Source organism: Planctomonas sp. JC2975 (genome assembly GCF_012985205.1).
In the GTDB taxonomy this organism is placed as follows: Bacteria; Actinomycetota; Actinomycetes; order Actinomycetales; family Microbacteriaceae; genus Humibacter.
Genome location: NZ_JABEKS010000002.1, coordinates 516,418 through 572,725 on the forward strand (window position 1 = coordinate 516,418; position 56,308 = coordinate 572,725).

The following is a 56,308-nucleotide window of genomic DNA, read 5'->3' on the forward strand; positions in this document are numbered from 1 at the left end:
ACCCTCGAGGCCGGAATCGGACTCGGCGTCATGCCTCTGTTCCGCTACGGCACGCAGGAGCAGAAGGCGCGTTGGATGCCCGACCTCGTCGCCGGACGCGCCCTCGCCGGGTTCGGCCTCACCGAGGCGGAGGCCGGATCGGATGCCGCCGCCACGAAGACAGTGGCGCGCGAAGACGGCGACGACTGGGTGATCGACGGCACGAAGCAGTTCATCACCAACTCCGGAACCCCGATCACCTCTCTCGTCGTCGTCACGGCCGTCACGGGCGAACGACGCAAGGACGACGGCACCGTGGCTCCAGAGTTGAGCACGATCATCGTCCCGACCGGTACCCCGGGGTTCACCGTGCTGCCGACGTACGACAAGGTCGGCTGGCACACCTCGGACACGCATCCGCTCGTCTTCCGCGGAGTGCGAGTGCCGAAGGAGAACATGCTCGGCGAGCGCGGACGCGGATACGCGAACTTCCTCTCGACGCTCGACGAGGGCCGCGTGGCCTTCGCTGCGCTGTGCACAGGTGCGGCCCAAGGATGCCTCGAGCAGGCCGTCGCGTACGCGAAGTCCCGAGTCGTCTTCGGACACCCGATCGGCCAGCACCAGCACATCGCCTTCCAGTTGGCACGTATGCAGGCGCGCACGCAGACCGCTCGTCTCGCCTACTACGACGCGGCCTTCAAGATGGCAGCCGGCGCTCCGTTCAAGACAGAGGCGTCGATCGCCAAGCTGGTCGGATCAGAGGCCGCGGTGGCGAACGCGCACGACGCCTCCCAGATCATGGGCGGATACGGCTACCTGAACGAGAACGCCGTCGCCCGCCACTACCGCGACTCGAAGATCCTCGAAGTCGGCGAGGGGACGAGCGAGGTACAGCTCATGCTCATCGCCCGCTCGCTCGGATTCGACGATTAGGTACGGCCGACGGCTTGTCGAGCTGCGTTGCGAATGAAGGAGACGCGATGACCGATGACGAAGTGCCCGCCCGCACGGTCGTGCAGCGCGGCCTGTACTACGACGAGCTCGAGGTCGGCACGCTCTACCTCCATCGGCCCGGCCGCACGGTCACCGAGGCCGACAACGTGCTGTTCACCACTCTGACCATGAACTCCCAGTCGCTGCACTTGGACGCGGCATGGGCCGCCACCCAGCCTTTCGGGCAGCGACTGGTGAACTCGATGTTCACGCTGGCGACGCTCGTCGGGGCATCCGTCGGTCAGCTCACGCAGGGCACGATCGTGGCGAACCTCGGCTTCGAGAACGTCGCGTTCCCGCACCCGCTGTTCCACGGCGACACCCTGTACAGCGAGACCTCGGTCGCCGCGAAACGGCCGTCGGCGTCGCGTCCGGGGCAGGGGATCGTCACGTTCGACCACACGGGACGCAACCAGGACGGCGTCGTCGTCGCCACGGCCAGGCGATCCGTGCTGATGTGGTTCTCCGATGCGCACGACGGCGAGGCCGGCGGCCGGCGCGACGAGGGCCGGCCGTGACCGGTCGCCTCGACTTCGGCCCGGCGCTGCTGTTCTGTCCCGGCGACCGCCCGGACCGTTTCGGCAAGGCCCTTGGGCGAGCGGATGCCGTCATCCTCGACCTCGAGGACGGCGTCGCCTCCGCAGACCGTCCGGCGGCGCGCGAAGCGGTCACGGCGTTCGCGCGGGAGCTGTCGGAGGCGGATCCGGATGCCGTGCGGCGCGTGATCGTGCGGGTGAACTCCGCTGACACCGACGACTTCGCCGAGGACCTCGGTTGCCTCCGGGGAACTCCGTTCGGCACGGTGATGCTCGCCAAGACGGCGTCCGTAGATCAGGTGGCACGTCTCGCGGAACAGCTGGACGGCATCCGCATCATCGCACTGTGCGAGACGGCCGCCGGCGTGCTGGCCGCCCCGGAGATCGCGAGGCACCCGTCCGTCGTCGGGCTGATGTGGGGCGCAGAGGACCTCGTAGTCTCGCTCGGCGGCAGCTCCAGTCGCCGAGACGACGGGTCGTATCGCGACGTCGCACGATTCGCGCGCTCGGCCGTGCTGCTCGCAGCGGCGGTCGCGAGAGCGGACGCCATCGACGCCGTGCACGTCGACCTCGACGACCTCGTCGGCCTCGGCGAGGAGGCGGCGGATGCGGTCGCCTCCGGATTCGCCGCCACCGCTTGCCTGCATCCCGCTCAGGTCGCGGTGGTGCGTGCAGCGTATCGGCCGACTGCGCAACGGATCGACTGGGCGCGACGGCTGCTCGCCGCCGCCGAGCTGGCACCGGGGGCCTTCCGTTTCGAGGGCGGGATGGTCGACGAGCCACTCCTCGCGCAGGCCGGCGCGGTACTGCGGCAGGCGGAGCGCGCAGGAGCCGTCGAGTGACGTCGGGCGATGGCCGGCCGAGGCCCTACGATCGCTCCATGCCTCATCCCGCAGCGCCTCGGGCGCGCAGTCCACAATGACGTGGACCGCACGGTGGCCGCGCAGCCGTGACCTCGTCGCGTTCGCGCCCTACGTGATCGTGTCTGTCATCGACATCATCGGATCCGCCGTCGGCGAGCCGGCCATCGCGGCCGCGGTGAAGCCGCTGCTCATGCCGCTGCTCGCCATCCCATTCCTCTTGTTGGTCGGTCGGAACTCGATGCGCATCTCCGTGGTCGGAACGATCGCCCTGCTGTTCGCGTGGCTCGGCGACATCGCGTCGGACTTCATCGTCATGCTGGCGTTCTTCCTCTGCATGCAGCTCGCCTACGTCGTGCTGTTCGCCTGGCCGGCCCGGATGCGACGTCCGCGCATCTGGAGCGCGGTCTACGCGGTCTGGTGGCTCGGACTCGTCGCGCTCATCGGTCCGCAGGCGGGCGCTCTGCTCGTCCCGGTCGCGGTCTACGGCCTGGCGCTCGGCGCGATGGCCGTCTTCGCAACGGGGACGAACGCGATCGCGGCGGTCGGATCCGCCGTGTTCCTCGTGTCCGACTCCGTCCTCGGCCTGGCGCATTTCCTGCCGGCATTCGCCTTCGCCGGCCACGATGCCGTCGTCATGCTCACCTACACCGTCGGGCAGCTGTTGATCGTCGCGGGTGTGATCCGGGTCGTGCGGATGCGCGCGGCCGCCGGCACGCAGCCGTCCAGCGAGCTCACCCCCGCGTGACGATAACGTGTGAGGCATGACCCGCGCGCTCCGCAAGCCGTTGTGGCGCTGGGAGCCGGCGCCGTACGTCCTGCTGATCCTCTTGCTGCTCGTGACGGGGTCCATCCGGCCGGACAGGCTGCCCGTTGTGTACTGGATCCTGTTCGCGATCACCGTCTTGGTCGCCGCGTGGCTGCTCGTGCAGGTGGTGATGCAGCTGGTGCACGGTCCGCGCAATCCGGATGCTGCTGGCATGCTCTCGAGTCTCGAGGGCATCGAGCTCGTACCGCTCGCGGCGAGCGACGCCCCTCGGACGCCTGTGGTGGACACGGCCCGTCATCAAGGAGCGCTGGACAGCGCGCAGGCCAGGGCCGGCAGAACGCCGGTCGCAGTCCTCGTGCCGGATGCCACGCGCTGGCTCGCTCTGCGCATCCGGATCGCGGTGCACGTCGTCGCGTCCGACCGGGTCTACCACGTCGGCTTCCTGCCAGACCAGGCGACAGCCCGATACAACGCCGAGCTCGGAGCTCTGGCATCGCGCAACCTCTTCGTCTCAGCTCCGGCCACCGTGATGGGAACGTCTCAGCCGTACAGGCTGCAGCTGGATCTGGGGTCCCTTGCCGGCACGCTCGACGCGAGTGTCGACGCACCCTCCTCCTGAAGAAGATGTCTCAGCCGGTGGACACGTCATCCATGGCGGCGCTCCAGGGTGTCGCCAGCGAGTGTCCAGCAACCGTCGGCATGCTGATGGCATGTTCCGTCGGCATCCGTTCCTGAGCGTCGTCACGCTCCTCTACCTGGCGGGCGTCGCGTGGATCACTCTTGGCCCTCAGCCCGACTTCGGGAACAAGAACAGCCTCGTGATGCAGGTGCTGCGCATCCTGTGGGAGCACCCCGCGACGGACTGGGTCACCTACGCCGGTGTGGAGTTCACGGCGAACATCGCGATGTTCCTGCCGATCGGACTGTTCTTCCTGCTTCTGTTCGGCCGTCGCCAGTGGTGGCTCGCCGTGCTCATCCCGTTCCTCATGACCCTCGGCATCGAGACGGCCCAGATCTGGATCCCTGGCCGGGTGTCCGACATCCGCGACGTCATCTCGAACACCATCGGCGCGATCGTCGGCGTTTTCCTGGGCTTGGCGCTCACCGCGCCGCGCGCCCGCCGCGACCGCGAGGCGGCCCGCGCCCAGGCGCGACAACGGGTCCGCGCCTGACCCAGGCCGCCGGACCAACCCCACCTCCCGAGGGTGCCCGTTCCTCCTCCCGAGGGTGCCCGTTCGTCCTCCCGAGAGTGCGCGTTCTCTCTCTCTCTCTCTCGAGAGCGTGCGTCTTCCTCCCGAGGGTGCGCTCGCGCGTCACGGACGGTGCGATTCCGCATGGCAGGGTGTTCCCCCGGCACTAGCGTTGCGGCTGATGGTCGAGACCGTGATCAAAACCAATCCGGACGCCCCACAGCGCTTCTTCGAGGCGGAGGCGGCGGGTCTGGCTTGGCTCGCATCGGCGGCTGGCGCTCGAACGGCTGCCGTCGTGGACGTGTCACCGGGCCGCATCGAGTTGGAACGCGTGCCATCCGCCCGTCCCGCTCCGGACGCCGCCCGCAGCTTCGGCGCAGCACTCGCGGTCACGCACGACGCGGGAGCGGCGGCGTTCGGCGCGGCCCCGGACGGATGGGACGGCCCTCTCTTCATCGGCCGTCGACCACTTCCTCGGGCGGATGAGCCGACCTGGGGCCGCTTCTACGCGCGGGATCGCGTTCTGCCGTACCTCGAACTCGCCATAGACGCCGGAGGGATCGGGCGAGGACAGGCGTCCATCGTCCGCCAGGCCTGCGAAGAGATCGCAGCAGGCGTGTTCGACGACGATGATCCGCCGGCGCGCCTGCACGGCGATCTCTGGAACGGGAACGTGCTCTGGTCACCGCACGGCGTCGTGCTCATCGATCCCGCAGCGCACGGCGGCCACCGAGAGACCGACCTCGCCATGCTCGCCCTCTTCGGATGCCCGTACCTCGACGACATCTTCGCCGGCTACGAGTGGGTGCACCCGCTGCGGCGCGGATGGCGCGATCGGGTGCCGCTGCACCAGCTGCATCCGCTCGCTGTGCACGCCGCGAGCTACGGACGCGGCTACGGCGACGCCCTTGCGGATGCCGCTGCGCGCGTGATCGCCCTCGCCGACGCCTGAACAACCCCCTCTGCTAGGATCGTCACGGTTCGATAACCACACGAAACTCGCTATGCGTGGCTGGCAGGCTGCTGGTCCTCGGTGGTGGAATCCCAACCGCACCCCTCACGTGACACGTCCGACGCATGTTCCGGGCAGGCGTGAGTGCGGGTGGTGTTTTTCTACTGATGGCCGGCGCGGAGCCCATGTCGCTCGGTTTTGCCTGTTCTCCCGCACGAAAGGGCGAGTGCGTCATGTCCACATGGGACGACGCACGAACAAAGGAGAAGAGACCTTAATGGAAGGTCCAGAAATCAAGTTCGCCGAGGCCGTTCTCGACAACGGCCGCTTCGGCACCCGCACGATCCGGTTCGAAACCGGTCGTCTGGCGCAGCAGGCGCAGGGCGCCGTCGCCGCCTACCTCGACGAGGAGACCATGCTGCTGAGCGCGACGAGCGCCAGCAAGCACCCGAAAGACAACTTCGACTTCTTCCCGCTGACGGTCGACGTCGAGGAGCGGTCGTACGCGGCCGGCAAGATCCCCGGCTCGTTCTTCCGTCGTGAGGGACGTCCGTCGACGGAGGCCATCCTGGTCTGCCGTCTCATCGACCGTCCGCTGCGTCCCTCGTTCGTCGAGGGCCTCCGCAACGAGGTGCAGATCGTCATCACGGTGCTGAGCATCGCGCCGGATGAGTTCTACGACGCACTCGCGATCAACGCGGCATCCGCATCCACCCAGATCTCGGGCCTGCCGTTCTCCGGCCCGATCGCCGGCGTGCGCCTGGCGTTCATCCCGGGCAACGGTGAGCACGATGACCAGTGGGTCGCGTTCCCGAAGGCCTCGCAGCTCGAGCACGCCGTGTTCGATCTCGTCGTCGCCGGCCGCGTGCTCACGAACGCCGACGGCTCAGAGGGCGATGTCGCGATCATGATGGTCGAGGCCGAGGCCACCGAGCACAGCTGGGACCTCATCCAGGCCGGCGCCACGAAGCCGAGCGAGGACGTCGTCGCGAGCGGCCTCGAGGCCGCCAAGCCGTTCATCCGCCAGCTGGTGGGTGCGCAGACGGTGCTCGCGCAGCAGTCCGCGAAGGCCATCGCCGACTACCCGGTGTTCCTGCCCTACTCGCAGGAGACCTACGACAACGTCGCCGGCCTCGCCTACGACGACCTGGTGAACGTGTACCAGATCGCCGACAAGATCGAGCGCCAGAACGCTGATGACGCACTCAAGGACCGCGTCAAGGTCGCCGTCGCCGAGAAGGTCGAGGCCGGCGCCCTGCCTGCCGAGACGCTCGAGCAGTTCTCCGCCGCCTACAAGTCGGTCTCGAAGGTCGTCATGCGCGGCCGCGTGCTCCGCGAGGGCATCCGCATCGACGGACGTGGTCTGCGCGACATCCGTCCGCTCGACGCCGAGGTGCAGGTCATCCCGCGCGTGCACGGATCGGCCATCTTCCAGCGCGGAGAGACCCAGATCCTGGGTGTCACCACGCTGAACATGCTCAAGATGGAGCAGCAGATCGACTCGCTGTCGCCTGTCACCAAGAAGCGGTACCTGCACCACTACAACTTCCCGCCCTACTCGACCGGTGAGACCGGTCGTGTCGGCAGCCCGAAGCGTCGCGAGATCGGCCACGGATTCCTGGCCGAGCGCGCGCTCGTGCCGGTGCTGCCGACGCGCGAGGAGTTCCCGTACGCCATCCGCCAGGTGTCGGAGGCGCTCGGATCCAACGGATCGACGTCGATGGGCTCGGTCTGCGCGTCCACCCTGTCCCTGCTGAACGCGGGTGTGCCGCTGCGCGCTCCGGTCGCCGGTATCGCGATGGGCCTCATCTCCGACACGGTCGACGGTGAGACCCGCTACGCGGCGCTCACCGACATCCTCGGTGCCGAGGACGCCCTGGGCGACATGGACTTCAAGGTCGCCGGCACGAGCGAGTTCGTCACCGCCATCCAGCTCGACACCAAGCTCGACGGCATCCCGTCGTCGGTCCTGGCAGGCGCGCTGCAGCAGGCGAAGGATGCCCGCACCACGATCCTGTCCGTGCTCAACGCCGCCATCGACACGCCGGACGAGATGGCGCCCACCGCGCCGCGCGTCATCAGCGTGCAGATCCCGGTCGACAAGATCGGCGAGCTGATCGGGCCGAAGGGCAAGACGATCAACGCGATCCAGGACGAGACGGGCGCCGAGATCTCCATCGAGGAGGACGGCACCGTCTACATCGGCGCGACCGACGGACCGTCGGCCGAGGCCGCTCGTGCGCAGGTGAACGCGATCGCCAACCCGACCAACCCCGAGGTGGGCGACCAGTTCCTCGGAACGGTCGTGAAGATCGCCACGTTCGGCGCCTTCATCTCCCTCCTGCCCGGCCGTGACGGCCTGCTGCACATCTCCGAGGTGCGCAAGCTCGCCGGCGGCAAGCGGGTCGAGAACGTCGAGGACGTGCTCTCCGTCGGCCAGAAGATCCTGGTGGAGATCACCAAGGTCGACGACCGCGGCAAGCTGTCGCTGCAGCCGGTCATCGCCGAGGAGACGGCGGAAGCCGACGCTCCCGCCGAGTCCGCTGAGGGCTCAACGGAGACCGTCGAGGCCTGATCGCAGACACTCGCATTGCACGACGCGCCCGCCGCGGCTTCGGCCCGGCGGGCGCGTCGTCGTTCGAGCACTGATCGCTTCCGTCCAGGTCGGCGACAGACCGCCAGTGACGCCTCCGGCCGGGGCAGCTGCCGATCGCGACGGCACCGATCGGATCGACGCGCACGCGGCAGCGCGATCCGTACCAGAGCAAGGTTGCGCGAAATGCGTGTCGCACCCGCGTCTGAGCGACATTTGCCAAAGATTTGATAACGGTTCAATCGTTTCGACGGGGTGACGGACGGGCTGTCCACTACGCTCGCTCACATCAGGTGTGATGTGGCATCCCGCGTCACATCGGCTCGGGGGGGCTGAGGAGCTGGAGGGGTCAATGGCGCAGCCGTTTTCCGTGCGCGCACGGGAACACATCAACGGGGGAGAGACCGGAATCGGACCGGTCTTCGACGCACCGGTAGTTCCCGTGGACTACGAGGGAGCGGCGACGGCGCCGCTCTCGATCGTGGCGCCGCGACGACTTGGCGAGACCGACCTCGCCGTGTACTCCCTTGCTCTGGGCACGGCCGCGCTGGCCGAGGCCGCGGATGTCGACGCGGCACAGGCGGTTCTCGACCGTTACGTGCACCTCGGCGGCAACTTCATCGTCACCTCAGACGCGCACGCGCGTGGTCTCGGCAACGCCATCGTCGGCGGCTGGATGCACCGGCGCGACGTGCGCGGCAGCATGATCATCGATCTGCGGATCGGCGCGGGGGAGGAGAGCCCAGGTCTCGGGCAGGTCAACGTGATCCGTGCCGTCGAAGCGGCTCTGCGTCGTCTCGGCACCGACCACGTCGACGTGCTGACCCTCGAGGGACCCGATCCGCACGTCGCGCTCTCAGACACCCTCGCCACCGTGGAGTGGCTGATCGACACCGGAAAAGTCCGCCACGTCGGCTTCTCCGGCTTCTCAGCGGAGAGCCTCATGGAAGCCCGTGTGCTCTCTTCGTCCGGCCTTCCAAAGGTCGCCGCGATCGAGGTGCCGTACAGCCTGATGAATCGCGGTGTGTTCGAGGGCGATCTCCGCATCGTCACGGCCGCCCAGTCGCTCGGCGTGCTGCCCACCAGGCCGCTCGCGCACGGCTATCTCGCCGGTGCCTACCGATCGCGCTCCGACCTGGATGCCGGTGCTCGCCTCGCAGGTGTCGGCGGCTATCTCGGACGCCGCGGCCACCGCGTGCGTCAGGTGCTCGATCGGGTCGCTGCCGAGCACTCGTGCAGCATGGCCACCATCGCCATCGCGTGGCTTCTCGCCAAGCGTGGAGTGGTCGCGCCCGTCGTGAATGTCGGGTCGGCCGGAGAGGTCGATGACCTCATGGCGGCGTGCAGCGTCAGCCTGAGCCGCACCGACATGCTCGAGCTCGACCGCGCTTCCGAATAGGTCCCCGCTCAGGGGAGCAGACGCTCCAGAGCGCGATGGAGAGCGGCATCCGTCGCTGCTGGGTCCGCGACCGATCCACCGCCGAAGGCACCATCGCGAGCGAGGAGCAGATCATCCGCCGCCTTTTCGGGGGAACCGGCTCGCGCCTGCGTGAAGAGGTCGACCAGCGTGGTGCGCAGCCAGGATCGCCATTCGGCGACGGCCGGGCCGACAGGGCCGTCCGCGTCAAGCTGGGCGGCGGCGGCGTTGATGAACGGACAGCCGTGGTATCCGGGGCGCCGCGACTCGGACGCGAAATCGTCGACGATCGCGCGCAGCACACCGAGGGCATCACCGAGGGTCTCGCGATCCGCCTCGACGCTCTCACGAGCGCGCTGCGCGCGGCCGGTGACGTAGGCGGCGATCAGGATGTCCTTCGAGCGGTAGTGCTTGTAGAAGGTGGCCTTCGTGACGTGCGACTGGGCGATGATCCGGTCGACGCCGACTGTGTGGACGCCTTCGTCGTAGAACAGGCGGTCAGCCGTCGCCAGAATCTTCAGCTTGGCCGGCGCCGGCGGGCGCGTGATGACGGCACTCTGCTCGGGCATCCGGTTCTCCTCAACTCGCTGCGCGCACGTACTCCACGACGAGTCCCGTCGGAGATTGGTTGCAATTATATAGGGGTAGACAGTGATGTTTGTCCTCAAGAATGTGGACAGGTCATCCGCAGCAATTCCCACGGATGATCGACGCATCCGCGTACGGCCGATCGGATGCGGATCGATGACATCGGTCGTGCTGATGATCCTCGATTCGACGGCGGTGTGGATAGGGTGGGAGTGATGAACGGCGCTGTTGACCTCCCACTCGACCGTGCCGATCTGACGTTCGCAGCGTCCGGCGATGCTCTGGTCTCCCGCACCATCCTGCCAAGCGGCGTGCGCGTGCTCAGCGAGCGCGTGCCCGGCGTGCGAAGCGCGACCATCGGGTTCTGGTTCGGCGTCGGCTCCCGCGACGAGACCGGCCTCCTTCCCGGGCCCAGCGGCCACGCCGCGAGCTTCGGTTCCACGCACTTCCTCGAGCACCTTCTGTTCAAGGGGACGGCGCAGCGCACGGCATTCGACATCGCGATCGCCTTCGACGCCGTCGGGGGCGAGCACAACGCACTCACCGCCAAGGAACAGACCTGCTACTACGCCAAGGTGCAGGACCGCGACCTCACCATGGCCACCGAGGTGCTGGCCGACATGGTGACGTCGTCCCTTCTGGACTCGACCGAATTCGAGAACGAGCGCGGCGTCATCCTCGAAGAACTCGCGATGGCCGAGGACGACCCCGCCGATGTGGTGAACGAGCGTTTCTTCGCAGCAGTACTCGGCGATCACCCCATCGCCCGGCCGATCGGCGGCAACCGCGACACCATCAACGCTGCGACCAGGGATGCCGTCTGGCAGCACTACCGCGCCAGCTACCGTCCGCAGGACCTCGTGGTCTCAGCTGCGGGTGCCGTCGACCATGCCCGGCTCGTGGCCGACGTCGAGCGATCGCTGGCCGCAGGCGGATGGCCGATGACGAATGCCGTCGCCCCCGTCGCCCGACGCGGCATCGACTCCGCCCAGCTGACCGGGGTATCGGGAATCGTCACGGCGCGTCGTCCCATCGAGCAAGCGCACGTGGTGATCGGCGCCCCGTCGCTGCGAGCGGGCGACGACGCGCGCATCACGATGGGCGTCCTCAACTCGGTGCTGGGCGGTGGGATGTCGAGCCGCCTGTTCCAGGAGGTACGGGAGAAGCGGGGGCTGGCGTACTCCGTCTACTCCTTCGCCGCCGGATACTCCGACACCGGGGTCTTCGGCATGTATGGCGCGTGCGCGCCGCAGAAGGCGCGCTCGGTGGCCGGCATCATGATCGATCAGCTGCGAACGCTCGCCTCCGACGGCATCACTCACGACGAGCTGGCCAGGGCGGTCGGCCAGCTCTCCGGCGGTTCCGCGCTGGCGCTGGAGGACTCCGACACCCGGATGACGCGGCTCGGCCGATCCGAGCTGAGCACCGGCGAGTTCGTCGACCTCGACGAGACGCTGCGCAGGCTCGCGCTGGTCACCGCCGACGACGTGAGAGACCTCGCCGCCGAGATCGCAGCGCAACCCCTGACCATTGCCGCAGTCGGAGCCGTCGATGATGACGTGTTCTCCGGCCTTCTCTGACCGTTCTCGACCTAAGGATCCACCTGTTTTGCCCCACTACCTCTACCTCGTCCGCCATGGTGAGCAGCAGGATGCCGAGCACGGCATGCCAGACGGTCCACTGTCCGCGCGCGGCAAGCGCCAGGCGACGCTCATCGCGGAGCGTCTGAGCGGCGTCCCGTTCACCTCCATGTACCACTCGCCGCTGCGTCGTGCCCAGGAGACGGCGAAGATCATGGCCGAGCGACTGCCGGCGCTGAGCCCAGAGCCGTCCAGTCTGCTCTTCGACTGCATACCTTCCGGCCCGAGCAGCGACATGCCCAAGGCCTTCGAATCGTTCTTCGGCGGCGTCACGGAGGCCGAGATCGAGGCGGGGAGCGCACAGATGTCGGATGCCGTCAGCGAGTTCCTGACACCGGCCCGCGCCGACCGCCACGATCTCCTCATCACGCACAACTTTGTCATCGGATGGTTCGTACGGCACGTCTTCGACGCTCCCGAGTGGCGATGGCTGGGTCTGAATCAGGCCAATTGCGGCCTGACCATCATTCGTGTGCGCTCGGCGAAGCCGCCCGTGCTGGTCGTGCACAACGACCTCGGGCATCTTCCAGTCGAGCTGCGAACCGGAATGCCGGAGCTGCAGCCGGTCTGATTCCGTCGATCGACGGAGCGGTCGAACGAGAGATCACGCAGGCTCGACGTCCTTTGCATACCAATGGGTCGCGTTCGGGTTGTCGTTGTACGGCTCGACGGTGACGTATCCCGAGGTTCGATAGAGGTTGCCTGCTGCGGCCAGGCTCTCGTTCGTGTCGAGCACCAGCCGCGACGCGCCCATCGCGCGTGCCCGACGCTCCAACTCGTTCAGGAGCGCCCGTCCAACGCCCTTGCCCCGTGCGGCGGGACTCAGGAAGAGGTGCTTGACCTCGAACTGGACGATCGGGCTGCCGTTTGGGCGCTGGAGGTCGTCGATGCGTCGCACGCCGCCGCAACCGACCGGCTCGCCATCGAGTTCCGCGAGGAGGAAGGCGCCTGACGGGGGCACGAAGCGGTCGGGATCCGGAGTGGACACCGAGTACGTCCCCTGCGCCGAGGGGAAGGTCTCCTCGCGTTCGCTGAAGTATCGGGTCAGAAGTGCGGCGGCGGTCGGGTCGTCGGTGCGGGCGGCGGTGAAGGTGAGCATCGCAGAACAGCCTAGGCTCGCGTTGCTATCGTGAATTCATGACCATTCGTGTGGCCGTCGTCGGCGCGACCGGAAGGCTCGGCAGCGTCGCGGTCGACCTCATCGAGTCAGCAGACGACCTCGAGCTCGTCGCCGCCCTGGGCTCCAGGAACGACCTCGCCGACATGCTCGGCTCCGACGACGCACCGTCCGACGTCGTGTTGGATGTGACGCTTCCCGCAGTGAGCCCCACGGTCGTCGACTTCGCGCTGGATGCCGGTCGCAACGTCGTCGTGGGAACATCCGGCTGGTCGGCGACTCGGCTGGCACCGCTCAAGTCCCGGCTCAGGGATCTGCCCGAAAGAGGCGTCATCGTCGTGCCCAACTTCTCGCTCGGATCCGCACTCGGCACGGCCTTCGCTGCGGCAGCCGCCCGCTACTTCGACTCGATCGAGATCGTCGAATCCCACGCATCGTCCAAGATCGACTCCCCGTCCGGCACCGCCGTCCGCACCGCCGAACTGATCGCTGAGGCGCGTGAGGAGCGGGGACCGGTGGCCGCGCCGCACACCGATCAGCGTGCGCGCGGTCAGCAGGTCGCGGGTGTTCCCGTGCACAGCCTCCGGCTGAACGGGGTCGTCGCCAAGCAGAGCGTCATCCTCGGCGGGGCGGGGGAGACGCTGACGATCACGCATGACACCACGGACTCGCGGGCCTATGCGGCCGGCATCCTGCATGCACTGCGCTCCGCGCCGGCGGCCCGTGGCCTGACGGTCGGTCTCGACCGGCTGCTCGACCTGTGAAGGGGCGCATCGCGGCCGTCGTGATGGCCGTGCTCCTCGCCGTCTACATCGTGCTCGTGGTGCGATACGGCGTGATCCTGCTGACGAGCGGATCGGGCGTCGGGATCGCCATAGCCATCGCCCTGTTCGTGCTCTCCGTGATCGCCGTCTGGGCGCTGTTGCGCGAACTCTGGTTCGGAGTGCAGACGCAGCGTCTGGTGCGCATTCTGGAATCAGAGGGCGGGCTGCCCGTTGACGACCTTCCGCATCGCGCCAGTGGACGCCCCCTGCGCGACGCGGCCGATGAGGAGTTCCCGTCGTACAAGGCCGAGGTGGAGGCCGCGCCCGAGAGCTGGCGTGCCTGGTTCCGGCTCGCCCTTGCCTACGACGCGTCCGGCGATCGTCGACGAGCGCGAAGCGCCACACGCGAGGCCGTGAAGCTCCACAAGTCGCACCCCTGACGCCTAGGCGCCAGGGTGTCCATCACGCAGAGAGTGCACACGTCTTCGGGACGCGAGAATGCGCTATCGGTCCTCGCCGCGGTTCCGAGCGCGCACCCATTCGTCGGCAGGCGTGCATGACTCGGCAGCGGGAACGCGCGATCTCGACGGAGCGCGGCTACTCGAGCTCGGCTTCGATGGTGATGGGAATGCCTGCGAGCGCCCGCGAGACCGGGCAGTTCGCCTTGGCTTCCTCGGCGAGCCGTTGGAATTCCTCCTCGCCTAGCCCGGGAACCGTCGCGCTGACCAGAAGGTGGCTGCCCGTGATGCCGGGGATGCTCGGGTCGAACGTGACGGCCGCCGTCACCTGAATGCTCTGCGGCGGTGTGCCGAAGCCGGCGAGCGTCGCCGAGAAGGCCATCGCGAAGCACGAGGAGTGCGCGGCGCCGATCAGCTCCTCAGGTGTGGTGGTCGCGGCGGCACCCTCGGACCTGGCGCGCCAGTTCACGTTGAAGTGCCCGACGGATGACGAGTCGAGGTTGACCTCGCCGGCTCCGCTGAAGAGGTCCCCTTGCCAGACCGTCGTCGCTTCGCTCGTGATGGACATGACCACTCCTTCGTTACGTGACGTTCGGCCCGAGGGCCGGCTGGGCGGCCGGAAGGCGCCCGACGTCGAACGGGGCGGCTCCGACGTGTCCAGCGTAGAAGTGGTGGAACTCAGAAAAAAGGTGCGGGAGTCAGACCGATGCCTGGCTGCGCCGCACGATCCGCGCACGAACGAGAAGAAGGTAGAACTGGCATCCGAGGCAGTAGCCGAATACCGAGTTGAGGAATGCCGCCACGAACGCAAGGGCGGCACCGACGGTCGCGGCGTACGGCACGCCGACGAGTTGGAGCACGACACCGATGGCGGTGATGACGAAGCCGACGCCCTGGGCGAAAGTGGGCGGCGTGCGGTCCTCGAGCTCGGTCGGCGGGGCGAGCCGCGGTCGGACGAACTTCTTGAAGATGAGGCCCCACGGATGCAGCGCGATTCCCGCCGACGCACCCCACAGGAACAACAGGGCGAGCACGGCCAGCAGCACGGTCGCGGCCACCGTCGCGCCAGTGAGTCCCAGGAAGATCACCACGAGAAGGAGCACAGCAGTGATCCCCGCACCGAATCGCGGGCCGCGCGGGTCGATGCCCTGACGCGCCGGTGCCTCAGCAGAAGCTCGATCAGCCGACGACGACATGGTTCTCCTTCGTTATCTCGTCGAGACGAGCGGTCACCTCATGCGCCTTCGGCACACCGACGATGCGGGACCGGATGCCTCCTGCCGCATCCACGAGCAGGATCGTCGGCGTCTGCAGCACACCGAATTCGGTCGCGAGCTGCGGTCGCGTCGTGAGGTCGACGTCCAGGTACGCGATGCCGTCGCGCTGGGCGGCGACTCCGGAGAGCACACGCTCGGCGATGCGGCACGGACCGCAGAACTCCGTGGAGAACTGCACGATCGTCGCGTCGGATCCGAACTGGGCGTCATCCTCGAGGCTGCTCTTGAGTCCGGTCTGCTGCAACGTCGCGACACCTGATGCATCGCGTACGCGGCCGTTGCGTGCACGCCACAGCAGCCCGACGAGCGTCGCGACGACGACGAGGCCGACGATGACGGCGAGAGCGAGCAGGGGATCCATGGCAGTGGCCACGCTACGTCGGCCCATGCCGTCTCCGCCGGTGTGTGACGCAGCGTGACGCATGCCGCTCGCTGGGGCGGACGTTTCCGTCCCGCCGCCGGCACCGCCGGGATTGAGGTGGAGAGCACCGAAGCCGCGATAGCCTGATGACGTGCCCTCCTCAGAGAATCCCTTCGGCCAGGTCCTCGTCGCGCTGGTGACTCCGTTCACCGCCGACGGAGAAGTGGATTGGCCGGGGGTCGAGAAGCACATCGACGACGTCATCACCGACGGTGCAGACGGCATCGTCGTCTCCGGGACGACGGGGGAGACCTCGACGCTGACGGATCCGGAGAAGCTGCGTCTCGTGGAGGTCGCTCTCGACGTGGCCGCTGGACGGGCGAAGATCATCCAGGGCGGCGGGTCCAACGAGACAGCGCACGCCATCCAGCTCTACAAGGCCAGCGAGAAGGCGGGCGCCGACGGCGTCATGATCGTCACGCCGTACTACAACAAGCCGACGCAGGCCGGGATCCTCACGCATTTCCGCCTGATCGCGGATGCCACGGATCTGCCCGTCATCCTCTACGACATCCCCGGCCGAACCGGCGTGCCGATCAAGTACGACACGATCCTGCGTGCCGCGAAGCATCCGAACATCGTCGCCGTGAAGGATGCCAAGTGCGACCTCGCCGAGGTGTCGAGGGTCCTCAACAACACGGACCTGATGTACTTCTCCGGCGCGGACGAATACATCCTGCCGGCGCTCGCGATCGGGGCGACCGGACTCATCGGTGTCACGGCGAACATCGCCGCACGTCCGTATCGGCAGATCATCGACGCCGTCAACGCGGGCGACCTCACGACGGCGACCGCCGTGCACAAGAAGCTCGAGCCGCTGGCGCGGGCAGTCATGACCCACGTCCCCGGTACCGTCGCGGCGAAGTACGTCCTGCACGGTCTCGGTCGCATCGACTCCCCGCGCGTGCGACTGCCGCTCGTCGGCCCTGAAGACTTCGAGGCCGCCCAGATCGAGGCGGACCTCGACCTGGTGCACGGCATCGAGGGTCTCGACCTCACGAACTTCCGTCCCGATCGCAATGCCGCCGCCGGCGGTGCTCTTCCCAAGGTCGCGGGCACCACTCGCTGAGCCGCACGCCGGTTCGGCCGCAACGAAACACTGGAGGCACGGCATATGCCCGCGTCGGTATACGATCCGCCCGCACTCGAACCAGGAACCCTGCGCATCATCCCGACCGGTGGTCTCGGCGAGGTCGGCCGCAACATGACGGTCTTCGAGATCGACGGCAAGATCCTCATCGTCGACTGCGGCGTGCTGTTCCCGGAACAGGATCAGCCGGGCGTCGACCTGATCCTGCCTGACTTCGGTCCCGTGCGGGACCGACTCGACGACGTCGTCGGCGTGGTGCTCACGCACGGTCACGAGGACCACATCGGCGCCGTGCCGTATCTGCTGCGGCTGAAGTCGGACATCCCGCTGATCGGTTCGAGCCTGACGCTCGCCCTCGTGGAGGCGAAGCTCAAGGAGCACCGGATCCAGCCTTACGCGCTGACGGTGAAGGAGGGACAGCACGAGCAGCTCGGGCCGTTCTCCCTTGAGTTCGTGGCTGTGAACCACTCCATTCCGGATGCGCTGGCCGTCGCCATCCGCACGTCGGCCGGTCTCGTGCTGCACACCGGCGACTTCAAGATGGACCAGCTGCCGCTGGATGACCGGCTCACGGATCTGCGCGCCTTCGCACGCCTCGGCGAAGAGGGCGTCGACCTGTTCATGGTCGACTCCACGAACGCCGACGTGCCCGGATTCACCGCCCTCGAGCGCTCCATCGGACCGGTGCTCGACACGGTCATCGCCCGCGCGCCGCGTCGCGTCATCGTCGCGAGCTTCTCCAGCCATGTGCACCGCGTGCAGCAAGTACTGCACGCCGCCGCAGCGAACGGACGCCGTGTCGCGCTCCTCGGCCGGTCGATGGTGCGCAACATGACGATCGCTGCAGACCTCGGCTATCTGCACGTCCCAGAGGGTGTGCTGATCGACTACAAGAAGGCCGCGGACCTTCCGGACGACAAGATCGTCTACATGTCCACCGGCTCGCAGGGCGAACCGATGGCCGTCCTCGCCCGCATGGCGAACCTCGACCACCAGATCGAGGTGGGCAAGGGCGACACGGTCATCCTGGCGTCGAGCCTCATCCCCGGCAACGAGAACGCCGTCTACCGGGTGATCGACGGCCTCACGAAGCTCGGAGCGACCGTCGTGCACAAGGGCAACGCCAAGGTGCACGTCTCGGGGCACGCCGCAGCGGGCGAACTGCTGTACTGCTACAACATCCTGAAGCCGCGAAACGTGATGCCGGTGCACGGCGAATACCGGCATCTGGTTGCGAACGCCAAGCTGGCGCAGGACACCGGCGTGCCGGAGGAGCGCACTCTTCTCGCAGAAGACGGCACAGTGATCGACCTGAAGAACGGTCGGGCGCGCGTCGTCGGCCAGCTGGACCTCGGCTTCGTCTACGTCGACGGGTCGTCGGTGGGTGAGATCACGGATGCCGACCTCAAGGACCGCCGCATCCTCGGTGAAGAGGGATTCATCTCGATCATCGTCGTGGTGGAGGCCGGTACAGGACGGGTCATCACCGGGCCGGAGATCCACGCGAAGGGATTCGCGGAGGACGACGCCGTCTTCGACGACGTCAAGCCGAAGATCGCCGCTGCCCTGGCGGATGCCGCCCACAACGGCGTCCGCGACGCGCACGCGCTCAGCCAGGTCGTGCGCCGCACGGTCGGGCGCTGGGTGAACACGAGCTACCGCCGTCGCCCCATGATCGTCCCCTTGGTCATCGAGGCGTAGGTCCCGCGCACGGGCTTTTGCGGTGTCGCCACTTGAGCTCTCGTCCCACCGCCTCGACACACGCCCGTAACATGCGGGGCGTACGGTCGCGCCATGGATGGCGTGCAGTTGCGTCGAGCGGTGCCCGACGACGCGCGCTTCTTGAGCGAGATGCTCGTGGAGGCCGCGAACTGGAGCGCCCTGCCGGGGCGGTCTCGGGTGGCGATCCTCGACGACCCTCGGGTGTCGCGATACATCTCGGGTTGGCCCAGACCCGGCGACCTCGGTCTGGTGGCCACTGACGAGAACGGCACGGCGATCGGGGCCGGCTGGCTGCGGCTCTTTCCCGCCGACCAGCCGGGTTCGGGTTTCGTGTCGGTGGGTGTCCCCGAGCTCACGCTCGGCATCAATACGCAGTGGCGCGCTCGCGGCATCGGCCGAAGCATCCTGCAGGCACTGCACGGCGAAGCCGTCGGCGCCGGACACAGCAGGGTGAGCCTCAGCGTGGATCGAGCGAACCACGCGCGGCGGCTCTACATCAGCGAGGGCTACACCGTCGTGAGCTCTGGCGAGCGTGCTGACGTGATGGTGCGCGTCCTGCCCTGAGCGGCCCTGTTCGGTGTCTGCCGGCCATCTTCTGCGGGCGCGCATCCCTGTCAATCAGCGGTGACCACCGTGTTCGCCATCTGCGAGACACCCGCGATCGTTGGCCCCCGATGACGGATGCCCCCAGTAGCGTTGACCCATGGCCACGAGCACGAAGTCGACGTCGCGCGCCCGCGCGAGGGGCACGTCGACCGCGCGCACCCCTTCACGTCAGACGGCGACCCAGAAGACCAAGGTCTTGCCTACAGGACAGACGGATCGCGGTGCACTTGCTAAGGCCTGGCTCGGCTTGGCGCATCTCGTGGGCGGAGCGGCGCGTGCTTTCGGGCCGGAGAAGCTGGCCAAGGAGGAGCGCCGCGACGGACTGCCGTTCTTCATCGTGCTGCTGGCCGTCGCCGGCGCGATCGTCGAATGGTTCATGATCGACAACACCGTCGCGCAACAGCTGGACCACTGGACGTTCGGCGGCCTGTTCGGACGCGTCGCCTTCGCGCTCCCCGTCGTGATGCTGCTGCTCGCGATATGGCTGTTCCGGCATCCATCGTCCGTGCACGACAACACGCGGATCGGCATCGGCCTGGCGCTGCTCCTCGTCACGGTGTCTGCATTGTGCGAGATCTTCTCCACTCGTCCGCAGCCGAGCGACGGGATCGACGCCCTGGCGAAGGCCGGCGGAGTCATCGGATGGATGGCGGGGGCGCCGCTCGTGGCGCTCGCCACGCAATGGGGCGCGGCGGTCATCGTCTTCGTGTTCCTGCTGCTCAGCATCCTGATCATCACCAAGACCCCGCCGAACCGCATCGGACGGCGGCTGGGCGAGTTGTACACGTACCTGTTCGGCGCCCAGACTGCCGCTGAAGAGGAGTCGAAACCGCAGGAGGAGAAGACTCCGAAGTCCCGGCGCGGCAAGGCTGCGACGGAGGACGAAGACAAGGCCTCGGAGTCGGACGAGAACATCCCGTGGTGGCGACGCAACAAGAGCGGGCGTGAGGTCGATCCCGACTTCGACTCGACGGGTCCGTCGTTCACTGAGGTGCTGGGTGGCGACGCCTCCTCGACAGGAAGCTTCGCTTCGGCACTGGAGCCCGCGCCGCATGACTACAAGACCGAGGTTCTCGCGGATCTCCAGGAGGCGGAGAAGGCGATCAGCCGTTTCACCGGTGACGTCTCGCGAGCAGGCAAGCATCCGACCGGGTTGCGCCCGGACACCGCGACCGAGGTGCTCCCGGGGTTCGGCGGACTCAGCGACGACGACTTCGACGCGGCTGCGGCCGAAGCGGCGAAGCCGTTGGATGCATTGCCGGACGCTCCGTACGTGCTGCCGGCCGCATCCACTCTGTCGGCGGGGACGCCCGCGAAGGCGCGCTCGTCAGCGAACGACGAGGTGGTGGCGGCCATCACCTCGGTGCTCGACCAATTCCAGGTGGATGCGCGTGTCACCGGCTTCTCGCGCGGCCCGACCGTTACCCAGTACGAGATCGAACTCGGGCCGGGCGTCAAGGTGGAGCGGGTCACGGCGCTGAGCAAGAACCTCGCTTACGCGGTGGCATCCAACGAGGTGCGAATCCTCTCGCCCATCCCTGGCAAGAGCGCGATCGGCGTCGAGATCCCGAATTCCGACCGCGAGATCGTCTCGCTGGGCGACGTGCTGCGCTCCGGCGCTGCCACCAGCAGTCACCACCCGATGACGATCGGCGTCGGCAAGGACGTCGGCGGCGGCTTCGTCGTCGCGAACCTCGCCAAGATGCCGCACCTCCTGGTGGCCGGCTCGACCGGATCCGGTAAGTCCATCTTCGTGAACACCCTGATCACGAGCCTGCTGATGCGCGCGAAACCCAGCGACGTGCGCATGGTGCTCGTCGACCCGAAGCGAGTCGAGCTCTCCGTCTACGCCGGCGTTCCGCACCTGATCACCCCCATCATCACGAGCCCGAAGAAAGCGGCCGAAGCGCTGCAATGGGTCGTCAAAGAGATGGACATGCGCTACGACGACCTGGCGAGCTTCGGCTTCCGTCACATCGATGACTTCAACAAGGCCGTGCGCAACGATGAGATCGTGCTGCCGGAGGGCAGCGAACGCAAGCTCAAGCCGTATCCGTACCTGCTGGTTGTCGTCGACGAGCTCGCAGACCTCATGATGGTCGCGCCGCGTGACGTCGAGGACTCGATCGTGCGCATCACGCAGCTCGCGCGAGCATCCGGCATACACCTCGTGCTCGCCACGCAGCGGCCGTCGGTCGATGTGGTCACCGGGCTCATCAAGGCGAACGTGCCATCGCGTCTCGCGTTCGCGGTGGCGAGTGTCACCGACTCGCGCGTCATCCTCGATCAGCCCGGTGCGGACAAGCTCATTGGACAGGGGGACGGGCTGTTCCTGCCGATGGGTGCGTCCAAGCCCATCCGTGTTCAGGGCGCGTACGTCGCCGAGAGCGAGATCCAGCGGGTCGTCGAGCATGTCACTGCGCAGGCACGCCCCGACTACCGGCAGGATGTCGCTGCCGGGCCGGACAAGAAGCAGATCGACTCCGACATCGGCGACGACTTGGAGCTCCTGCTCGCCGCTGCGGAGCTCGTGGTGTCGAGCCAGTTCGGATCCACCTCGATGCTGCAGCGCAAGCTCCGCGTCGGATTCGCCAAGGCAGGACGCCTGATGGATCTGTTGGAGTCGCGCGACATCGTGGGTCCGTCCGAGGGATCCAAGGCACGCGACGTGCTCGTGACGCCGGAGCAGCTGTCCCAGGTGATGGCACGGTTGCGCGGCGGTGACAGCACGCCGGCATCCGCTCCGCAGCCGTCGACGGCGCAGCCGTCCGCTCCGCAGACGCCGTCCCAGCCCATCGCTCCTGCCGCCCAGCAGGCGGACACGCGCGAGCCGGCTGACGACCGGTACGACGGCGATCCCGTCGGTCGCGAGTACGGCGGTCTCGAAGAGGTCGACGGCGATTCCGACGAGGATGCCTGGGGTCTTACCGGGCGGGAGTGACCAGCGGGTCCAGCGCCGCGGCTCGGTCTGACTCTAGGCTTGCAGCATGACCGATTCCGGCCAGGCCGCCGCGCCGACCGCACCAGGCAATTTCAACCTGCCGAACCTCATCACCGTCGTGCGCATCCTGCTGGCGCCGGTGTTCTTCTGGCTCCTTCTGGCGGACGCCGGCCACGACGGGGTGCTTCGCTGGATCGCTGCGGCGCTGTTCATCATCGCCATCGCCACCGACGGTGTGGACGGCGCCATCGCGCGACGTCGCGGACTCGTCACCGATCTCGGCAAGATCCTCGATCCGATCGCCGACAAGCTTCTGACCTCCGGCGCGCTCGTCTGCCTGTCGATCCTGGGCGAGCTCTGGTGGTGGGTCACGATCGTCATCGTCGTGCGCGAGGTCGGGATCACGGTCTGGCGCATGGTCGAACTGGGCCGCGGCAACGTCGTCCCCGCCGGACGCGGAGGCAAGCTCAAGACAGTGGTGCAGGCCGTCGCGATCTCGTTCGCCCTGGCGCCGACCTGGACGATCGTCGGCGACTGGATCTTCTGGGTGAACTGGGTTCTGATGGGCGCCGCGCTCGTGCTGACCGTCTGGTCGGGCCTCGACTATCTGTGGGAGGCGTACCGCATGCGCAGGCGCGACGCGGGGGCATCCTTGTGACCGGGTCTGGCGGCGCAGAGCTCGGTGATGAGGGGCTCGGTGCTGAGCATCCCGGAGCGGATGTCACGGCCGAGCTGATCGCTCGCCTGACCGCACAGGGTCGCACGCTCGCTGTTGCGGAGTCGCTGACCGGGGGAGCGTTGACGGCCGAACTCACCAGGCCGGCAGGCGCATCCGCGGTCGTGTTGGGCGGTGCCGTCGTCTACGCCACCGAGCTCAAGCACACGATCGTCGGAGTGGATGCCGCGCTGCTCTCCGCGCACGGGCCCGTGCATCCCGAGGTGGCGCGACAGCTCGCGCGTGGTGTGCGCACGGCCCTTGCCGTTGCCGGTCGGGCCGCCGACATCGGCATCGCCACGACGGGCGTAGCGGGTCCCGACGGCCAAGGTGGACACGAGCCGGGGACGGTCTTCGTCGGTATCTCGTGGGGTGAAACCGAGCAGTCCATCGAGCTGACTCTCTGCGGGGATCGTGCGGAGATCCGCGCGCAGACCGTCGCCATAGCAGTGCGGTCGTTGGCCGACCGATTTCTCGATGAGTCGTCGGCGTTCATCGCCGACTGAGGCGGTGCGGTGGGGTTGGCCGTCGCGGAATAGTCGGTGTGTCGACTTCGTTACATGGTGTGTACTTCACACCCAAACCCCAACATCGATGGTTAGAGTTTCTGCACCGGATACGCGTAGCGTTGAAGGCATCAGGACTTCGAGTCGAAGGTTGTGGCAGGAAGAGAAAAGGAGGCTCCAATGATTCTTGTACGTCAAGAAATCGGCGACGTGCTACGGGACTTCCGCCTGCAGAAGGGGCGCACTCTTCGTCAGGTCGCGAGCCGGGCGAGTGTAGCGCTCGGATACCTCAGCGAGGTCGAGCGTGGTCAGAAGGAAGCGTCGAGCGAGATCCTCGCCTCGGTCGCTGACGCTCTCGACACACCGATCTCGGTGATCATGCGCGAAGTCGGAGACCGGCTCGCGGTGCTCGAGGGCATCGACCAGGTCATCCCCGACACGGTGCCCGACGAGTTCGTGGCTGCGCTGGACGCAGACCTCGTCGCTCGGTGACGCCGTCGTCGCACAGTCGACACGGAAACGCCCCGCTTGCGGGGCGTTTCCCCGTTAAGGCAAGTCCTGGTCTTGCAGGGAGGGCTCGCATTCCGGCATGCGGGTTTCCAGGCCTGGCGCCGTTCCGCGGGCCCGGTACGCGCACTCTAGGCTGACCGGATGCGAGCAAGCGAGTTCCACCGCGCCGTCGCCGCCGAGTTCGGCCAGCAGTACGGCAGGGCGCTGCTGCGCGATCTCGTAATCGACAGGCTGGGGACTCGAACGGGAGACCAGGCCCTCGCGGCCGGGGTCCCGGAGCGCGAGGTGTGGCTGGCTCTCTGCGAGGCCATGGAGGTCCCCGTCGAGCGCCGTCACGGCGTCGGCCTTCCGGCGCCGCGCCACCATTGATGTCGATTCCGATCGCGAGAAGCCCGTCGTCCGTTGTTCGGATGCCACCCCGCGACACGCCCACGAACATACGAATGAATGTTCGGTTGTTGGTACTCTGAGACCACAGTCCCGCTCGAAGCGAGTTCTCCACTGATCGGGCTGCAGACATCCGGATGTCGGCCGTGCCTTCTACGGTACGAAGCAGCGATTTCCCCACGATTGTCCCGGCGAAAGGAAGCCACAAATGCCCACTCCAGCGGATCGCGAAAAGGCACTCGAGACCGCGCTGGCGCAGATCGACCGCCAGTTCGGCAAAGGCTCTGTCATGCGTCTGGGCAGCGACGAGCGTGCGCCGGTCGAAGTCGTTCCCACCGGATCGATCGCGCTCGACGTGGCCCTCGGCATCGGCGGGCTTCCGCGAGGCCGCATCGTCGAGATCTACGGCCCGGAGTCGTCGGGTAAGACGACACTGACGCTGCACGCCATCGCCAACGCGCAGAAGGGCGGTGGCATCGCGGCCTTCATCGACGCCGAGCATGCGCTCGACCCCGAGTACGCCAAGAAGCTCGGCGTCGACATCGACTCGCTGCTGGTCTCGCAGCCCGACACGGGGGAGCAGGCGCTGGAGATCGCCGACATGCTCGTGCGCTCGGGATCGATCGACCTCATCGTCATCGACTCTGTGGCGGCACTGGTGCCCCGCGCCGAGATCGAGGGCGAGATGGGGGACTCGCACGTCGGCCTGCAGGCCCGCCTCATGTCCCAGGCGCTGCGCAAGCTCACGGGTGCGCTCAACCAGACGAACACGACGTTGATCTTCATCAACCAGCTCCGCGAGAAGGTCGGCGTGTTCTTCGGAAGCCCCGAGACCACCTCCGGTGGAAAGGCACTGAAGTTCTACGCCTCCGTGCGCCTCGACATCCGTCGCATCGAGACTCTGAAGGACGGCTCGGACGCGGTCGGCAACCGTACCCGCGTCAAGGTCGTGAAGAACAAGATGGCACCGCCCTTCAAGCAGGCAGAGTTCGACATCCTCTACGGCGTGGGAATCTCGCGCGAGGGCAGCCTCCTCGACTATGGCGTGGAGCAGGCCATCGTGAAGAAGTCCGGCGCCTGGTACACGTACGAGGGCGACCAGCTCGGTCAGGGCAAGGAGAACTCGCGCAATTTCCTGATCGCGAACCCGGATATCGCGGCGGAGATCGAGCACAAGATCCTGGTCAAGCTCGGCGTCATCGCCGATCCGAATGCCGGCGCCGAAGTCGCCTCGAACGTCGAGTCGATCGAGCCGAAGATCGCCCAGCGCAAGGGCGCCTGACCCAGGTCGCGACATGGTCGTCCAGTTCCCACCGGCCGGTCCCGAGTCCGGGTCGGATCATCGCCCTCGCCGGTCTCCGCAGCGCGAGCACGGAATCGCGCCCGTGACCTACCTGCCCGGCGCGCAACCCAGTGAAGCGGCACAGGATGCCCTCGCCAAGGTGCGCGCCGTGCAGGAACGTGACGAGACGCAGTCACGTTCGGGCGTCGGCGGCCGACGGCACGGCGGAGGGCCCGCAGGCGTCGGTGGGGCCGAGCGGGCGCGTATCGGCGGTGCTGACTCGGGGTCGGACGGGACTCGAGACAAGAAGACCGCCCGGGCTGGCAATGTCGCCATCCACCAGCTCGCTCGACGCGGCATGTCGCGTTGGGAGCTCGAACAGGTGCTCGCCAAGCGGGACGTGGACGAACAGACCGCCGCTGCGGAGCTCGACCGCCTGGAGAGCATAGGGCTCGTCGACGACGCAGCACTGGCGGTATCGGTCGTGTACGCGATGCATGCTCGCAAAGGCTCCGGACGGTCTGCCATCGAACTGGAGCTGCGGCGACGCCACCTCGACGACTCGGTCATCGCCGATGCGATGTCCGAACTCGACGGCGAGGACGAAGTGGAGCGGGCGACAGAACTGGCCGTCACCCGTGCGCGCCAAGTGATGAACCTCGACTACGAGGTGGCGGCGCGTCGGTTGAGCGGATACCTCGGACGAAAGGGCTACGACGGCGAGACCGTTCGGGCCGCGGTGAGAGCCGCTCTCGCCAATCACCCGCGGGGAGCGTCCAAGAGCCCCGGCGTTCGCTTTCAGTGAGCCGGTCGGCGCCCGGTCGAGACGGATCCGCTTGCTGGGCGATCTCCCCCGGGGGCGTCTCGGAGTGTCCAGCGCCTCGCACCTGTCCGTCTCCGACGGGCTCTTGTTGCGATCGTCTGGTCTGGGAGCCACGAGCGGTGAGCGGGACATCGTGGAGCCCGGTGACGTACTCGATACCGTCGGGATCGGGTGTGAACCGAGCGGCCGGGCCGCGAACGTAGACTGGTCCGCACTATGAGCATTGCCGACCGCGTCCGACCCAGCTCGGCGCCCACGTCGATCGCCGTGTCCGATGCGGCGCTCGATCAAGACGGCCATGTGCGCACGTACGAGGTGCGCACGTACGGCTGCCAGATGAACGTCCACGACTCGGAACGGTTGAGCGGCTCGCTCGAGGCCGCAGGCTACGTTCCTGCGGCGGGCGCCGAAGCCGACATCGTCGTCATCAACACCTGCGCCGTGCGCGAGAACGCCGACAACAAGCTGTACGGCAATCTCGGGCATCTGGCATCGGTGAAGCGCCGGCACGCCGGTATGCAGATCGCAGTCGGCGGATGCCTTGCGCAGAAGGACAAGAACGTCATCCTCGAGAAGGCTCCCTGGGTGGACGTCGTCTTCGGCACCCACAACATGGGATCCCTCCCGCGGCTGCTCGAGCGGGCGCGTCACAACGACGAGGCACAGCTCGAGATCCTGGACTCGCTGGAGACCTTCCCCTCCACGCTGCCGACGAAGCGTGATTCCACGTACAGCGGATGGGTGTCCATCTCCGTCGGCTGCAACAACACCTGCACGTTCTGCATCGTGCCGTCGTTGCGCGGCAAGGAGAACGACAGGCGTCCAGGCGAGGTACTCGCCGAGATCCAGTCGCTCGTCGACGATGGTGCCGTCGAGGTCACGCTCCTCGGCCAGAACGTCAATTCCTACGGCGTCGACTTCGGCGACCGGCAGGCATTCGGCAAGCTCCTGCGCGCGGCAGGCGAGATCGACGGACTGGAGCGCATCCGGTTCACCTCTCCGCACCCGGCTGCGTTCACCGACGACGTGATCGACGCCATGGCGGAGACGCCAGCCGTGATGCCCCAGCTGCACATGCCGCTGCAGTCCGGATCCGATCGCATCCTTCGCGCCATGCGGCGCAGCTATCGCTCGGAGAAGTTCCTCGGGATCCTGGATCGCGTGCGTGCACGCATCCCGGATGCCGCGATCAGCACCGACATCATCGTCGGCTTCCCCGGCGAGACGGAAGACGACTTCCAGGAGACGCTGCGCGTGGTCGAGCAGGCTCGCTTCGCATCCGCGTTCACCTTCCAGTACTCGGCTCGCCCAGGCACCCCCGCAGCGACCATGCCGGATCAGGTGCCGAAGGAAGTCGTGCAGGACAGGTACGACCGCCTCATCGCCCTCCAGGAGCGCATCGGCCTCGATGAGAACGAGAAGCTCGTCGGCCGTGAGGTGCACGTGCTCGTATCAACCGGTGAAGGCAAGAAGGACGCGGAGACTCACCGCATGAGCGGCCGAGCCGAGGACAGCCGCCTGGTGCACTTCGAGATTCCGGAAGGATCTGAGATCCCCCGGCCCGGCGATGTCGTGACCGTTCGGATCACCCATGCTGCGCCGTTCCACCTCCTCGCGGACGCCGCGCCGGGCGAAATCCTCCGCGTTCGTCGCACCCGTGCGGGCGACGCTTGGGACCGCGCAGAGAGCGAGTCGTGCGCGGTGCCGTCGCATGGCGCGGAGCCGGCGGGACCGGCGGGGCCGGTCTCACTAGGGTTGCCCGTGCTGCGTTCGCGACTGGACGTGGGCTCGCCCGCCGGACCGACGACGCCGATCTACGACCTCGCCGACGGCGAGCGGTGACCCCGCCGGATTCCGTGTGAGCCATTCCGGCGGTGCGGCTGTCGGCGACGCGTCCCCGACGGCCCATGGATCAGCGTCCCCATCGTCCGACCGACCTGCAGCCGACATCGACGTGAGTCGCATCCTGGCGATCGTCGGGCCGACGGGCACCGGCAAGAGCGACTTGGCGATCGATGTCGCCACGAGGCTGGCCGAGCGCGGCATCCGCGCCGAGGTCGTGGGTGCCGATGCGATGCAGCTGTATCGAGGAATGGACATCGGCACCGCGAAGCTGCCGATCGAAGAACGAGGTGGCATCCCGCATCACTTGATCGACGTTCTCGAGCCGAGCGAAGAAGCGACGGTCGCGTGGTACCAGCCGCGGGCGCGCGAGGCGATCGAGAGCATCCGCTCGCGTGGTGCTCTGCCGATCCTCGTCGGTGGGTCAGGGCTCTATGTGTCGTCCGTGCTGTACGACTTCGCATTCCCCGCGCGGGATCCCGAGCTGCGTGCTCGTCTCGAGGCCGAGGCTGCCGCGCTCGGCACCGCTCAGCTGCTGGAGCGACTGCGGGGGCTCGACCCCGAGACGGCGGAACGAGTGGATGCCGCGAACCTTCGGCGCGTCATCCGGGCGCTCGAGGTGGCCGAGTTGCAGCAGCAGGGATACGGAGCCGCCTTGCCCGAACGGCCGGAGCTCTGGTCGCCGGCGACAGTGATCGGACTGCACGTGCCCAGAACGAACCTGGTGGGACGGTTGGATGCCCGGGTCGAGCGCATGTGGCGAGCAGGGCTCCTCGACGAGGTGCGCGGACTTCTGAATCGCGGCATCGAGCGGGGTACGACCGCATCCCGCGCCATCGGATACGCCCAGGCGATCGCGCAGTTGCGCGGCGACCTCTCCGAGGCGGACGCGATAGCCGAAACGCAGAGGCTCACCCGACGCTATGCACGTCGCCAGGTGTCGTGGTTCAAGCGATACGCCGAGCTCCAGTGGCTCAATGCGGGTGCCGAGACCGTCGCCGACGCGGAGTCCGCCCCCGAGGCGTCGTACGCCCAGGCGCGCGGTCGGTTGGCTGACGCCGCACTGGATAGGCTTGCGCGGTGACCACACTCTCCTTCAGCAAGGGCCACGGGGCGGGCAACGACTTCGTGCTGTTCGCCGATCCGGAAGGCGCCATCGACCTGACGGCAGCGCAGATCGCGTTGATCTGCGACCGCCACTTCGGAGTCGGGGCGGACGGCGTGATCCGCGCGGTTCACTCCTCGGCGATCCCCGAGGGTTCGCTGGCGCTGTCGGAGGATCCGACGGCGGAGTGGTTCATGGACTACCACAACGCCGACGGGACGCCGGCGGAGATGTGCGGGAACGGCATCCGCGTGTTCACGCGCTACCTCATCGATGGCGGCTATGCCGACCTGCGCCCAGGGCAGACCTTGCCCGTCGGCACGCGAGCAGGGGTGCGCGAGGTGCAGCAGAGCGGTAGGGGATTCCAGGTGGATCTCGGCCGCTGGTCGCTGACCGGCGATGACCCGTTGGTGCGCGCGAAGGGACTCGGCGTTGCACGTCCCGGACTCGGCATCGACGTGGGGAATCCGCACGTGGTGGTCGCTTTGGCGGACGATGACGAGCTCGACCGCCTCGACCTGGGTCCGACTCCGATCCTCGACCCCGAGCCCATCAACGGGGCGAACGTCGAGTTCGTGGTGCCGCTCGAGCCGCTCATCGAGGACGGCGTCGGCCGCATCCGCATGCGGGTGCACGAGCGCGGCAGTGGCGAAACCCTGGCCTGCGGCACGGGCACCGTGGCGGCTGCGCTCGCCACGCGGTACTGGGCCGGCGACGCCGCACCTGACAACTGGAAGGTCATCACACCCGGCGGCAACCTCGGCGTGCGGATGTTCCCTGCCGAAGACGGCGAGCACGTCTCGCTCTCCGGACCGGCCGAGCTGGTCTACGACGGCGAGGTCACGATCGGCTGAGGCGTCGGTCAACGGTCGCGGATCGATCCGGGTCCGCACCATCGATGTCAGCCTTCGGCGCCACTGCGGGATCCCGAGTGCACGTGCAAGACGCGGAATCCCTTGCTCGACGAGGCACGCCTGACGTCATGCGAGTCCGGGAGCTCGGCCTCGAGCCAGCGCTGAAGGGAATCGGAGCCGAGGTTGCGCTGGACGACGAGCCAGGCATCCGCATCGTCGTCGAGCCGGGGGAGCCAGCGCAGCAGAAGGGCATGCAGCTCGGCCTTGCCGATGCGGATCGGCGGGTTGGACCAGATGGCGCGGAAGGCGATGTCGTCGGGAACATCGTCGGGCAGTACGGCGTTGATGTTTCGGAGGCCGAGGGACGCGGCGTTCCGACGCACGATGTCGAGCGCGCGTTCGTTGACGTCGACAGCCCACACCGTGGCGTCGGGCGACTCGAGTGCCAACGTGAGGGCGATCGGGCCCCAGCCGCAGCCGAGGTCGAGGAGATCGCCGCTGGGCGGGGCATCCGGCGCGTCGGCGAGCAGCACCTGGGTGCCGATGTCGATGTGATTCGGGCTGAAGATGCCACCGGCGGTCGTGAGTCGGAGGTCGCGACCCGCGAGCCGGACCGACAGTGGGTGCAGCTTGGCGTCGCCGCCGGGACGGGACGTGAAGTAGTGCTCGCCACTGGCCATACAAGGACCGTACCGGAGGCACGACGCAGCGGAACCGCTGTCAGTGAGGAGAACTAGGGTGGAGCACACGATGACCGAAACCCACAGCGAACGGGACGACGTGCGCGACGACGACGACGCACGCGCCAACGCAGCTCACGATGACCTGACAGGCGGAGACGACGACCGGGCGCCCGCCGTGCACGACGACGTCGTGGCGCGGGTGCTCGCTCGCGCCGAGCAGGGATCCGCGCGAACGGCCATTTTCGGCCAGAGTGCGCAAGCGCTGCAGGGTCTGCGCGCAGAGGGCCACGATTCGGATGGCGAGCAGTTCGACCGCGAAGAGCGCGCCGCGCTCCGTCGCGTGTCCGGACTCTCCACCGAGCTGGAAGACGTCACCGAGGTCGAGTACCGGCAGTTGCGGCTGGAGAACGTCGTGCTGATCGGCGTGTATTCCGGCGGAACGCTCGCGGATGCCGAGAACTCGCTTCGCGAGCTGGCGGCGCTTGCAGAGACGGCCGGCGCCGTCGTGCTGGACGGTCTGCTTCAGCGGCGTCCGCACCCGGATCCCAGCACCTACCTCGGAAGTGGCAAGGCTCTGGAGCTCCACGACGTGGTGCGCGCTCTCGGCGCCGACACGGTCGTCGCCGACACGGAGCTGGCGCCGAGCCAGAGGCGTGCGCTGGAAGACGTCGTCAAGGTCAAGGTGATCGACCGCACCGCCGTCATCCTCGATATCTTCAGCCAGCACGCGAAGAGCCGCGAGGGCAAGGCCCAGGTCGAACTGGCCCAGCTCGAGTACCTCCTGCCGCGACTGCGCGGCTGGGGTGAATCCATGAGCCGCCAGGCGGGTGGACAGGTCGGATCCGGCGGTGCCGGAATGGGCAGTCGCGGCCCTGGTGAGACGAAGATCGAGCTCGACCGTCGGCGCATCCACTCGCGGATGGCGAAGCTCCGCCGACAGATCAAGGACTTCACGCCGGCACGGGAGGCGAAGCGAGCGAACCGCAGGCGAAACAGCGTGCCATCCGTCGCCATCGCCGGGTACACGAACGCTGGCAAGTCCAGCATCCTGAACCGCATCACCAAGGCGGGCGTGCTCGTGGAGAACGCACTGTTCGCCACGCTGGATGCGACCGTGCGGCGTTCCATCACGGCCGACGGCCGTCTGTACACGCTGTCCGACACCGTGGGGTTCGTGCGCAACCTGCCGCACCAGCTCGTCGAGGCCTTCCGCTCGACGCTCGAGGAGGTGGCCGATTCCGACCTCATCGTGCATGTCGTGGACGCGTCGCATCCGGATCCCGCTGCGCAGCTGGCCACGGTGCGAGATGTGATCGGCGAAGTGGAGGCGCGGGACCTCCCCGAGCTCGTCGTGTTCAACAAGGCCGACCTGATCGACGAGGACCGACGGCTGGAGCTCCGCGGCCTCGAGCCGAGCGCCGTGTTCGCCTCCGCGCGTACCGGCGAAGGGATCGACGAAGTGCTCGCGGCCATCGCCCGGCTGCTGCCCGATCGCTCGGAGCAGATCGACGTGCTGATCCCCTACGACAGGGGCGACCTCGTATCGGCCCTGCACGAGCGCGGTCGTGTTCTCGAGACGTCGTACGAGCAGGACGGCACCCGGATGACGGCCAAGATCGCGCCGGAGTTCGTGCCGGTGTTCGAGCCCTTCCGGGCTGTGGCCACCGTCGCGTGAAGAAGGCTTGCTGAGCGGGCGCGGCCCGGGCGAAGTGCGGACCGAGCGGCTCTTGGACTCGCTCCGCTCACTGACGGAGCTGGGACGGAGCTGCAACGAACTCACCACGCGCAGCGCTCTCGGCGTCCGGCTCCGGCACGCGTAGCCGGACGTAACACGTCGCGGGCACCCGTTCTCGATTGGTACTCTGAACCCGTTATTCGTCGAGCCGGGTCGCAAGCCCGATCGACTGGTGCGACAGCCGAGCCCGGCACCCGCCCATGGACCGCGCAAATGGTGCGGTCTGCCGCTGATGCGGTGGGGATGTTCGAGGCCGAAAAGGGCGATCGCTCCCGCCGCCTGGATATCCGGGACAACGGGAGCAGTCATGAGCGCACACGGGACCGCCGACGGCGTCGCGCCGTGTCCTGCCGGCACCCCGTTCTCTTTCGAGCTCTATCCGCCGCGCACCGAGGCGGCATCACGGGCACTGCCTGACACCATCAGCCAGCTGGCATCGGCCGGTCCCGACTTCATGGCCGTGACGTACGGCGCCGGCGGGTCATCCCACGACTCCTCCCTCGACGTCGTGCGGCGCATCGTGCGCGACACGAGCGTGCCGGTCATGGCGCACCTCACATGCATCGGTTCATCGCACGAGCAGGCGGCTCGGATGATCCGCGAGTTCCTCGACGCGGGCGTGACCCGGTTCCTGGCCGTCCGCGGCGATCCGCCCGTTGACGCGCCGGCGGATGCCCCGCTGGGCGACTTGAAGAGCGCTGCCGAACTCGTGCAGCTGATCCACCGCATCCAGGCGGAGCGCGCGCCGTACCGGGAGATCCCGTTGCTGGGGCTGCCGCACGCGAGCGTGGTCGGCAAGGCCGAGAAGGTGACGATCGCGGTCGGCGCGTTCCCCAACGGGCATCCGCGGTCGCGGTCGAGGTCTCAGGACATCGACACGCTGCTCGCCAAGCAGGCCGCCGGTGCGAATCTGGCCATCACCCAGATGTTCTTCCATGCCGAGGACTATTTCGCGTTCGTCGACAGGGCACGGGTCGCCGGCGTCACGTTCCCGATCCTGCCCGGCCTCATGCCTGCCACGACGCCGACGGTGCTGCGTCGCATGCTCGACCTCAGCGGCGAGGATCTGCCCAGCGAGCTCGGCATCCGGCTGGAGGTCGAGCCGACGGACGAGGGCCGTCGCGAGATCGGCATCGACTACGCAGCACGCCTGGCCGAGCGGCTGGTCGCAGGCGGCGCGCCAGGCATCCACCTCTACACGTTCGGGCGACCGCGCACGGCTCTCTCCGTGCTCGAGCGCTGCGGTCTCGTCGACACGGCAGCAGTCGGGTCGTAGGGCACTGAACCCACCTCTCCACTCCACACAAGATCAGAAGGAACCAGCATGACCACCTCCGCGTTCCCGACAGGGACGATCACCGGTTACCCCCGTATCGGCCGACGTCGCGAGCTCAAGAAGGCCGTCGAGGCCTTCTGGGCCGGCAGCGTCTCGGCCGACGAACTCGAGGCCACCGCACTCGAGCTGCGTCGTGCGACCCGTGCTCGTCTCGTCGAGCAGGGCCTCGGAAAGGGCGACTCGTCCGTCCCCGAGACTTTCAGCTACTACGACCAGGTACTCGACGCGGCCGTGACGGTCGGCGCCGTGCCGTCTCGTTTCGCCGGGCTTCAGGATGCCGACGGCCGGGTCGATCTCGCCGGCTACTTCACGATCGCCCGCGGCGTCGGCGACGATGCTCCGCTCGAGATGACGAAGTGGTTCGACTCGAACTACCACTACCTCGTGCCGGAGATCGGTGAGGACACTCACTTCCGTCTCGCCTCCAGCCGCATCGTCGACCAGTTCCGCGAGGCCGTCGCCGACGGATACGTCACGCGTCCCGTCATCGTCGGACCCGTCACGTTCCTGGCGCTCAGCAAGGCGGCGGATGACGCCGCCGAAGGGTTCCGCCCGCTGTCGCGGCTCGCAGACCTCCTGCCGGTGTACGAGGAGCTGCTGAAGTCACTGAAGGATGCAGGAGCCCAGTGGGTGCAGCTCGACGAGCCGGCGCTGGTCAGCGAGAGCCTCGACGACGCGCGCGCCGACGTGCTCGCCGCGGCGCGTCAGGCGTACGACCGTCTGGGATCCGTCTCCGACCGCCCGAATCTCTACATCGCGGCACCGTACGGCAGCCTGGATGACGCGCTGCCCGTGCTCGCGGCGACGGGCGTCGAGGCGATCGGCCTCGATCTGGTGCGCGGTGGCGTTCCGACCGGCCTGGACGCCGCCACCGCCGCCGCGCTTCGCGCGAAGACGGTCGTCGGTGGGGTCATCGACGGCCACAACGTGTGGCGCGGCGATCTGGAGGCGGCCTTCGGCACGCTCGAGTCGCTGCTCGCGCTCTCTCCGAACCTCGCCGCATCCACGTCGACATCGCTGCTGCACGTGCCGCACGACGTGGAGGACGAGCCGAACCTCGATGCACGTCTCAAGTCCTGGCTCGCCTTCGCCGACCAGAAGGTGGCGCAGGTCGCCACGCTTGCGCGCGGACTGGATGACGGACACGAGGCCATCCAGGAGGAGCTGGCGCAGGCGTCCGCTGCGCTCGCCGATCGCCGCGTCGCGCCCGGAGTCCGCGACGGTGCCGTCCGGCAGCGCGCCGAGGCCCTCACGGACGCCGACTTCCGTCGCGGCGAGTACGCCGACCGACTGACGGCACAGGATGCCGCGCTCGGGCTGCCCCCGCTGCCGACCACCACGATCGGCTCGTTCCCGCAGACCGGCGACATCCGCCGCGCACGCGCCCAGTTCGCGAACGGGATCATCACCGAAGCCGAGTACCTGGGCCTCATGCAGGCGGAGATCAAGCGCGTCGTCGACCTCCAGGAGGAGATCGGCATCGACGTCATCGTGCACGGCGAGCCAGAGCGCAACGACATGGTGCAGTACTTCGCAGAGAACCTCGACGGGTTCGCGGTCACCCAGAACGGCTGGGTGCAGTCGTACGGCAGCCGCTGCACGCGTCCGTCCATCCTGTGGGGCGACGTCGAGCGACCGAAGCCGATCACCGTCGACTGGTCGACCTACACGCAGTCGCTGACCGAGAAGCCGGTCAAGGGCATGCTCACCGGTCCCGTCACGATCCTGGCGTGGTCCTTCGTGCGCGACGACCAGCCGCTGGGCGAGACCGCGCGTCAGGTCGCGTTGGCGCTGCGCGACGAGATCGCGGATCTCGAGGCCGCGGGCATTCGCATCGTCCAGGTCGACGAGCCGGCGCTCCGCGAGCTGCTGCCGCTGAAGGCGGCGGCCCAGCCCGACTACCTCGACTGGTCGGTCGGATCGTTCCGCCTGGCGACGAGCGGCGTCGCCGACGCCACCCAGATCCACACGCACCTCTGCTACTCGGAGTTCGGAGTCGTGATCGACGCGATCCGCAATCTGGATGCCGACGTGACGAGCATCGAGGCGGCCCGCAGCCGCATGGAGGTCGTCGACGACATCAAGGCGAGCGGCTTCGAGCACGGCATCGGGCCGGGTGTCTACGACATCCACTCTCCGCGGGTGCCGTCGGTCGCCGAAGTGACGGAGCTGATCGAGCGGGCCCTGGAGGGCATTCCGCAGCGCCAGGTGTGGATCAACCCCGACTGCGGACTCAAGACCCGTGGATACGACGAGACCGTCGCGTCGCTGACGAACATCATCGAGGCGACCCGAGCCGTGCGCGAGCGTGTCTCGGTGGACGCCTGACGAGTCATGACAACGACAAGGGACCCGGAGCGATCCGGGTCCCTCGTCGTGTCTCCGCTGTTCGGCACTCTCGAGGCCCGGAGGTTCTCGGCTCGCGCAGGCGGGCTCGCCCTTCGGCGAGCCGTTGCTCAGACGGCGCGCAGCACCGCCACGACCTTGCCGACGACCGTGGCGAAGTCGCCCAGAATAGGCTCGAACGCGGAGTTGCGGGGAAGCAGCCACGTGTGTCCGTCGCGCTGGCGGAACACCTTGACCGTCGCTTCGCCATCGAGCATCGCAGCGACGATGTCGCCGTTCTCCGCATCGTTCTGCTGCCGCACGACGACCCAGTCGCCGTCGCAGATGGCGGCGTCGATCATCGACTCGCCCTGCACCTTCAGCATGAAGAGGTCGCCGCTGCCGACGAGCTGACGGGGGAGGGGGAAGACCTCCTCGATCTGCTGCTCAGCGGTGATCGGAACTCCTGCGGCGATGCGTCCGACCAGCGGCACCATCGTGGCGTCTCCGACGGGAACGATGGTGTCGAAGTCGGCTGAGGTCTCCTGGCGCCCCGTCGTCGCCGGCAGGTCGATCAAGATCTCGAGTGCACGAGGACGGTTGGGATCGCGGCGGAGGTAGCCGCTGAGTTCGAGCTGGTTGAGCTGGTGCGCCACGCTGGAGAGGGACGCGAGACCCACGGCATCCCCGATCTCCCGCATGCTCGGCGGATATCCGCGCTGGCTCACGGATCGCTGGATGACCTCGAGGATCGAGCGCTGCTTCTCGCTCAGGTTCTTGCGTCGCCGCGTGCGCGGCTTGTCGGCCGGGGTGCGCCGTGCTCGTGCTGTCGGCGCAACGGATGCTGCGCTGTCGGACTCGGTCAACCTGATGTCCTCTCGTTCGCCGTTCTCCGTCGTCGGATGCGGCTGTGCGGCAAATGCTCCGACACGATTTTCGAACGTTTCCGTCGTACTGACGGCGATCGATTCGCAGCGAATGTCGGTGGTACGTGGTGCTCTGTCGTCGTGACGATCGAAACTCTATCTACGAAATGGCCGAAATCGGCGGTTTTGTTCGAGCGTGTTGAGAAGTCGGCGTCGCGAAATGCGAACGTATCGTTGAAATTCGAAAGAATCGAAGATATATTCGGAACGCGAGTTCGATTCTGGCAGGAGACGGACATGACGACCTTCGTACTGACACAGCAGCAGCCTCCCGTGCGCATTCGCACGCGGCTGACGCGTCGTGGACGGGTCGTCATCGCCGCCCTGATCGTGCTGCCGCTGCTCATCGGCGCTGGCGCGCTCGCTGCCAACAGCGGCGCGGTCGCCGGCGCGGTCGGAACCTCGTCGGCAGCCTTCCATCACGTGACGGTCCGTTCCGGCGACTCGCTGTGGTCCATCGCCGAGCGGATCGCGCCGCAGTACGACCCGAGAGACGTCGTTGCCGCGCTCGTCGATCTGAACGGTCTTCAGTCCAGCGTTCTTCAGGCAGGCCAGCAACTCGCGGTCCCGCACGAGTACGACGGTCGCTGACGCTTCGACGGCAATTCGGGGGCCGTTCAACCCCTTTAACATGGAGGCGTGATCTCGTTCTCCGACCTCCCGATCCGCGACGATCTTCGCGGTAAGTCCCCGTACGGCGCGCCTGTGGCAGCCGTACCCGTGGCGCTGAACGTGAACGAGAACACACATCCGATTCCTGACGAGGTCGTCGCTGACATCCTCGAGTCGGTCGGCGAGGCCTTGAAGGGCGCGAACCGGTATCCGGATCGGGAGTTCGGCGAACTCCGGGCCTCGCTCGCCGGCTATCTCGGCCACGGACTCGACGCCTCCAACATCTGGGCGGCGAACGGTTCCAACGAGGTGCTGCAGCAGATCCTTCAGGCGTTCGGAGGGCCGGGCCGTTCGGCGCTCGGCTTCGCGCCGACGTATTCGATGTATCCGCTGCTGGCATCCGGAACGGGCACGTCGTGGATCGCCGCCGATCGCGAGGCGGACTACGCCATCTCGCCTGACCACGCGGCGAAGTGGGTGCGTGAAGCGAGGCCGGATGTCGTCATCATCTGCGCCCCGAACAACCCGACGGGGACTCCGCTCGGTCTCGATGTCGTCGAGGCCGTGTACGAGGCGAGCGACGGCATCGTCGTGGTCGACGAGGCGTACCAGGAGTTCATGCCGGAGGATTCTTCGAGCGCCTTGACGCTTCTCCCGGGTCGTGAGCGGCTCATCGTGTCGCGCACCATGAGCAAGGCCTTCGCGTTCGCCGGCGTCCGGGTGGGCTATCTTGCAGCGGATCCCGCTGTGACTGATGCCCTGCGCCTGGTCAGACTCCCGTACCACCTCTCCGTGCTGACGCAGGCGGCAGCCATTGCGGCGCTTCGGCACTCCGACGAGATGCTCGCCACTGTTCACGACATCGTGCGCCAGCGGGACCGGATCGCAGATGGCCTGCGAGGCCTCGGATACCTCGTGCACGACAGCGGCAGCAACTTCGTGCTCTTCGGCGGTGTGTCCGATCCGCACGCGATGTTCCTCGCGCTGCGCGACCGCGGCATCCTGGTGCGCGATGTGGGCATCACGAACCACCTGCGCGTGAGTGCCGGCACGGAGGCGGAGACCACGGCGTTCCTCGAGGCGATGATCGACCTCGGCCCTGCGTCGACAGCGGCTTCGATGTCAGGGCTGCGCCCCTCATCGACTCAATCGGCACGCTCAGCGTGAGCCTGCGGCCCCCGCTGAGCGCACCTCAATCGCCGATATCGCGGCTGCGCCCCTCATCGACTCAATCGGCACGCTCAGCGTGAGCCTGCGGCCCCCGCTGAGCGCACCTCAATCGCCGATAGGCTTGAGGGCATGAGCAGCCGCACCGCGAGCATCCGCCGCGAGACCAGCGAGTCGAGCATCGAGCTGTCGCTCGATCTCGATGGCACCGGCCGCAGCAGCATCCACACGACGGTGCCGTTCTACGACCATCTGCTCACGGCATTCGCCAAGCACTCGCTCACCGATCTGACCGTTCGCGCCAAGGGCGACATCGAGATCGACGTGCACCACACCGTGGAAGACGTGGGCATTGTGCTCGGTCAGGCGATCCGGGATGCGCTCGGCGACAAGTCCGGCATCTCCCGTTATGGGGACTCCACGGTGCCACTCGACGAAGCACTCGTGCAGGCCGTCGTCGACATCTCGGGGCGCCCCTATCTGGTGCACACCGGCGAGCCGGTCGGATTCGAGCACCACCTCATCGGCGGCCACTTCACCGGATCCATGGTGCGCCACGTCTTCGAGGCCATCGCGTTCAACGCCGCGCTCACGGTGCACGTCCGGGTGCTGAGCGGCCGGGATCCGCACCACATCGCCGAGACGGAGTTCAAGGCGTTCGCGCGAGCGTTCCGGCAGGCGAAGGCACTCGATCCGCTCGTTGAGGGCATCCCGTCGACGAAGGGCGCCCTGTGACAGGGGCGGCCGAGAACGGGTCGGCGGAGCGCGTGCCCTCGATCGTCGTCCTGGACTACGGATCCGGGAACATCCACTCGGCCGCAAAGGCGCTGGAAGCCGTCGGCGCCGATGTGACCGTGACGTCCGACCGTCGGGCCGCGATGGACGCCGACGGGCTCGTCGTGCCCGGCGTCGGCGCGTTCAAGGCCGTGATCGACCAGCTGCGTTCCGTGCGCGGGGGAGAGATCATCGATCGCCGTCTCGCCGGCGGTCGACCCGTTCTCGGGATCTGCGTCGGCATGCAGGTGCTGTTCGCGCACGGAGTCGAGCACGGACACGACGCCGAGGGCCTCGGCGAATGGCCGGGCACGATCGAGCGGCTGAAAGCTCCCGTCCTGCCGCACATGGGGTGGAACACCGTGAACGCCCCCGCCGACTCCGTTCTCTTCGACGGTGTGCGGGACGAGCGCTTCTACTTCGTCCACTCCTTCGGCGCGCAGCAGTGGGAACTGGAGGCCTCCGGCCCGTTCGCCGCGGCGAAGCTGACCTGGGCCGACTACGGAGGTCCGTTCCTGGCCGCTGTCGAGAACGGTCCGCTCACGGCAACGCAATTCCACCCGGAGAAGTCCGGTCAGGCCGGCATGCGGCTGCTGCGCAACTGGGTGCAGAGTCTTCCCGTGCACGCGGCGTAGAACGCGAGACGCCGCGGTCCGGCATCCGTCATCCCCTCCTCACCGAAAGAACCCAGCACCGATGGCTCCCTTCACCGACACGCCCAAGCTCGAGCTCCTTCCCGCTGTCGACATCGCCGACGGCAAGGCGGTGCGTCTGACGCAGGGGGAGGCCGGCAGCGAGACGAGCTACGGCGATCCCGTCGATGCCGCGGCGGAGTGGGCGGATCAGGGCGCCGAGTGGATCCACCTCGTCGACCTCGACGCGGCATTCGGACGCGGCGACAACCGCGACGTGCTCAAGGCAGTGCTGCACGCGCGACGCGACGTGCAGATCGAGCTGTCGGGCGGCATCCGTGACGACGAGTCGCTGGAGCGCGCGCTGGAACTCGGCGCGAAGCGCGTCAACCTCGGCACCGCAGCCCTGGAGAACCCCGAGTGGGCGGCGGATGCCATCTCCCGCTACGGCGAGGCGATCGCCGTCGGGCTCGACGTGCGCGGCACCACCCTTGCGGCTCGAGGATGGACGCGCGACGGCGGCGACCTCTGGGATGTGCTGGCGCGTCTGGAAGACGCCGGATGCGCGCGCTATGTGGTGACGGACGTCACGAAGGACGGCACCCTGCGCGGCCCGAACCTCGAGCTCCTCAAGCAGGTCACGGAACGCACGGACCGGCCGGTGGTCGCATCCGGGGGCATCTCGAACCTCGACGACATCGCGGCGCTGAGGGAGCTCGTGCCGAGCGGAATCGAGGGCGCGATCGTCGGCAAGGCGCTGTACGCCGGCGCGTTCACGCTCGCGGAGGCGCTGGACGTTGCCGGACGCTGACCCGAGCACCGGAGCCGTCGGTGGTGGGGAGCACCGTGATCGGCATCTCTTCGGCTCGACCGATCGCGCCGACTCCGCCGGGCTCCCGTGGGAGGGCCGCCACTTCGAGCAGAACACGGCGACGGACGACGACGGGTCGGCGGATCCGGCACTGCTGAAGGCTCTGACGGACTTCGCCGACGGGCGAGCGGATGCAGCGCAGGTGGTCGAGGCGGTTCGCGCCGCGCGCCTCCTGGTTCCGCTCCTCGCCCATGCGGGCGAACTGGGCGAGACGCCGGAGGGACACCTCGTCGACAAGACGCAGGAGTTGTCGATCGCGACGGTCCAGGCGCCGGACGGGCGAGCGGTGCTGCCGGCGTTCACGTCCGTCACCACCATGTCGGCCTGGAACCAGAAGGCCAGGCCCGTGCCGGCCGTCGGGCCGCGCATCGCGCTCGCCGCGGCGAGCGAAGAGACGGAGCTGGTGGTGATCGACCCGACCAGCCCGACCGAGTTCGTGCTGCGGCGGCCGATGGTGAGGGCACTGGCGACGGGTGCGGAGTGGATCGCCCCGTGGTCCGATCCCGAAGTAGTCGACGCATTCGGCGCCGCAACGCTGGGCGAGAGCGACGTGGTCGGCCTGCGGGTGTCCAGCGGGGATCCGTCAGCGCGGCTGGCTGGTCCCGAGGCCCAGGTGGGCGTCGTGCTGCGTTCCGGCCTGGATGCCGACGCCCTGCGAGCGCTCGTCGCCAGGCTGTCGGAGGCGTGGGGCGCATCCGCGGTCATCGCCGAACGGGTCGACTCCCTGTCGCTACGGCTGCTGTCTGCCTGAGCGGGCCACGGTCCGGCTCAGATCACCGAGCCGGTGTACTTCTCGCCCGGCCCGGACCCGGGGGCGTCCGGAATCGACGACGTCTCGCGGAACGTCAGCTGGAGGCTCCGCAGACCGTCGCGGAGACTGCGCGCGTGCTGGTCTCCGATGTGCTGCGCACTCGCGGTCACCAAGCCGGCGAGAGCGTCGATCAGCTTGCGGGCTTCGTCGAGATCGGTCTGCGTCTCCGGGTCGTCCGCGAGGCCGCACTTCACCGCCGCAGCACTCATCAGATGGACGGCAGTGGTCGTGATGACCTCGACCGCCGGCACATCCGCAATGTCGCGCGTGGCGCCGGCGATCGCTGCGGCCTCCGCCTCGAGGTCGATGTCCGCTGCGGTGATCTCCACGAAGTCGGGTGAGTTCTGGTCCTCGAACCGGTGTACGTGCTGATCGGACATGGGGCCTCCGCGTGCGTGAAGAAAAGTCGGGTGAAGGGGAGTGGTTGGGACGATTCGGCCGCGCCCGCAGCGTCTGCTAGACTATGTCGGGCCTTCGGAGCACTATGCCTCGAAGGGAAAGTGGAGATTCTCCCACCCGCGCTTGACCGCTTCATCAGGTTACCGGGTCGTTACGCACTCCGCCGAGGAGACGAAAGTCGCCGAGGTTGACGTAGAGGGTGCGGGATGCACGGCCGTGCGTGAGCACGGATCGCATGTGTGTGAGAACTCTCTGCCGACCATCCTGCGGCATCGCCGAAGGATGCCCGCCCAAGAGAAATGCTCGATCAGAGGAGCCACGCATCAGCGATCCCCGTACCAATGACCGTATCCGCGTCCCCGAGGTTCGCCTCGTCGGCCCAGGCGGAGAACAGATCGGCGTCGTCAAGATCGAGGTCGCCATCCGTCTCGCACAAGAGGCGGACATGGACCTCGTGGAGGTGGCTCCGAATTCGAAGCCGCCAGTCGCCAAGATCATGGACTACGGCAAGTACAAGTACGAGGCTGCGCAGAAGGCCAAAGAGGCCAGGCGCAACCAGGCGAACACCGTGCTCAAAGAGGTGCGGTTCCGCCTCAAGATCGACAAACACGACTACGAGACCAAGCGCAAGCGCGCAGAGGGATTCCTCAAGGCCGGGGACAAGGTCAAAGCCATGATCCTGTTCCGCGGACGCGAGCAGTCCCGCCCCGAGCAGGGTGTGCGCCTGTTGCAGCGGTTCGCCGAAGATGTGGCGGAATTCGGTTCAGTGGAATCGAACCCGACCATCGACGGTCGCAACATGGTCATGGTCATCGGCCCTCTGAAGAACAAGTCGGAGGCCAAGGCCGAGGCCAACGCACAACGTGCCGCGAACCGCGCGCGCTCCCAGCAGCAGCGCGCGGGTGTGGCCACCGAGGCGGAAACCCCCTCCGCCACCGATGAGGAGAAATAATGCCCAAGCAGAAGACCCACTCCGGGGCCAAGAAGCGGTTCAAGCTCACCGGCAGCGGCAAGGTGATGAAGCAGCAGGCCGGCATGCGCCACCACCTGGAGCTGAAGACGAGCCGTCGCACGCGTCGGCTCAACCAGGACCAGGTGCTCCCGACGGTCGACGCCAAGGTCGCCAAGAAGCTTCTCGGCAAGTAAGCCGAAACGACGCGAAGGATATTGAGCAATGGCAAGAGTGAAGAGGGCCGTCAACGCCCACAAGAAGCGTCGGGTCGTCCTCGAGCGCGCTGAGGGATACCGCGGACAGCGGTCGCGCCTCTACCGCAAGGCCAAGGAGCAGGTCACCCACTCGCTGGTCTACAGCTACCGTGACCGTCGTGCCCGGAAGGGCGACTTCCGTCGCCTGTGGATCCAGCGCATCAACGCCGCGAGCCGCCAGAACGGCCTCACCTACAACCGCTTCATCCAGGGCCTGAACCTGGCCGGCATCGAGGTGGACCGTCGCATCCTGGCCGAGCTCGCCGTGAACGAGCCCGCCACGTTCGCGTCGCTGGTCGAGACCGCGAAGAAGGCGCTGCCGGCGGACACGTCCGCTCCGCGCGCCGACGCCGCTTAAGCATCACCGCACAACGGCCCGGTTCCCTCCTGGGGAGCCGGGCCGTTTCGCATGTTCCGCCAGGCGTGCGCGCCGCGGCCCGGCCGTGTGATCGCGGTGCGCCGGCCGGGGACGCGCACGGGACCGGCGGCGCGGCGCACAAGACAGGCACAGTGAACACGGCGGCACAGTAGGCTAAGCGCGTGCTGGACAACCCCCGCTCGCCCAGGGTGCGCGCCGTCGCCAAGCTTGCGAAGAAGCCAGCGCGCGCGGATACGGGTCTCTTCTTGCTCGAGGGCCCTCAGGCTGCCCGTGAGGCCCTCACGTGGCGTCCCGAGCTCGTGGTCGAGTTGTTCGCGACGACGCACGCCTTCCACAAGCACGACGATGTCGCGTCGTTGGCGAAGCGGGCCGACGTGAATGTGGAGTTCGTCACGGAGCAGGTGCTGGATGCCATGGCGGACACCGTCACACCGCAGGGCTTCGTCGCGGTCTGTCGCATGTTCACGTCGTCGCTCGACGATGTCTTCGGGGCGCGTCCCAGGCTCATCGCGGTGCTGGAGGAGGTGCGTGATCCGGGGAACGCGGGCACGATCATCCGTGCCGCGGACTCCGCGGGGGCGGACGCCGTGGTCTTCTCCGGGCACACCGTCGATCTGTACAACACGAAGGTGGTGCGGTCGACGACGGGTTCGTTGTTCCATCTGCCGGTGGCCGTCGGTGCGTCGATCGATGAGGTCTTGACCAGGTCGAAGGCGGCGGGCCTGCGTGTCATCGCCGCGGACATGGCCGGTGACGACCTTTTGGTGGCGCGGATGAGCGGTGAACTCGCCGAGCCGACTGCGTGGGTTTTCGGCAACGAGGCGCACGGCCTGTCCGAGGAGGCCGTCGAGCTGGTGGACCGAGTGATCACCGTGCCGATCTACGGCCATGCCGAGTCGATGAATCTTGCGACCGCGGCGTCGGTCTGCCTCTACGAGTCGGCGTTCGCGCAGCGCAGCTGAGTCCCACGGCGAGGCGAACGGCAGCGCGCTCCGATGGACTTTGTCACGAGTCAGTGACGTCGGGTGGTTGTCGCGAGGACGGCCGCGTAATCCATGGTGAACGAGCCGCCTGCGTCGTCGATGACCGTGCTCATGCCCTCCAGCAACGGTCGCAGTTGCTCGGCGGCGAGTCGGTTGAGTCCGCCGGAGGTGGGAAGGGCGTCGATCCATTCGTCGCGCGAATAGACACGCTTCCAGTCGAAGCGCCACTGCTCGATATCGGTGAAACCACCTGCTCCGCGGATGCCGTCGGCCGCCTTGTCGAGCTGCGACCCGTACGCCCCCGCGCCGGCGGTCATGCCTGCCGCGATCGGATTGCCCGGCAGGACTCGGGCGAAGACCTCACCGAACGCGGCGCCGATCGGCTCGGGGAATCGCATCACGTTCCAGAACAACGCGAGGCGCCCGCCGGGCCGCAAGACCTCCGCGGCTTTTCGGGCACCGGCGACGGGATCGATCCAGTGCCAGGTCTGGCCCGCGATCACGAGGTCGAACCTGCGACCGGCGGCATTCCACTTCTCGAACTTCGCCACCTCGACGGTGAAGCCGCGCGAGCGGGCCAACGTCGCCATCCGATCGTCGACGTCTACGCCCAGCACGTCGGCACCGCGCTCGTGGAATGGAATGGCGGAGATCCCGGTGCCGATGCCGACGTCGAGCACGTCCATGCGCGGTGTGTCGTGCCTGGTCTCGGCGATGATCCGGTCGACCAGCGCGTCCGGGTATCGCGGGCGCGCGCGGTCGTACGCTTCTGCGTTCGCTCCGAACGACTCGGCCATCTGTCGTGCCCTGTGGGATTCGGATGCCACCGAACGCTCGGGTAGAGTGACCATGCGCCCACTATAGGTGGGCGCATGGTCACTCATCCATCGCGATCGCGCTCGGCGAACGAGGAGATCTCACGTGGCGCCCACCGGAGTCGCACTGCAGGACGCCCGTGCCCGACTGTTCGAGGCGGCGGACCGGGTGGTCCTCCGCGACGGCCCGAACGGTCTCACGAGCCGAGCGGTCACCGAGGAGCTCGGTGTTGCGAAGGGCGTGCTGCACCGACATTTTCCTGACTTCGACACCTTCCTTGCGGAGTGGGTGGAGCAGAAGGTCGTTGGACTCGGCGACCTCGCCGACGGGCTGCGGGCCAGGGCAGGCGCGGCGAGCGTGGTGACGAACCTGCGCGGCGCCCTGGTGCGCGTCTTCGACCCCTTCGGCTTGGCGACGATCCGCATTGTCATCGCAAGGGATGGTGTGCGGGCCCGGCTGCGGGCACACGGCGAACACCCGCTGTCGTATCTCGGTGAGGCGACGAACGTGCTCACTGGCTACCTTGCGGACGAGCAAAGTCGCGACCGACTGGTGCCGTCCGCCGATCCGCGCACGCTCGCACTCGCGCTGATGGGCTCGGGCCACCTGCTGTTCGCCGGGGAGCTCAGTGCGTTGCCATCCGAGGCTGCCGTCGACGAAGTGGTGGCATCGATTCTCATCGGTGTCGAGCCCTGAGACCGCGCCGAACCTCCGCTGAGGACGTGACCTGTGCCCGTCCGCACGCACTGGATTCTGTCGCCCACGATGCGAACTCGAGGCCGACGGACGCGACTGACGTCCGTCGTCACATCGGTTCCGCGGCCGACTCGAGGTAGCGAGCGTAGCGTGTGGCACATCCGTCGGCATCCAGATCGCACACGATGAACGGCCGCTCATACACACCCGGTCCTGGCGGCCGGGCGAGTCGGTGGGTATCCGTCGTTCGTCGCGCCGCCGTCGGTGCCGGCTCTGTTCTCGCCGTGACGGTGGGCATCGCGGCGATCACCGCTGCCGAGGCGCTGTGGACCAGAGGACAGCTCGCGACCATGCGTCCTTCGATCCCCTCTGCGCGGAACGGTCTCTTCGGCGACGCACACCAGAGCCCACCACTTCAGTTGGCGGTGATGGGTGACTCGTTGGCCGTGGGGTATGGGGCCGAGGACGAGTCCCACACGGTCGGAGTGATACTGGCAAACGGGCTCGCGGCGGCGTCCGAACGCTCGGTGCAACTCACTAACGTGGCGGAGGTCGGCGCGGTGTCGAGCGACCTTCCTGCACAGCTGGTCAGGTTACGTCTGGTCAGCTCACCCGACGTCGCCGTCATCATCGTGGGGACGAACGATGCTTTCCATCTCGTGCCGCTCCCGGATTCCCTGAGCCCGCTTCGGGCCACGATCACGGAACTGCGCAGCACGGGTGCTCGCGTCGTCCTCGCTTCCTGCCCCGATCTCGGCACGGTTCGCAGGTTCGTCGAGCCGATGCGGTTCGTTGCGCACTGGGCCAGCAGGTTCCTTGCCACTGGCCAGACGATCGTCGCACTGCGCGCCGGTGCTCGTACCGTCTCGCTCGCGGACGCACTCGGACCGTTGTTCCGACGTGATCCGGGCTCGATGTTCTCGCAGTTGGATCGTCTGCATCCGTCCGATCTCGGGTATTCGAACGCCGCGGCCGCGCTCCTCCCCAGCGTGCTGGCGGCCGCGGGATATCGCGCAGCAGCAGGGGGGCCCGTGCCGCATCGGGTGTATGAGAACCGCAGCCGTCGACCGCTCGCATGGATCGCGTTCCGCGCGTCGCGACGAGCCGGCGTGCGGGTGCGGAAACGCCGGCGACCCGAGTGAGCGGTCGCCGAAGGAAAATCCACGGACTCGAAGGCGGCCGATGCTTCGGGCGCACGACGGGCGAGTTTTCTGCGGCTCTGCCTCCCGTAAACTTGATGTTCGTGCCAGAACCCATCGAGATCACCGAATCCGCGGTGCGATCGGCGGTCGACGCGGCCCTGGCCGCCGTGGATTCCGCCGCCGACATCGCGGAACTCAAGACGGCCCGTACGGAGCATTCCGGCGAGCACTCGCAGCTCGCGCGTCTGAACGCCTCGCTGCGCGATGTCGCAGCAGACCAGAAGGCCGCGCTCGGCAAGCTGGTCGGGCAGGCAAGGGGAGAGGTGAACCGTGCGTTCGCGGCTCGGGAAGCCGTGCTCGCCGAGGCGGAGAACGCGAAGCGGCTCGCCGAAGAAGCCGTCGACGTCACCGAGGTTGCGCTGCCCGGCCGAGTCGGGGCGCGGCATCCGCTCTCCCTGCTGCAGGAGCGCATCGCCGACATCTTCGTCGGCATGGGCTGGGAGGTCGCGGAGGGCCCGGAGCTCGAGAGCGAGTGGTTCAACTTCGACGCGCTGAACTTCGACGCCGATCACCCGGCGCGCGCTCTGCAGGACACGTTCTTCGTCGAACCCCCAGAGGCGCATCTCGTGCTGCGCACTCACACGTCTCCCGTGCAGGTGCGTGCCCTCTTGGAGCGCGAGCTTCCGGTGTACGTCGTCGCGCCGGGACGCGTGTACCGCACCGATGAGCTCGATGCCACGCACCTTCCCGTGTTCAGCCAGGTCGAGGGCATCGCCGTCGACAAGGGCCTGACCATGGCGCACCTCCGCGGAACGCTCGAGCACTTCGCTCGCGCCATGTTCGGCGACGAGGCGAAGATCCGCCTGCGTCCCAACTACTTCCCGTTCACCGAGCCGAGCGCCGAGATGGACGTCTGGCATCCGGGAGCCAAGGGCGGCCCGCGCTGGATCGAGTGGGGCGGCTGCGGCATGGTGAACCGCAACGTGCTGCGCTCGGCCGGCATCGACCCCGACGTCTACACGGGATTCGCCTTCGGCATGGGCATCGAGCGCACGCTGCAGTTCCGGTACAGCCTGAACGACATGCGCGACTTCCTCGAGGGCGACATCCGCTTCTCCCAGCAGTTCGGAATGGTGGTTTAAGGGCATGCGAATCCCGCTGAGTTGGCTCGCCGAATACGTCGACGTCGCCCCCGGCTCGACGCCTGAGGACGTGCACGCCGCGCTCGTCAAGGTGGGGCTCGAAGAGGAGGCCATCCACCGCTTCGAGATCTCCGGTCCCGTTGTGGTCGGTGAAGTCCTCGACTTCGTCGAGGAACCGCAGACCAACGGCAAGACCATCCGCTGGTGCCAGGTGCGCGTCGCCCCCGATGGGGAGAATGCCGCAGACGGCGGGGATGCGGTACACGGCATCGTGTGCGGTGCCGGCAACTTCTTCCCCGGCGACAAGGTCGTCGTGACGTTGCCCGGCTCCGTCCTTCCCGGTCCGTTCCCGATCGCGGCCCGCAAGACGTACGGACACGTCTCCGACGGGATGATCGCCTCGGCGCGTGAGCTCGGTCTCGGCGACGAGCACAACGGCATCCTGCGGCTGAAGGAGCTCGGGATCGACGCGCCCGTCGGCACGGACGCGATCGCGCTGCTCGGCCTGGACGACGCGTCGGTAGAGGTGAACGTGACCCCGGATCGCGGCTACGCGCTCTCCATCCGCGGCATCGCCCGCGAGTACGCCCACTCGACCGGTGCAGCCTTCCGCGACCCTGCGGCATCCGTGGATCCGGTGGACGGCGAAGGCTTCGAGGTCGTCATCGCCGACGAGGGTCCGATCCGTGGCCGCGTCGGAGCGAGTGTCTTCGTCACGCGCGCCGTGCTGGGCGTCGACCCGGCCGCGCCGACGCCCGCCTGGATGATCGCTCGGCTCGTGCTGGCCGGCATCCGATCCATCTCCCTCATCGTCGACGTGACCAACTACGTGATGGTCGAGTTGGGGCAGCCGATCCACGCCTACGACCTGGACAAGCTGACCGGTGGCATCACCGTTCGCAGGGCGCAACAGGGCGAGAAGCTCGAAACCCTCGACGGACAGGTGCGCACGCTCGACGTGGAAGACCTGCTCATCACCGACGGATCCGGTCCGATCGGACTCGCCGGCGTGATGGGCGGTGCGACGACCGAGGTCGGTGACACGACGACGGACGTGCTCATCGAGGCGGCGAATTTCGACCCGGTGTCCATCGCCCGCACGGCCCGCAGGCACAAGCTGCCCAGCGAGGCGTCCCGTCGCTTCGAGCGCAGCGTCGATCCGGATGTCGCCCGCGCCGCCGCTGCACGCGTCGTACAGCTGCTGGAGCAGCTCGGCGGAGGACGCGCCGACGGGCTCGGATCCACCCTGCACACCGCGACGGGCGCCGACCCGATCCAGCTGCCGCACGGATACGTGACGAAGCTCGTCGGCGTCGAGTTCACCGACGACGAAGTGCGCACCACGCTCGCCGAGATCGGTGGAACCATCGAGCAGACGGATGACGGACTCCTGGTCACGCCGCCGACCTGGCGACCTGATCTCGGCGACAAGGCCGACCTGGCAGAGGAGGTCGCCCGCATCGTCGGATACGACCGCATCCCGTCGGTGCTTCCCGTCGCTCCGCCCGGACGCGGACTGACCCGCGCCCAGCAGCTGCGTCGTCAAGCCGCCACGGCACTCGCGGCCAGTGGGCTCACCGAGGTGTTGGCCTATCCGTTCGTGTCCTCGACGCAGAACGATCTGTTCGGCTCGCCCGTCGACGGCGAGGTTCCGGCGGTACGCCTGACGAACGCACTGGACGCCTCCGTGCCGTTCCTGCGCACCTCGCTGCTGCCCGGCCTGATCGACACCGCGAAGCGCAATCTCTCGCGCGGGCTCACCGACCTCGCGCTGTTCGAGATCGGCTTGGTCTTCCGTCCGGACGGCGCGGTGAGCGGAACCTCCGACCTCCCCGTCGGTGCTGCGCTCCCCGAGCCGGGCGTGCTCGCCGAGCTGGAGGCGGGCATCCCGGCGCAGCCGCAGCTGGCCGCTGCGCTGTTCACCGGCGACTCGACGGCCAAGCAGCCCGGCCAGGCCGCCATCGCATCGGGCATCGCGGACGCGCTGGGCGCGGTCCGCACCCTTGCCGCGGCACTCGGAACCGAGGTCACCGTGCGCCAGGGGTCGCACAAGGCGCTCCACCCGGGGCGTACCGCCGAGGTGCTGCTCGACGGCAGCCCGATCGGCTACGCGGGCGAACTGCTGCCTCAGGTGGCGGAGGACGCCGACCTCCCGCGTGTCGTCGGCGTGCTCGAGGTCGACCTCGATCGCCTCATCGGCGTCGCAGGCGCTGACAAGCAGATCAGCCCCATCTCGACGTTCCCCGCCGCGACCCAGGACCTGTCGCTCGTCGTGGACGCGGCCGTGCCGGCCGCCGATGTGCTCGCGGCAGTGGTCGAGGGTGCAGGCGACCTGCTGGAGGCGGCCCACATCGTTGACGACTACCGCGGACGCGGCCTCCCTGTCGGCAGCAAGAGCCTGACGTTCGCGCTGCGTTTCCGCGCGGACGACCGCACGCTGACCGCAGCAGAGGCCAGCGATGCGAAGCTCGCAGGGGCAGCGCTCGCCGGGTCCCGGTTCGGAGCGACCGTTCGGGAGTAGTCCACTGTCGCCTGCCCGTGCCCCTGCCCGTACCCGCTGAGCGCGGCGCGCTCGCAGTGCGCGGACGGCTGCAGATTCGGGCATCCATCGGTCGATGGATGCCCGAATCCATCTCCTGCCCCATGGCGGAGAGGACCCTGTCCGACCAGCCTTGAGACATGACGAACAGCTCCGATCCCGTGGTCAGCGTCCGCGGGTTGCGCAAGGCGTACAGCGGGTTCACCGTCGTCGACGACATCGACTTCGAGATCGCCCCCGGCGAGACGTTCGCACTCCTCGGACCGAACGGCGCAGGCAAGTCCACGACCATTGAGATCCTCGCCGGCTATCGCGATCGCACCGCGGGCGATGTCCGAGTGCTGGGTGTCGATCCGCAGCACGCGACGCGCGGCTGGAAGGCTCAGCTCGGCATCGTGCTGCAATCCACCGGCGAGCCGGGTGTCATGACCGTCGCAGAGCAGCTCAGGCATTTCGCGCGGTTCTATCCGCGACCACGCGACGTCGACGAGACCATTGCAGCCGTCGGACTGACGGACAAGGCCGGTGCCCGGCTCGCCAAGTTGTCCGGCGGCCAGCGGAGACGGGTGGATGTCGCACTCGGCATCATCGGCAACCCGCGGCTGCTCTTCCTCGACGAGCCGACAACGGGCTTCGACCCCGAGGCGCGCCATGAGTTCTGGGAACTCATCCGCACGCTCAAACGAGACGGGACGAGCATCCTGCTCACCACCCACTACCTCGACGAGGCCGCCCGCCTCGGCGACCGGGCCGGCGTCATCGCCGCGGGCCGCATGGTCGACATCGGAGCGATCCACGAGCTCGGCGGTGCGGATGCCCGCACGCCGCTGGTGCGCTGGCGCGACGACCGCGGGCAGCATGAGGTGCGCACGCGCGAACCCGGCCGCACTGTCGCCGACATCGTCGCCGACCTCGGCTCGGAGCCCGACGACCTCGAAGTCGTGCGACCCAGTCTGGAGGATGTCTACCTCGGCCTCCTCGGCACGGCGAGGGACCTCGAGGAGGTGGCGGCATGAGCACTCTGGCTCTGGGCGCCGAGCGCACGCGGTACGAGATCGTCTCGTACTTCCGCTCGATGGACACGGTGTTCTTCACCTTCCTCTTCCCCCTCGTGATGCTGGGCATCTTCACGGCGGCGTTCAGCGCGGCGGGGGACATCGTCGCCAAGCCCGGCGAGCCGGGTATCTCCGTCGGTGCGTACTACCTGCCGGGGATGCTCGCCGCCGGCATCCTGCTCTCCGGGGTGCAGAATCTGGGTGTCGACATCGCCGGCGAGAAGTCGGACGGCACGCTCAAGCGGCTGGGCGGGACTCCGCTGTCGCCGGTGAGCTACTTCGCGGGCAAGATCGGACAGGTCTTCGTGACGGCGGTCATCCAGGCGCTGCTGTTGCTCGCGGTCGCGCGTCTCATCTTCGGCATCGCGCTGCCGACCGATCCCGAGAAATGGCTCACGTTCGCCTGGATCTTCGTGCTCGGCATCGTGACCTCGGCGCTGCTCGGCATCGCGCTGTCGGCACTGCCCCGGTCCGGACGCTCGGCATCAGCCGTCATCGTGCCCATGGTGCTGATCCTGCAGTTCATCTCCGGCGTGTATCTGAACTTCTCGCAACTCCCGGGATGGATGCAGACGATCGCATCGATCTTCCCGCTGAAGTGGATCGCGCAGGGCATGCGGAGCGTGTTCCTTCCCTCGGACTTCGTCGTTCTCGAGCCGAACGAGAGCTGGCAGCTCGGATGGGGCGCGCTCGTGCTGGTCGGCTGGCTCATCGTCGGACTGGTGATCAGCAGGCTCACCTTCCGGTGGATCCGCAAGGACGGCTGACCGAGGGGCGTGGGTCGCTTGCGGTGCGGCTTCGATGCGAGAGTTGCCTCGTGAACATGCAGAAGCGCGCATGGTGGGATGTCGCGGTCGGCGTCACCGCACTCGCCTGCGCGTTCCTGATCTGGCTGGACGCCGCTGTCATCCCCGGCGCACCGAAGAACACGATCGCCTCATCGAGTGCGCTGGCGGCGTTCGTGGTGGCGTACGCCGTGTTCGGCAGGTGGCTGATCGGATGCGACGCCCCGGTAGCCGCCCATGTCTACCTCGGCCTGATGACTCTGATCGTCGCTCTCGGTTGTGCTGCCGACCCGAATCTGTCGGTGCTGCAGGCGATGGCGTATCCGCTGATCGGGTGCCTGGCGCCTGGCCGCATCCGGACAATGCTCGCGTGGGACGTCGTACTCGGCATCGCAATGTTCGCGGGCCTCGCGCTCGGACCTGCCGGCGTGAGCGCGGCCGCGATCACGGCATCCTTGTCGTTCGTCTTCGCGGTCGCGATCGGACTCTGGATCTGGCGGATCGTCGACTGGGGTGCAGAGCGCGCCCACCTTCTGGTCGAGCTGCAGGCGGCACAGAACCGGGAAGCGGCAGCTGCCAGCGACGCGGGCGCCGTTCGCGAGCGGGAGCGCCTTGCGCGCGACATGCACGACACAGTCGCACAGTCGTTGACCGGGCTTGTCATGCTCGCCGAGCGGGCTGAGCGGCAGGCGCTGAGAATCGATGCGTCTGGGGCCTTGCCGGAGACGTTGCGCACCATGGAGAGTGCCGCGCGCGAGACTCTGCGCGAGATCCGGTCCTTGGTGGCCGAGTCGGCGTCGCAGTCCGTCGAGGACGGCCTGAACGAGGCGGCCCGTCGGGTGGCGGCACGGTTCGATCGCGAGGCGGGGATCGCAGTCGACGTGCGCTTCGATGAAGTCGAACTCTCCAGGGAGCAGCAGGTGGTGCTGCTGCGCTGTCTCCAGGAGGCGCTCGCGAACGTGCGCAAGCACGCCAGTGCGAGCAAGGTCGAGGCATCACTGCGGGCCGTGGACGACGTCCTCATGCTGGAGGTCGTCGACGACGGGGTCGGCGTGGCCCAAGGCAGGGGCGATGGTTTCGGACTGTCCGGCATGCGGGATCGCGTGCGCACGTTCGGCGGCGATGTGACGCTGGAATCCGCCGAACCCAACGGGGCACGGCTGACCGTCACGGTGCCGACGCGCTCGACGACCGCTGCAGACGTCAGAGGGGAGCAGGTCTCGTGATCCGCGTGCTGGTCGCCGACGATCATCCGCTCGTGCGGCGTGGCATCCGCGCGATGCTGGAAGACGAGCCCGATCTCGAGGTCGTCGGCGAGGCGGATGACGGTGCCGAGGCCGTCAGGACTGCCGAGGCGTTCGACCCCGACGTCGTGCTGATGGACCTGCGGATGCCCGTGCTCGGCGGATCGGACGCCACCGCGCGCATCCTCGCCGGCGCCCGAGCACGGCAGGTGGTCACGCGGGTGCTCGTCCTCACCACGTTCGAATCCGATGCGGATGTGCTCAGCGCGATCGAGGCAGGTGCCAGCGGATACCTCTTGAAGGCGGCACCCCACGACGAAGTCGTCGCGGCGGTGCGCGCGGTGGCCGCAGGTCGCACGGTGCTCGCACCCGGGATCGCCGAGGCCCTGGTGCGCGGCACGCGTGGTCACTCCGACGAGCGGATCCGGCTGTCGGAGCGCGAGGTCGAGGTGCTGAGGCTCGTGGCGACCGGCGCGAGCAATGCTCGCATCGCCGCTGATCTGTACATCGCCGAGTCGACCGTGAAGACGCACCTCGTGCACGTCTTCGAGAAGCTCGGCGTCGACGACCGCACCCGAGCGGTGACCCGCGCGCAGGAACTCGGCATCCTGTGATCCGTTGACGCACGGTATCCGCGGCGAGGGGGATCGCGGCGCAGGATCGTGTCGTGCGACGGTTCCTCTGCGGAAGACTCGACGGACGCTACGGGGCTCGGTTCGCACCAGTCCTCGCGCTGCCGGTAAGCTCGAGCACATGTCTTGCACCCGGCGCACCTCGAACGCACAGGTCTTCTCGACCCGTGCGGTGCGCCGACGTCAGTGCCGACTCCTTCTGGGCGCACGCCGAAGCTAGGCGACGCGTACGGGACCGCGTGTTGAGCGGTTCGCTGTGGGCGTCGCCGTGCCGACAACCGTTCGCCCAACCCTCTTAAGGTAGAGACATGTCCTATTCGGTCGCCGTCGCCGGCGCCTCGGGCTACGCGGGGGGAGAGATCCTCCGCATTCTGGCCGATCATCCTGATTTCGAGATCCGCACCGTGACGGCCGGTTCCAATGCCGGCTCGCCGCTCATCGATCACCAGCCGCATCTGCGCTCCCTCGCTCACCTCACGCTGCAGGAGACGGATGCCACGACCCTCGCCGGTCATGACGTCGTGTTCCTCGCGCTGCCGCACGGAGCATCCGGAGCCATCAGCGCCCAGCTCGGAGACGGCACACTCGTCGTCGACTGCGGCGCGGATCACCGGCTCACGTCCGAGTCCGACTGGGACGCCTTCTACGGCGGCGACTACGCAGGTGCGTGGGCATACGGCGTTCCTGAGCTCCCCGTCGTGGATGGCAGCGGGGTGGACGGCAAGCAGCGGGATGTCCTCGCCGGCGTCACCCGCATCGCCGCACCCGGCTGCAACGCCAGCTCGGTCTCGCTCGCCATCGCACCCGGAGTCGCTGCGGGGCTCATCGACGAGACGGACATCGTCGCCGTGCTCGCCGTCGGCCCGAGCGGCGCAGGCAAGAGCCTCAAGACCACCTATCTCGCGTCCGAATTGCTCGGCAACGCCGTGCCGTACGGCGTCGGCGGAACCCACAGGCACATCCCCGAGATCCTGCAGAATCTGCGGGCCGCGGGGGCTGCGAACCCGGCCATCTCGTTCACGCCGGTGCTGGTGCCTATGTCGCGGGGGATCCTCGCGACGGTCAGCGCTCCTCTGAAGCCAGGCGTCTCGGTCGACGAGGTGCGGGCGGCGTGGAACGACGCGTACGCAGGAGAGCGGTTCGTGCAGGTTCTCCCGGCTGGCAGGTTCCCGCGCACGTCCGACGTGCTGGGCGCCAACACCGCTCTGATCGGCCTGGCCGTCGACGCCAGGGCGAACCGAGTCGTGTCCATCATCGCCGTGGACAATCTCGTCAAGGGCACCGCGGGTGCCGCCATCCAGTGCGCGAACATCGCACTCGGCCTGCCGGAGAGCACCGGCCTCAGCGTGAACGGAGTCGCACCGTGAGCATCACGGCCCCAGCAGGATTCGCCGCGGCGGGCATCGCCGCAGGCCTCAAGGCGACGGGGGCGCTCGACCTCGCGGTCGTGCAGAACCAGGGCCCGCTGCAGAACGCCGCAG

General features: G+C 67.9%; 58 protein-coding genes (2 of these 58 running past the window's edge). 49 read left to right on the top strand and 9 right to left on the bottom strand.

Annotation, left to right across the window (positions count from 1 at the left end):
• From HII28_RS15780 to HII28_RS15820, 9 genes are all read left to right on the top strand, one after another.
• A protein-coding gene (locus tag HII28_RS15780; RefSeq protein ID WP_170026769.1) for an acyl-CoA dehydrogenase family protein crosses the window boundary here: on the top strand, window positions 1-912 show its 3' portion. 300 nt of this gene lie to the left of the window's left edge; the window shows 912 of its 1,212 coding nt (coding positions 301-1,212); its start codon lies off the left edge, out of view; the stop codon is at window positions 910-912.
• A gap of 47 nt (window positions 913-959) precedes the next feature.
• Complete coding sequence (locus tag HII28_RS15785; protein ID WP_170026770.1) at window positions 960-1,490, top strand: MaoC family dehydratase; 531 nt, start codon at window positions 960-962, stop codon at window positions 1,488-1,490.
• Entirely contained in the window at window positions 1,487-2,350 is an 864-nt protein-coding gene (locus tag HII28_RS15790; protein ID WP_170026771.1) for a CoA ester lyase, read from the top strand. The genes HII28_RS15785 and HII28_RS15790 overlap by 4 nt, the downstream gene beginning before the upstream one ends.
• Before the next feature lie 76 nt (window positions 2,351-2,426).
• Window positions 2,427-3,116, top strand: coding sequence for a lysoplasmalogenase (locus HII28_RS15795; protein WP_170026772.1), 690 nt, complete (start codon window positions 2,427-2,429; stop codon window positions 3,114-3,116).
• 16 nt (window positions 3,117-3,132) lie between these two features.
• Entirely contained in the window at window positions 3,133-3,756 is a 624-nt protein-coding gene (locus tag HII28_RS15800; RefSeq protein WP_170026773.1) for a hypothetical protein, read from the top strand.
• 91 nt (window positions 3,757-3,847) lie between these two features.
• Complete coding sequence (locus HII28_RS15805) at window positions 3,848-4,309, top strand: VanZ family protein (RefSeq protein ID WP_170026774.1); 462 nt, start codon at window positions 3,848-3,850, stop codon at window positions 4,307-4,309.
• 199 nt (window positions 4,310-4,508) lie between these two features.
• Window positions 4,509-5,279 (top strand): fructosamine kinase family protein, encoded by a 771-nt coding sequence (locus HII28_RS15810; RefSeq protein ID WP_170026775.1) that lies wholly within the window; start codon window positions 4,509-4,511, stop codon window positions 5,277-5,279.
• A 277-nt stretch (window positions 5,280-5,556) separates the two neighbouring features.
• The gene (locus tag HII28_RS15815; protein ID WP_170026776.1) at window positions 5,557-7,854 is read left to right on the top strand and encodes a polyribonucleotide nucleotidyltransferase; all 2,298 of its coding nucleotides are present in this window, start codon (window positions 5,557-5,559) and stop codon (window positions 7,852-7,854) included.
• Window positions 7,855-8,224: 370 nt separating this feature from the next.
• A complete protein-coding gene (locus HII28_RS15820) occupies window positions 8,225-9,271 on the top strand; it encodes an aldo/keto reductase (protein WP_170026777.1) in 1,047 nt (348 codons plus the stop codon).
• A gap of 8 nt (window positions 9,272-9,279) precedes the next feature.
• Here the strand turns inward: HII28_RS15820 and HII28_RS15825 are convergent, their stop codons facing one another.
• On the bottom strand, window positions 9,280-9,858 hold the full coding sequence (locus HII28_RS15825) for a TetR/AcrR family transcriptional regulator (RefSeq protein ID WP_170026778.1): 579 nt from the start codon (window positions 9,856-9,858) through the stop codon (window positions 9,280-9,282).
• A gap of 234 nt (window positions 9,859-10,092) precedes the next feature.
• Here HII28_RS15825 and HII28_RS15830 point away from each other — a divergent pair, with 234 nt between their 5' ends.
• Both HII28_RS15830 and HII28_RS15835 read left to right on the top strand, forming a co-directional pair.
• Window positions 10,093-11,457: a pitrilysin family protein gene (locus HII28_RS15830; RefSeq protein WP_170026779.1), complete on the top strand. Its 1,365-nt coding sequence runs from the start codon at window positions 10,093-10,095 to the stop codon at window positions 11,455-11,457.
• 28 nt (window positions 11,458-11,485) lie between these two features.
• Window positions 11,486-12,088 (top strand): histidine phosphatase family protein, encoded by a 603-nt coding sequence (locus tag HII28_RS15835; protein WP_170026780.1) that lies wholly within the window; start codon window positions 11,486-11,488, stop codon window positions 12,086-12,088.
• Window positions 12,089-12,121: 33 nt separating this feature from the next.
• On the opposite strand, the gene HII28_RS15840 is transcribed toward HII28_RS15835, so the two are convergent.
• Window positions 12,122-12,616, bottom strand: a complete 495-nt coding sequence (locus HII28_RS15840) for a GNAT family N-acetyltransferase (protein WP_170026781.1) — start codon at window positions 12,614-12,616, stop codon at window positions 12,122-12,124.
• 38 nt (window positions 12,617-12,654) lie between these two features.
• Between HII28_RS15840 and dapB the strand changes: the two genes are divergently transcribed.
• Both dapB and HII28_RS15850 read left to right on the top strand, forming a co-directional pair.
• Window positions 12,655-13,398, top strand: a complete 744-nt coding sequence (gene dapB, locus HII28_RS15845) for a 4-hydroxy-tetrahydrodipicolinate reductase (protein ID WP_170026782.1) — start codon at window positions 12,655-12,657, stop codon at window positions 13,396-13,398.
• Window positions 13,399-13,421: 23 nt separating this feature from the next.
• Window positions 13,422-13,838, top strand: a complete 417-nt coding sequence (locus HII28_RS15850) for a tetratricopeptide repeat protein (RefSeq protein ID WP_170026889.1) — start codon at window positions 13,422-13,424, stop codon at window positions 13,836-13,838.
• A 157-nt stretch (window positions 13,839-13,995) separates the two neighbouring features.
• On the opposite strand, the gene HII28_RS15855 is transcribed toward HII28_RS15850, so the two are convergent.
• The 3 genes from HII28_RS15855 to HII28_RS15865 all read right to left on the bottom strand — a co-directional run bounded on the left by HII28_RS15855 (window position 13,996) and on the right by HII28_RS15865 (window position 15,494).
• Window positions 13,996-14,424 (bottom strand): OsmC family peroxiredoxin, encoded by a 429-nt coding sequence (locus HII28_RS15855; RefSeq protein ID WP_170026783.1) that lies wholly within the window; start codon window positions 14,422-14,424, stop codon window positions 13,996-13,998.
• Window positions 14,425-14,554: 130 nt separating this feature from the next.
• Entirely contained in the window at window positions 14,555-15,052 is a 498-nt protein-coding gene (locus tag HII28_RS15860) for a DUF4395 domain-containing protein (protein ID WP_170026784.1), read from the bottom strand.
• Entirely contained in the window at window positions 15,036-15,494 is a 459-nt protein-coding gene (locus HII28_RS15865; protein ID WP_170026785.1) for a thioredoxin family protein, read from the bottom strand. The genes HII28_RS15860 and HII28_RS15865 overlap by 17 nt, the downstream gene beginning before the upstream one ends.
• 151 nt (window positions 15,495-15,645) lie before the next feature.
• Here HII28_RS15865 and dapA point away from each other — a divergent pair, with 151 nt between their 5' ends.
• The 13 genes from dapA (at window position 15,646) to dapF (ending at window position 29,937) form a co-directional block, all read left to right on the top strand.
• Entirely contained in the window at window positions 15,646-16,623 is a 978-nt protein-coding gene (gene dapA, locus HII28_RS15870) for a 4-hydroxy-tetrahydrodipicolinate synthase (protein ID WP_170026786.1), read from the top strand.
• Window positions 16,624-16,668: 45 nt separating this feature from the next.
• Window positions 16,669-18,345 carry a ribonuclease J gene (locus HII28_RS15875; protein WP_170026787.1) on the top strand — a complete coding sequence of 559 codons (1,677 nt, stop codon included), beginning with the start codon at window positions 16,669-16,671 and terminating at the stop codon, window positions 18,343-18,345.
• Between the two features lie 93 nt (window positions 18,346-18,438).
• Entirely contained in the window at window positions 18,439-18,930 is a 492-nt protein-coding gene (locus HII28_RS15880; RefSeq protein ID WP_170026788.1) for a GNAT family N-acetyltransferase, read from the top strand.
• A 139-nt stretch (window positions 18,931-19,069) separates the two neighbouring features.
• Window positions 19,070-21,913 (top strand): DNA translocase FtsK, encoded by a 2,844-nt coding sequence (locus HII28_RS15885; RefSeq protein WP_170026789.1) that lies wholly within the window; start codon window positions 19,070-19,072, stop codon window positions 21,911-21,913.
• A gap of 46 nt (window positions 21,914-21,959) precedes the next feature.
• Window positions 21,960-22,571, top strand: a complete 612-nt coding sequence (pgsA, locus tag HII28_RS15890) for a CDP-diacylglycerol--glycerol-3-phosphate 3-phosphatidyltransferase (protein WP_170026790.1) — start codon at window positions 21,960-21,962, stop codon at window positions 22,569-22,571.
• 74 nt (window positions 22,572-22,645) lie between these two features.
• Entirely contained in the window at window positions 22,646-23,134 is a 489-nt protein-coding gene (locus HII28_RS15895) for a CinA family protein (protein ID WP_170026890.1), read from the top strand.
• Between the two features lie 180 nt (window positions 23,135-23,314).
• Complete coding sequence (locus tag HII28_RS15900; RefSeq protein WP_170026791.1) at window positions 23,315-23,626, top strand: helix-turn-helix transcriptional regulator; 312 nt, start codon at window positions 23,315-23,317, stop codon at window positions 23,624-23,626.
• 159 nt (window positions 23,627-23,785) lie between these two features.
• Window positions 23,786-24,013 (top strand): DUF3046 domain-containing protein, encoded by a 228-nt coding sequence (locus tag HII28_RS15905; RefSeq protein ID WP_170026792.1) that lies wholly within the window; start codon window positions 23,786-23,788, stop codon window positions 24,011-24,013.
• Between the two features lie 226 nt (window positions 24,014-24,239).
• A complete protein-coding gene (gene recA / locus HII28_RS15910) occupies window positions 24,240-25,313 on the top strand; it encodes a recombinase RecA (protein WP_170026793.1) in 1,074 nt (357 codons plus the stop codon).
• 103 nt (window positions 25,314-25,416) lie between these two features.
• Entirely contained in the window at window positions 25,417-26,118 is a 702-nt protein-coding gene (locus HII28_RS15915) for a regulatory protein RecX (RefSeq protein ID WP_170026794.1), read from the top strand.
• A 234-nt stretch (window positions 26,119-26,352) separates the two neighbouring features.
• A complete protein-coding gene (gene miaB, locus HII28_RS15920) occupies window positions 26,353-27,978 on the top strand; it encodes a tRNA (N6-isopentenyl adenosine(37)-C2)-methylthiotransferase MiaB (protein ID WP_170026795.1) in 1,626 nt (541 codons plus the stop codon).
• Between the two features lie 106 nt (window positions 27,979-28,084).
• Window positions 28,085-29,062, top strand: a complete 978-nt coding sequence (gene miaA / locus HII28_RS15925; protein WP_170026891.1) for a tRNA (adenosine(37)-N6)-dimethylallyltransferase MiaA — start codon at window positions 28,085-28,087, stop codon at window positions 29,060-29,062.
• Window positions 29,059-29,937 carry a diaminopimelate epimerase gene (dapF, locus tag HII28_RS15930; RefSeq protein WP_170026796.1) on the top strand — a complete coding sequence of 293 codons (879 nt, stop codon included), beginning with the start codon at window positions 29,059-29,061 and terminating at the stop codon, window positions 29,935-29,937. Before miaA ends, dapF begins: the two co-directional genes overlap by 4 nt.
• A 47-nt stretch (window positions 29,938-29,984) precedes the next feature.
• Here dapF and HII28_RS15935 read toward each other — a convergent pair whose 3' ends face one another.
• Window positions 29,985-30,617: a methyltransferase gene (locus tag HII28_RS15935; RefSeq protein ID WP_170026797.1), complete on the bottom strand. Its 633-nt coding sequence runs from the start codon at window positions 30,615-30,617 to the stop codon at window positions 29,985-29,987.
• A gap of 70 nt (window positions 30,618-30,687) precedes the next feature.
• Between HII28_RS15935 and hflX the strand changes: the two genes are divergently transcribed.
• The 3 genes from hflX to metE all read left to right on the top strand — a co-directional run bounded on the left by hflX (window position 30,688) and on the right by metE (window position 36,019).
• On the top strand, window positions 30,688-32,295 hold the full coding sequence (gene hflX / locus HII28_RS15940; RefSeq protein ID WP_170026798.1) for a GTPase HflX: 1,608 nt from the start codon (window positions 30,688-30,690) through the stop codon (window positions 32,293-32,295).
• Window positions 32,296-32,662: 367 nt separating this feature from the next.
• The gene (locus tag HII28_RS15945; protein ID WP_170026799.1) at window positions 32,663-33,631 is read left to right on the top strand and encodes a methylenetetrahydrofolate reductase; all 969 of its coding nucleotides are present in this window, start codon (window positions 32,663-32,665) and stop codon (window positions 33,629-33,631) included.
• Between the two features lie 48 nt (window positions 33,632-33,679).
• A complete protein-coding gene (metE, locus tag HII28_RS15950; protein WP_170026800.1) occupies window positions 33,680-36,019 on the top strand; it encodes a 5-methyltetrahydropteroyltriglutamate--homocysteine S-methyltransferase in 2,340 nt (779 codons plus the stop codon).
• A gap of 128 nt (window positions 36,020-36,147) precedes the next feature.
• On the opposite strand, the gene lexA is transcribed toward metE, so the two are convergent.
• Window positions 36,148-36,789 (bottom strand): transcriptional repressor LexA, encoded by a 642-nt coding sequence (gene lexA / locus HII28_RS15955; protein ID WP_240978319.1) that lies wholly within the window; start codon window positions 36,787-36,789, stop codon window positions 36,148-36,150.
• 390 nt (window positions 36,790-37,179) lie between these two features.
• On the opposite strand from lexA, the gene HII28_RS15960 reads away from it, so the two are divergent.
• The 6 genes from HII28_RS15960 (at window position 37,180) to HII28_RS15985 (ending at window position 41,749) form a co-directional block, all read left to right on the top strand.
• Window positions 37,180-37,533: a LysM peptidoglycan-binding domain-containing protein gene (locus HII28_RS15960; RefSeq protein ID WP_170026802.1), complete on the top strand. Its 354-nt coding sequence runs from the start codon at window positions 37,180-37,182 to the stop codon at window positions 37,531-37,533.
• Between the two features lie 48 nt (window positions 37,534-37,581).
• Window positions 37,582-38,721: a histidinol-phosphate transaminase gene (locus tag HII28_RS15965; protein ID WP_170026803.1), complete on the top strand. Its 1,140-nt coding sequence runs from the start codon at window positions 37,582-37,584 to the stop codon at window positions 38,719-38,721.
• A gap of 132 nt (window positions 38,722-38,853) precedes the next feature.
• The gene (hisB, locus tag HII28_RS15970; protein ID WP_170026804.1) at window positions 38,854-39,456 is read left to right on the top strand and encodes an imidazoleglycerol-phosphate dehydratase HisB; all 603 of its coding nucleotides are present in this window, start codon (window positions 38,854-38,856) and stop codon (window positions 39,454-39,456) included.
• Window positions 39,453-40,130 carry an imidazole glycerol phosphate synthase subunit HisH gene (gene hisH, locus HII28_RS15975; RefSeq protein WP_170026805.1) on the top strand — a complete coding sequence of 226 codons (678 nt, stop codon included), beginning with the start codon at window positions 39,453-39,455 and terminating at the stop codon, window positions 40,128-40,130. The genes hisB and hisH overlap by 4 nt, the downstream gene beginning before the upstream one ends.
• A gap of 61 nt (window positions 40,131-40,191) precedes the next feature.
• On the top strand, window positions 40,192-40,938 hold the full coding sequence (gene priA / locus HII28_RS15980; RefSeq protein WP_170026806.1) for a bifunctional 1-(5-phosphoribosyl)-5-((5-phosphoribosylamino)methylideneamino)imidazole-4-carboxamide isomerase/phosphoribosylanthranilate isomerase PriA: 747 nt from the start codon (window positions 40,192-40,194) through the stop codon (window positions 40,936-40,938).
• The gene (locus HII28_RS15985; RefSeq protein ID WP_170026807.1) at window positions 40,925-41,749 is read left to right on the top strand and encodes an SseB family protein; all 825 of its coding nucleotides are present in this window, start codon (window positions 40,925-40,927) and stop codon (window positions 41,747-41,749) included. Before priA ends, HII28_RS15985 begins: the two co-directional genes overlap by 14 nt.
• A 17-nt stretch (window positions 41,750-41,766) precedes the next feature.
• Here the strand turns inward: HII28_RS15985 and HII28_RS15990 are convergent, their stop codons facing one another.
• Window positions 41,767-42,189, bottom strand: coding sequence for a DUF1844 domain-containing protein (locus HII28_RS15990; protein ID WP_170026808.1), 423 nt, complete (start codon window positions 42,187-42,189; stop codon window positions 41,767-41,769).
• Between the two features lie 341 nt (window positions 42,190-42,530).
• On the opposite strand from HII28_RS15990, the gene infC reads away from it, so the two are divergent.
• The 4 genes from infC (at window position 42,531) to HII28_RS16010 (ending at window position 44,755) form a co-directional block, all read left to right on the top strand.
• The gene (gene infC / locus HII28_RS15995) at window positions 42,531-43,160 is read left to right on the top strand and encodes a translation initiation factor IF-3 (protein ID WP_170026892.1); all 630 of its coding nucleotides are present in this window, start codon (window positions 42,531-42,533) and stop codon (window positions 43,158-43,160) included.
• Window positions 43,160-43,354 (top strand): 50S ribosomal protein L35, encoded by a 195-nt coding sequence (rpmI, locus tag HII28_RS16000; RefSeq protein WP_170026809.1) that lies wholly within the window; start codon window positions 43,160-43,162, stop codon window positions 43,352-43,354. Before infC ends, rpmI begins: the two co-directional genes overlap by 1 nt.
• Window positions 43,355-43,382: 28 nt before the next feature.
• A complete protein-coding gene (rplT, locus tag HII28_RS16005; RefSeq protein WP_170026810.1) occupies window positions 43,383-43,772 on the top strand; it encodes a 50S ribosomal protein L20 in 390 nt (129 codons plus the stop codon).
• A gap of 182 nt (window positions 43,773-43,954) precedes the next feature.
• A complete protein-coding gene (locus HII28_RS16010; protein WP_170026811.1) occupies window positions 43,955-44,755 on the top strand; it encodes an RNA methyltransferase in 801 nt (266 codons plus the stop codon).
• A 50-nt stretch (window positions 44,756-44,805) separates the two neighbouring features.
• On the opposite strand, the gene HII28_RS16015 is transcribed toward HII28_RS16010, so the two are convergent.
• On the bottom strand, window positions 44,806-45,627 hold the full coding sequence (locus tag HII28_RS16015) for a class I SAM-dependent methyltransferase (protein WP_170026812.1): 822 nt from the start codon (window positions 45,625-45,627) through the stop codon (window positions 44,806-44,808).
• Between the two features lie 70 nt (window positions 45,628-45,697).
• Here HII28_RS16015 and HII28_RS16020 point away from each other — a divergent pair, with 70 nt between their 5' ends.
• The 10 genes from HII28_RS16020 to argJ all read left to right on the top strand — a co-directional run.
• Entirely contained in the window at window positions 45,698-46,288 is a 591-nt protein-coding gene (locus HII28_RS16020) for a TetR/AcrR family transcriptional regulator (RefSeq protein ID WP_170026813.1), read from the top strand.
• Between the two features lie 284 nt (window positions 46,289-46,572).
• Complete coding sequence (locus tag HII28_RS16025) at window positions 46,573-47,430, top strand: SGNH/GDSL hydrolase family protein (RefSeq protein WP_170026814.1); 858 nt, start codon at window positions 46,573-46,575, stop codon at window positions 47,428-47,430.
• Window positions 47,431-47,531: 101 nt separating this feature from the next.
• Window positions 47,532-48,572, top strand: a complete 1,041-nt coding sequence (gene pheS, locus HII28_RS16030; RefSeq protein WP_170026815.1) for a phenylalanine--tRNA ligase subunit alpha — start codon at window positions 47,532-47,534, stop codon at window positions 48,570-48,572.
• A 4-nt stretch (window positions 48,573-48,576) separates the two neighbouring features.
• The gene (pheT, locus tag HII28_RS16035; protein WP_170026816.1) at window positions 48,577-51,093 is read left to right on the top strand and encodes a phenylalanine--tRNA ligase subunit beta; all 2,517 of its coding nucleotides are present in this window, start codon (window positions 48,577-48,579) and stop codon (window positions 51,091-51,093) included.
• Between the two features lie 158 nt (window positions 51,094-51,251).
• Window positions 51,252-52,127 carry an ABC transporter ATP-binding protein gene (locus HII28_RS16040; protein ID WP_170026817.1) on the top strand — a complete coding sequence of 292 codons (876 nt, stop codon included), beginning with the start codon at window positions 51,252-51,254 and terminating at the stop codon, window positions 52,125-52,127.
• Window positions 52,124-52,933 carry an ABC transporter permease gene (locus HII28_RS16045; protein WP_170026818.1) on the top strand — a complete coding sequence of 270 codons (810 nt, stop codon included), beginning with the start codon at window positions 52,124-52,126 and terminating at the stop codon, window positions 52,931-52,933. The genes HII28_RS16040 and HII28_RS16045 overlap by 4 nt, the downstream gene beginning before the upstream one ends.
• Window positions 52,934-52,989: 56 nt before the next feature.
• Complete coding sequence (locus tag HII28_RS16050; protein WP_240978322.1) at window positions 52,990-54,177, top strand: sensor histidine kinase; 1,188 nt, start codon at window positions 52,990-52,992, stop codon at window positions 54,175-54,177.
• Complete coding sequence (locus HII28_RS16055; protein WP_170026820.1) at window positions 54,174-54,809, top strand: response regulator transcription factor; 636 nt, start codon at window positions 54,174-54,176, stop codon at window positions 54,807-54,809. Before HII28_RS16050 ends, HII28_RS16055 begins: the two co-directional genes overlap by 4 nt.
• A gap of 326 nt (window positions 54,810-55,135) precedes the next feature.
• Entirely contained in the window at window positions 55,136-56,194 is a 1,059-nt protein-coding gene (gene argC / locus HII28_RS16060; protein ID WP_170026821.1) for an N-acetyl-gamma-glutamyl-phosphate reductase, read from the top strand.
• Window positions 56,191-56,308: the start of a bifunctional glutamate N-acetyltransferase/amino-acid acetyltransferase ArgJ gene (gene argJ, locus HII28_RS16065; protein WP_170026822.1), read on the top strand. The gene runs 1,040 nt beyond the window's last position; only the first 118 of its 1,158 coding nucleotides appear in the window; it begins with the start codon at window positions 56,191-56,193; its stop codon lies off the right edge, out of view. Before argC ends, argJ begins: the two co-directional genes overlap by 4 nt.

Excerpts from the sequence above, each read along its gene's own strand:
- HII28_RS15785 (WP_170026770.1), top strand. The coding sequence starts at position 960 with ATGACCGATGACGAAGTGCCCGCCCGCACGGTCGTGCAGCGCGGCCTG.
- HII28_RS15795 (WP_170026772.1), top strand. The coding sequence starts at position 2,427 with ATGACGTGGACCGCACGGTGGCCGCGCAGCCGTGACCTCGTCGCGTTC.
- HII28_RS15800 (WP_170026773.1), top strand. The coding sequence starts at position 3,133 with ATGACCCGCGCGCTCCGCAAGCCGTTGTGGCGCTGGGAGCCGGCGCCG.
- HII28_RS15805 (WP_170026774.1), top strand. The coding sequence starts at position 3,848 with ATGTTCCGTCGGCATCCGTTCCTGAGCGTCGTCACGCTCCTCTACCTG.
- HII28_RS15810 (WP_170026775.1), top strand. The coding sequence starts at position 4,509 with ATGGTCGAGACCGTGATCAAAACCAATCCGGACGCCCCACAGCGCTTC.
- HII28_RS15815 (WP_170026776.1), top strand. The coding sequence starts at position 5,557 with ATGGAAGGTCCAGAAATCAAGTTCGCCGAGGCCGTTCTCGACAACGGC.
- HII28_RS15820 (WP_170026777.1), top strand. The coding sequence starts at position 8,225 with ATGGCGCAGCCGTTTTCCGTGCGCGCACGGGAACACATCAACGGGGGA.
- HII28_RS15825 (WP_170026778.1), bottom strand. The coding sequence starts at position 9,858 with ATGCCCGAGCAGAGTGCCGTCATCACGCGCCCGCCGGCGCCGGCCAAG.
- HII28_RS15830 (WP_170026779.1), top strand. The coding sequence starts at position 10,093 with ATGAACGGCGCTGTTGACCTCCCACTCGACCGTGCCGATCTGACGTTC.
- HII28_RS15840 (WP_170026781.1), bottom strand. The coding sequence starts at position 12,616 with ATGCTCACCTTCACCGCCGCCCGCACCGACGACCCGACCGCCGCCGCA.
- dapB (WP_170026782.1), top strand. The coding sequence starts at position 12,655 with ATGACCATTCGTGTGGCCGTCGTCGGCGCGACCGGAAGGCTCGGCAGC.
- HII28_RS15850 (WP_170026889.1), top strand. The coding sequence starts at position 13,422 with ATGGCCGTGCTCCTCGCCGTCTACATCGTGCTCGTGGTGCGATACGGC.
- HII28_RS15855 (WP_170026783.1), bottom strand. The coding sequence starts at position 14,424 with ATGTCCATCACGAGCGAAGCGACGACGGTCTGGCAAGGGGACCTCTTC.
- HII28_RS15860 (WP_170026784.1), bottom strand. The coding sequence starts at position 15,052 with ATGTCGTCGTCGGCTGATCGAGCTTCTGCTGAGGCACCGGCGCGTCAG.
- HII28_RS15865 (WP_170026785.1), bottom strand. The coding sequence starts at position 15,494 with ATGGATCCCCTGCTCGCTCTCGCCGTCATCGTCGGCCTCGTCGTCGTC.
- HII28_RS15875 (WP_170026787.1), top strand. The coding sequence starts at position 16,669 with ATGCCCGCGTCGGTATACGATCCGCCCGCACTCGAACCAGGAACCCTG.
- HII28_RS15880 (WP_170026788.1), top strand. The coding sequence starts at position 18,439 with ATGGATGGCGTGCAGTTGCGTCGAGCGGTGCCCGACGACGCGCGCTTC.
- HII28_RS15885 (WP_170026789.1), top strand. The coding sequence starts at position 19,070 with ATGGCCACGAGCACGAAGTCGACGTCGCGCGCCCGCGCGAGGGGCACG.
- pgsA (WP_170026790.1), top strand. The coding sequence starts at position 21,960 with ATGACCGATTCCGGCCAGGCCGCCGCGCCGACCGCACCAGGCAATTTC.
- HII28_RS15900 (WP_170026791.1), top strand. The coding sequence starts at position 23,315 with ATGATTCTTGTACGTCAAGAAATCGGCGACGTGCTACGGGACTTCCGC.
- HII28_RS15905 (WP_170026792.1), top strand. The coding sequence starts at position 23,786 with ATGCGAGCAAGCGAGTTCCACCGCGCCGTCGCCGCCGAGTTCGGCCAG.
- recA (WP_170026793.1), top strand. The coding sequence starts at position 24,240 with ATGCCCACTCCAGCGGATCGCGAAAAGGCACTCGAGACCGCGCTGGCG.
- miaB (WP_170026795.1), top strand. The coding sequence starts at position 26,353 with ATGAGCATTGCCGACCGCGTCCGACCCAGCTCGGCGCCCACGTCGATC.
- HII28_RS15935 (WP_170026797.1), bottom strand. The coding sequence starts at position 30,617 with ATGGCCAGTGGCGAGCACTACTTCACGTCCCGTCCCGGCGGCGACGCC.
- hflX (WP_170026798.1), top strand. The coding sequence starts at position 30,688 with ATGACCGAAACCCACAGCGAACGGGACGACGTGCGCGACGACGACGAC.
- HII28_RS15945 (WP_170026799.1), top strand. The coding sequence starts at position 32,663 with ATGAGCGCACACGGGACCGCCGACGGCGTCGCGCCGTGTCCTGCCGGC.
- metE (WP_170026800.1), top strand. The coding sequence starts at position 33,680 with ATGACCACCTCCGCGTTCCCGACAGGGACGATCACCGGTTACCCCCGT.
- HII28_RS15960 (WP_170026802.1), top strand. The coding sequence starts at position 37,180 with ATGACGACCTTCGTACTGACACAGCAGCAGCCTCCCGTGCGCATTCGC.
- hisB (WP_170026804.1), top strand. The coding sequence starts at position 38,854 with ATGAGCAGCCGCACCGCGAGCATCCGCCGCGAGACCAGCGAGTCGAGC.
- priA (WP_170026806.1), top strand. The coding sequence starts at position 40,192 with ATGGCTCCCTTCACCGACACGCCCAAGCTCGAGCTCCTTCCCGCTGTC.
- HII28_RS15990 (WP_170026808.1), bottom strand. The coding sequence starts at position 42,189 with ATGTCCGATCAGCACGTACACCGGTTCGAGGACCAGAACTCACCCGAC.
- rpmI (WP_170026809.1), top strand. The coding sequence starts at position 43,160 with ATGCCCAAGCAGAAGACCCACTCCGGGGCCAAGAAGCGGTTCAAGCTC.
- rplT (WP_170026810.1), top strand. The coding sequence starts at position 43,383 with ATGGCAAGAGTGAAGAGGGCCGTCAACGCCCACAAGAAGCGTCGGGTC.
- HII28_RS16015 (WP_170026812.1), bottom strand. The coding sequence starts at position 45,627 with ATGGTCACTCTACCCGAGCGTTCGGTGGCATCCGAATCCCACAGGGCA.
- pheT (WP_170026816.1), top strand. The coding sequence starts at position 48,577 with ATGCGAATCCCGCTGAGTTGGCTCGCCGAATACGTCGACGTCGCCCCC.
- HII28_RS16040 (WP_170026817.1), top strand. The coding sequence starts at position 51,252 with ATGACGAACAGCTCCGATCCCGTGGTCAGCGTCCGCGGGTTGCGCAAG.
- HII28_RS16045 (WP_170026818.1), top strand. The coding sequence starts at position 52,124 with ATGAGCACTCTGGCTCTGGGCGCCGAGCGCACGCGGTACGAGATCGTC.
- HII28_RS16050 (WP_240978322.1), top strand. The coding sequence starts at position 52,990 with ATGCAGAAGCGCGCATGGTGGGATGTCGCGGTCGGCGTCACCGCACTC.
- argC (WP_170026821.1), top strand. The coding sequence starts at position 55,136 with ATGTCCTATTCGGTCGCCGTCGCCGGCGCCTCGGGCTACGCGGGGGGA.